We start from the raw sequence: 57,671 nt of genomic DNA, 5'->3' as shown, positions 1-57,671 counted from the left end.
CACACCGCCCGTGATTAATTCAGGCCGGCGATGTACAAAGTAAAGATGCTCCTGGTCTACCGGGCCACCTTCGTACAACGGGAAAGGGCGGCTGTTGCTGAATTCCTGCAGCTCATTAAATTTACGGGGAAACAACTTATTGGTAACAAAACCCATCGCTCCTTTCTCATTATATTCAGTAATAAATATTACCACCTTTTCGAAAACGGTGTCATCCAGCAATGGTGTGCTGCCAATATATATGCCTGCATTTATCATCTGAAATATCTGATACTTTTAAAGCCCTAATGTACGCATCAAAATCGGGATGCAAAAATACAAAAGGGCCACGAAACGGTTGTTCCGTGGCCCTTCGCTGATTACCTTTTAATTAGTGTTTCTTTTTCGGTTTGGGAATCAATTGAAAATTTCCTTTTTCATTCCATGCATCCGGCATATAAATACCATTCACTTTTTTGTCCGTGGTTTCTGTCAGCTCCGCATCAAAAGCAATCTTCCCTTTCCTGATCTCATAAAACCGGGAGGGGACATAATAAATGGTGTCTGCTGACGGATTTGGTGGTGCCTGTTCGCTACCTCCAAACTCCAGGTTGCCATCCCGGTCGTAGTCTTTCACATCAGAGCTGATAGCTGTCAACACAGAATCTGCCAGGGAGTGGTCGATCCGGAAAACATACAGCTTATTCTTTTTAGGGCTACCATTCACTTCCAGGAAAAGAAATACAGAGGAACCATCTTCTATCAGGCGGTTACGCTTGCTGGGATAATTGATAATGTCTTCATGGAATACAAAAGCTTTATTTCCGTTCACAAAAATATTGCCTTTGTATACCGTAATGAGTTGTCGCTGGCTGCTGGTAAAATGTAATTCATTGGCTTTCTTCTGCGCCATCACCGGCAGGCAAAAGCAACATAACAGGCATAGTTTGAATAGATGGTGTATCATAGTTTTTAAAATAAGGCCTTAATTTAGTTAATTCCTCCGGATATCGCGGTAAGAAACAAAAAGTAAATAACTTGTGATGGATTTATTTACAGCAGGATGATGGAATTCGTATACACATACATGGATACGCCGGTAGGCAAACTCACTTTGATTGGAAGCGACAAAGGGCTGGCCGCCATCCTTTGGGAAAATGACCGTCCCGGGCGGGTTCGTGCAACACCGGATATCAAAGTAACGGATCACCCGGTACTGGTAGAAACAACACAACAATTACACGAATATTTTGAGGGAAAACGCAGATCGTTTTCAATACCCCTCGACCTGCTGGGCACCTCCTTTCAAAAAGAAGTATGGGCGCTGCTGGCGACCATCCCCTATGGCGAAACCCGCAGTTATTTACAGATCGCGGAACAATTGAATAACCCAAAAGCCGTACGGGCAGTAGGCGCTGCCAACGGCAGAAACCCGGTGTCTATTATACTTCCCTGCCATCGGGTTATTGCTACGTCTGGTGCGCTCACCGGTTTTGCCGGCGGGTTACCGGCAAAGGCCACGCTGCTATCACTGGAAGGCGCTAAAGGGAATACTTCACAAATGGAAATCAGTTGGTAACACTAGTTTCCAAACTCAGCAACAACGGACGCTTTATATTGACCGGTACCTATGATTTCCCGGAGCAGGGCGCTGTCTTGCTGATAGGTTAACAATTTACCCTCACAGGTATACAGATGACAGGCAAAGCAGGACAGGAAATTAGCCTGTACATTCACATAGTCCTGACCGTTATGGGTAATTACCTTTACATCTCCCGCTTGTTTAATACGGAGAAAGCTATCCACGGTATGTCTCAACCAGGGAATATTGTTAACCGGATCCGTAATACCACAAACTTTTTCCGTATTCCCTTTGTGTTTATCTTTTTTACACGCCAATGCAGACAAGGCTATAGCAATGCAACAGTACAGCAACTTCATAGGTCGTATTTTTTTGTGGAACGCTCCGGGGAGAAAGAATGTTACATAGGTAGATAACAACTTCCGGGAAACCTTTCTTTACCGGAACTCAGCCCGTTTTCACCGACTTACCAGGTGGACTTACCTGTTTCAGATTGAAGTTCCTTCCATGCCGTACTAGCTTTGACGGTATGAAAACAAAACATATCCTCATATCCGGCGCCAGCATTGCCGGCCCCGCTTTAGCCTACTGGCTGCATCGTTATGGTTTCCAGGTAACCATTGTAGAACGCGCCCCCCATATCCGCCCCGGTGGCTATGCTATAGACTTTCGCGGTGCTGCTATGCAGGTATTAGACCAAATGAATTTACTGGATAACATACGCCAGTTCGAAACCCGCTCTGGCAGAATCACCATTGTCAATAAACAAAACAAGGAAGTAGCGCGTATGCCGGATGGCTTCACCAGCGGAGAGCTGGAAATCCTGCGGGGTGACCTCGCCAACGTTTTTTATGAAGCCACCCGGCACAACGTGGAATATATTTTTGATGATTCCATCACAGCCATAGCAGAAGATGCGGCCGGTACCACCGTTACCTTTCTCAGCGGCGCTACCCGCCGTTTTGATATGGTAGTAGGCGCCGACGGACTTCATTCAAAAGTCCGCTCCCTTACTTTCGGCGACGAATCCAGGTTTCTGCACCACCTGGGCATTTACCTGGCCGTATTTACCGTCCCTAACTTCCTGCAACTAAAAGATATGGCGGGCGTATTTTATAGCTCACTGGGCAAGCGCGTAGGCGTTTTCAGCGCCCGGGAAGACCGGGAAGCCAGGGCCAGTTTTTATTTTGCAGCACCCACCCTCCACTACGACTACCGCGATACCCAGGCCCAGCAACAGATGGTCCGCGACCGCTTTGCGAATGATGAATGGGTGGTGCCACAATTATTACAATACATGGACCAGGCCACCGACTTCTATTTCGATGCCGCCAGCCAGATTAAAATGGATTGCTGGTCTTCCGGACGTGTTACCTTACTCGGCGATGCTGCCGGCTGCGCCTCTCCTATGTCTGGCATGGGTACCAGCATGGCCGTTGTAGGCGCTTATATCTTAGCCGGAGAACTCAAAGCCGCCGATGGCGAACATACCATTGCCTTTGCCCGCTACGAAGCGCAAATGCGCGATTTTGTCGCTGCCTGTCAAAAGCTCGCCGATGGCGTAGAATGGTTTGTACCCACTACCCCCTTTAAACGCTGGATGAGCGAAAAAATATGGAAGATCCTGCCCTATACCCCCTGGAAAAATATGATGATAGAAATGCCGAAGAAAGTGGCGAATTCTATTGAGTTGAAAAAGTATTGAAGTAGCTGTTAGCTGTTAGCTTTTAGCTTTTAGCAAAATGCAGCGGAGACATAAGCGCAAGTGATTATTATACTTTGCTTATGTCTCCGCTGCATTTTGCTAACAGCTAATAGCTAATGGCTAACAACGGTATCCAACCAATCCTTCAGCTGCTGTTCTTCTTCCATTGTTAATTTTATCTCGCGGCCTTTGGGCATCCGTCTTTTTACAAACACCTGCTTATAAATTTTCGGGGCCAGGCTTTCCATATTATCGGCCGTAAATACTTTTCCCGGGTTATTGGTCCGGTGACACACATTACATTTTTGTGTCAGCACAGATAAAGCGGTTTGCTGCAGCCGGGTAATGTTACCCGGTACCAGGGGGCCGGTGGCGGCCCGGTTTGTTTGAAAAGGATAGCCGGCTAATACTACCAGCAGTAGCATGGTTACAATGGAGCAGGTTTTCATTTGGATTTGTTTGAAAGAATGCAGGCAATAATTACAAATACCAGGGAGATAGTACCGCAAATGGCTCTTACCAGGTTAAGGTTGTTCCAGGGGCCTTCAAAGCGGAGACGTTGTGCCGCCAGTTCAGCAGCGGAAGCACCCTGAATATTAAACACATCCAATGCGTCATTCATCGGTACATTACCTACCATGGTCACACCAAATACGCCGATGGCATAAAACAAGGTGGCAAACAACAGGCAAAGAAAAGTACCATTGAGCGGCTGCTGGTAATACAGGTAAGTACATACCGGTAATAATATCAGCGTACCCATAAAGAGGCTCAGGAAAAATCCGTTCAGGATAGCACGGTTCATCACCTGCATGGCAGACAGGTAAGCCGCATCCGGGAGACGGGCAATACCTATCGTTACAGAACAGGACCAGGCGTAGAAAAGACCCGCCATCAGGGCGGTAGAAGTAGCTGTGATGATCAGCATTAAAGTTGAAAACTTAAACATATCGGTGATGTATTTATTTCTTGGTGCAAATTACTAAGGGCACGCATCGCAAAATAGAACAAAACCGACAACGCAAAAATCACGTTTTAAGGGGTATTTTTTAATAACTGATCCAGCTCGGCCTCTGTTATCTTCACCACGGTACCATGGCGAAGGCCTGCCGGCATGGACAATTTATCAGACACATCTTCCCAGTGAACCAGGTCCGTAGAGGTTACAGCACCATAGCTGTGCTGCATATATTTATCGAAATACACGATCCAGCCATCGCCCACTTTCAACGTGGTAGGGCCCTCCGCCCAATAATTACCGGTAATCGGCGCAGATGGCTTCCCGTAACCGCCTGTTAATTTCTTACTCCCGGCTATACGAATATTCTTCTGCGGAGGGGTTCTCGTTTCATCTTTCAGGAACAGGAGATACCGCCCATGATCCCATACAATGGTGCCATCAATCACATTAAAGCCGGGATCATACAATAATTTAGCCGGGCTGAATTGCTTAAAATCTCTGGTGGTAACATAATACAAACGGTGATTATACTTATCATCCCCATTGTGTTCACCCGCCGTAAACCTGCCTGGTATCGTGGTGGCCCAGTAAATCATATAGGTTTTATGCCGCGCATCGTAGGTGATTTCCGGTGCCCAGCAATTTAAAGCACCTGGTTCCTGCTTCATCACAGGGATACCTTTTTGTTCGGACCAGTGCAGCAAGTCCGGGGACGATGCATAGCCGATCCCTTTCTCTTTCCAGCTAACCGTCCACACCATATGAAACAGGCTGTCGGCACCCCGGATAATACAGGGATCCCGCATCAGTTTATCATCACCCACGGTAGGCTGCAGCACTGAGCGGCCCTGGTTCAGTTCTTTCCAGGTATATCCATCACGGCTATACGCCAGGTGCAAACCATCCTGCCCATTGTCTTTAAAATAGGAAAATATATACGCCGGTTGTTGGGCGGCAGCAGTTTTCGCCAGTCCGCACCACAGCATAAAAAGAAGAATTTTTCTCATCACCGTATTTTAGAAGGGATAAAATACGGCGAATTATGCGGGAATAAAAGCATGTATTTTAAGAAACCATATCTACTAATCCATCTTCCTGTAATTTCTTAAACGCCATCAATACCCCTGCTACCTGGTGCGCTTCTTTTAAATATTCCGCCAGGTCGAAATAGCGGATAGCGCCTATTTCGGCAGAAGGTCGGGGCGTTTGTTGCAGCTCATGCAGGAAACAATCCTGTCGCATCTCCAGCTGATGTTCTCCAAAAGCAGGCGCCGTAATATGATAATACCAACGAAGGCTGTCCGCCGGTAAATCCAGGTTCAGCTCTTCCCGGATTTCCCGCTGTAAGCCTGCCAACGGGGTTTCGCCGGCATCGGTTTTTCCTCCCGGCAAATACCAGGCGCCTTTATTTTTACTAAATGCCAGTAATAATTTACGGTCTTTTACTACAATCAGGCCGGCACAATTGATATAGTTCATGCCACAAAAATAATAAAGCCAGCCCACTCCCAGGGGGCAAAAATTCATCCGATTATCCTATATTCACTGGTATATCTAACGATTATTATGAATAAAAGCCGCCTTGAAGCCTTTAGCGATGGGGTCATCGCCATTATCATCACCATCATGGTGCTGGAAATTAAAACCCCTCATGGCGCGGAGTGGAGCGACCTGCTGCCACTGTATCCCACCGTGCTCAGTTATATTATCAGCTTTATTTACGTAGGCATTTATTGGTGTAACCATCACCACCTGCTGCATACCGTGAAAAAAGTGGGACCTGGCATCATGTGGTCCAACATGCATTTATTGTTCTGGCTGTCTCTCATCCCCTTTGCTACCGCCTGGATGGGCGAAAACCACTTTGCCCCGCATACCCTCATCTTATATGCATTGCTATTGATGATGTGTGGCGTGGCATTTACCATATTGCAACAAGTCATTGTAAAGTGCCACCCATCGTATGAGCCGGCCATGGTAGAAGTTTTGCAGCGGCAACGCAAAAAAGCCCTCCTGTCTGTGGGGTTGTACATACTGGCTATCCCTATGGCTTTTTACAGCGCTGTCTTATCAGGCTCCCTGTTTATCATTGTGGCTATTATCTGGTTAATACCCGATCAGAATATTGCCCGGGCGCTGGAAGCAGAGGGCGATTAAACGGTTCCAGGCAAGATATTTCACATGAAAGTAACAACCGGTACTATTCCAAATAGCCAGGCCACAACAATTGTTGTGGCCTGGCTATTTTACTTATTTCTTCATCTGGAAAGCAAGTAGCCGAAGTCCGTTAAACACTACCAGCAAGGTAGATCCTTCGTGGGCAATAACGGCCACCCCAATAGTAGCAACGCCCAGGATAGTGAGTGGAATCAGTACTGCCACCATGCCTAAACTCATCCACAAATTCTGGCGGATAATCCCTTTCGACTTTCTACTCAACGCAATGGCGAAAGGCAGGTTATCCAGGTTATCAGCCATCAGCGCGATATCGGCAGTTTCCAGTGCCACTGCGGATCCGGCGGCGCCCATGGCAATACCCACGGTACTTTTTGCCATCGCCGGCGCATCGTTTACACCATCGCCAATCATGGCCACCTGGCCTTCTTCCTGGCTTAATTTTTCTATGGCAGCTACTTTTTGCGCTGGCAGCAAACTTCCCCAGGCATCGGTAATACCAATTTTTTTGGCTACGGCGGCGGCTACACGTTGATTGTCGCCAGTGAGCATCACCATCTTTTTAATCCCGATTTCTTTCAGTAATGCCAATGCAGACACGGCTTCTTTCCGGGGCACATCCATCAGGGCTATTAACCCGATGACAACACCATCCACCTGTACCACCATGGTAGTATTTCCTTCCTGTTCCAGCTGATCCACCTTGGAAGATACTTCCGCAGGTATTTGCTGGCCGAGATGTTCAAATAAACCGAGGTTGCCTATCACCACTTCTTTCCCCTGGTATCCTGCTTTGATACCCCGTCCGGAAACAGCGGTGAGTCCCTCTGCGGTGGCAACGTCTTTTTTCAGTCGTTCGAGGCCACCTTTTACAACGGCAGCTGCCAACGGGTGGTCACTTAACTTCTCTACCGCTACGGCGATTTCCAGCACCTGTTCCTCTGTTGTGTTGTTAAACGCTACCACATTAGTCAACTGTGGTTTGCCTTCGGTTAAGGTGCCCGTTTTATCGAATGCCAGGGCATTTAAACTACCCAACTGCTCTAATGGTCCGCCACCTTTAATCAATACCCCACTGCGGGCGGCGCGGGCGATACCACTTAGTACCGCGCTGGGCGTAGAAATAGCTAAAGCACAGGGGCTTGCCGCCACTAACACGGAAATAGCCCGGTAAAAGCTCTGGCTGAAGGTTTCATCAATTACCAGGAAGGCAAAAAGTAAGAGTACCACCAGTCCTAATACCAACGGCACAAAGTATTTTTCAAATTTGTCGGTAAACAGTTGTGTGGGCGATTTCTGTGCTTCGGTTTCGTTAACCAGCCTGATTAACCGCGCCAAAGTGGAATCTGCCGCTACGCTGGTGACTTTTACTTCCAGCACCTGGCTACCATTGATGGTGCCGGCATATACTTTATGTTCAGCGCTCACATTTTTATCTGCCTGTTGCGGGTCTGGTACCGGGGTTTTATCTACCGGGATACTTTCTCCTGTAATAGGCGCCTGATTTACGCTGCTGCTGCCTTTGATAACAATACCATCGGCAGATATTTTACTGTTGGGCTTTACAATGATAATATCATTGGCCAGTAGTTCTTCTATGACTACTTCCCGCTCCTCACCATTACGTCTTACGATGGCTGTTTTAGGTGCTAGTTCCGCCAGGGCGGCAATAGATTTCCGCGCCTTATTCATGGCGTAATGTTCCAGTGCATGGCCCAGGCTAAACAGGAACAATAACAATGCTCCCTCTGCCCAGTCGCCCAGGATAGCCGCCCCGATGGCCGCTACCAACATGAGAAAATCTATTTCAAATTTTCCTTTGGCAATAGATTCCACCGCTTCTTTGGTGGTATAAAATCCACCAAAAAAGTAGGCGCCGATATATAACGACAAACTCAGCCAGGCCGGTAAAGCAGGCATATAAGAGATGAGAAAGCCTATGCCCAGCAAGGCACCACAGATAAGGCTAAAAACCACTTCCGTATTTTTCCCGAAAATACCGCCATGTTCATGACTATGGTCATGTTCATTATTGTGGTCATGGTCTTTTTTACAAGCCGCCGCTGGTGTTGTTTCCGGTGGAGCTACCGTTTGCGTGCTATTGTTATCATCGGACTTCATCATGATATGCTTTTTAACTATAAAAATCATTTGCTCCGATGCCCTCCGGCATCAAAGCATTATAACAGTAACGACTACACTAAGTTAACAGAGGAATTGCCTCACAGCAAAGGGTAAACAAGCATTTACAGGTACGCTGTGGCGTGCTCATCTTGCAATATTATAAAGGTAAAACTTCATACAGATCTTTTCAGAAAAAAGATTGCAACTCCGTTGTATATCAAGAGCAGAAAGCAGAAAGCAAAAAGCTATTGAAGCGATTGATCATAGCGAATTTGTAATTTAATACTCGCCTTTATCATTCGCTTCAATAGCTTTTTGCTTTCTGCTTTTTGCTTTCTGCTTAAAATACAATCCCTGCTGAAATCGCGCTTACATTCACGGATTTATCGCCAAAATCCACCTGGTTGTTGGTGGTGATCTGCGTAGGATAACGATACTTATAACCGCGGAAAATATAGGAAGCAAACACCCCTATTTTGCTAAAATGCCAGGCAACACCGGCACCTACCCCATAAAAGTATTTCCCGGATTCATTAAACGTGATAGATTGTTGTCCACCGGCAGCCGCATGGATAGATTCAGTACGATTTACATCATATACGTTACGGCCAAACTGCCCGGTGATATAGGGTTCAATATGCAGGAACCGGTGCTTTACTTTAAGGTCGGCAAATACGGGAACCAGCAGATGGTCATTGTAAGCGGTCAGCTCCACTCCCGGCCCTACGGCCACGGCATTGTGCAACAAGGATACGTTACCAATAATACCACCGCCACCGGCGCCGTCATGTACCATACCATACACATATCCATTTAGTAGTTTGCTACTTTGGCCCGCACTAAAAAGTGGCAGCAATAACAATAAGAAGCCTATTTTCCGCATATTCGCAGTTTTCTGTTGATCTTAAACAGGGTTACTGTATGGTAACATCCGGCCGGCATATATTGTTGCGCCGTTTTCACGCCAATTGAAAAACAAAAAGGGGAGCACATCAATTGATGCGCTCCCCTTTTTCTAATATTACTAAATACTATTTAGACTTGTATTGCAGCACCAGGCGTGGGAACTTAGCAGCATCAGCCTGATCTGTAGAACAGAAAATCCGAATGTTGTAGTTGTTGGATTCATCTACCAGTTGCGCCATGAAACCAATCGCACCAGATTTATCACCATCTGCAATAACCTGTTTTACGATACTGGTTACATCCACTTCCACATCCTGGAAAGCCAGGTTAGTATGTGGCACTAATACCTGGTTGGCAGTAGTCGTACCTGGTTGATTCAGCCAGTTAATGGATTTGATAGTAGTGATGTCCTGGTAACCATTTACTCTCCTGATATAAAACGAATTGTTTGAACCGGAGTTAGCAACATTACCATTACCGTTGCCAGCAGGATTTGGATCAGAAAACAGCTTCAGCTTAGCAGATATCAGTACCGAAGAATCTTTTACAGGTAACGGAACAGTGGTATAAAACACACTCCTGTAGGTGTACCAGGTACCATCAACAGTCCATCTGCCGGCAATGAAAGCCCTGTACGGGTATATTGTTCCATCAAAGTCTGATTTACCAAATAACATCACTGTCTTTTCTACGTAAGGACCAGTCGGAATTACTGTACCCGGCTTAGTAGTATCGCAGCAGGCTTTGCAGGAATCATTGTAAACGTTGGTAATATAAACTTTTTTACAGCTGGTGGCCGCAAAATACAGTGGCAGCGCAAGGAGCGACAGTTTACAGAAGGTTGAAAATTTCATGGACCGGGATTTAAAATGACGGAAAATAAAATGTATAGGTGTATATTTTATACTGCGCAAATGTAGTGTAAATAATTCCTTTTGACAACTTTCCCCCTCACAAGAAAACTTCACGTGATCTGGTGTAAATAGCACCAAATATAGCAACAGATAACCGTACGCGTTAGATAGGCAGATAAAGTGAGCAGCTTGCCCGCTACTCGTTCCCTGTAACATCATTTACACTTTTTGGGTACTAAATTAAAATGCCGTTATTTCCCCGATGTTTGAATTATATTTAAGGAACTCATTCAAATCCTATGTGTAAACAGTTTTCCACGTTGCTGCTACTGGTAATCATTTCCCTGACCGCCCACAGCCAGCTTCGCCACACGATTTGGGATGTACCCCCTATTTATCAGACACCCACTTACAAAGTAGTCAGCAGCGATTCCGTAAAGGGCATCCTCTACCAGGGACTTCCTTATCATAATAGTCCTCAGCAGGTATTTGCCTACTATGCCACTCCCGGTACCCTTACCGGCAATAAAAGCCTGGATCATCACCTGCCAGCCGTAGTACTGGTACATGGCGGAGGTGGCGCCGCATTTAAAGAATGGGCTATCTTATGGGCAAAAAAAGGTTACGCTGCCATTGCCATGGACTTACGCGGCAACGGACCAGACCGAAATCACCTAGAATACGGCTTCGTAGAACCCGAAAATAAAACGCCCTATTTCACCATCACTCCCACCCTCTCCGATCAATGGATGTACCAGGCCGTAGCCAATGTAATACTGGCCAACAACCTGCTACGGAGCTTCCCCGAAGTAGACAGCAACCGCATCGCCCTCACCGGCATCAGCTGGGGTGGTATCATCTCCTGCCTGATAGCCGGTATAGACAACCGGTACAAAGCCGTAGTACCTGTATATGGTTGCGGCTACCTGTTCTACAACACTGCCATGCTCAAAGACCTGAACCAACTCTCTCCTGCCGACAAAAAAACCTGGATTGAACAATACGATCCGTCACAATACATCCACCAGGCTAAAATGCCGATGCTTTTTATCAACGGTACCAACGACAGCCATTTCTATCTCGACAGCTATCAAAAAACATACGAACAGGTAAAAAACCGGCAGCTTTGTATTAAACCAGGATTACATCACAGTCACCATGACGGCTGGAAGAGTGACGAAATTTTCGCTTTCATCAACAGTTACCTGAATCATACGCCAAAACTACCTGAATTTATAAAAACTACTACAACAAAAACAGGTATCACCGCAAAAGTGGCGTTCACAATACCACTCACCGATGCAGATCTTCATTATACTACGGATACCGCTACGGTTTTAAAAGATAAAGTATGGCAATCCATAAGTGCCAATATAAACGGAGCACGCGTAGAAGTGGGGCTACCTCCAGCGGAAACCTTGATTTGGTACCTATCTGTAAAGGATAAACGGGGAATGCAGGTTTCCGGGGATATTCATTTTGAAAAATAAAATAGTTCAAACACGTAAAAAAAGCGGGCAGCTAAGGATCATAAATTGTTGGACCCAATGACCTTTGTTAAACACAACAGGAACCCCATAAAAAATAAAGTATACTTGCGCTTCATCTTTTTCCAAAAAAATCTTAACAATAACCCGGATAATGCTATCGGGAATCCCAAAATGGAAGCATAAATCAAGATGAAACATACATAATAGACCAAGGGGAACCACCAGTTTTCAATTTTTCCTATATACAGGCATAGCCTGATAATACCACCCGATAACCCTAAGAGTGCGATGCAGGTCCCGGTTAATTTAAGTACATCAATGCCCAGCTTTTTCAATTTATTAGGTTCCATCTATTGTTGTTATTGCCAATGATATCTATACTTTAACCGTTTCAAAACGTTATCTCATATGCGTTGATACCCAATTTAGACTATCCGGGAAGTCTCTGCCGCAAAACTTAAAATCATATGGAGTCATCAACATCCTGTTCACTGCCGGGTCTTTAAAATAATAAACTACGGGAAAAGATTTATTAATAAAGTATCCTCCTGAAACACTATAGGAAGCATTTTCTGAAATATTTCCCGTACACTTTTTATTTCCGTCGTAAAACTCATACAAAAACCTCAGGTTACCCTTGTTCCCTCTTTCCACATTAATGATCACGCCTGTTGTCCAATACCCATGGTTACGTAACTTACTTCTCGTATTTAAATGTATAAGAACAAAATACCCGTACACTAACACCAGGGCCGAAATAAGCATCCATTTTGCATTCTTTTTCCATTTCATACAGTAATACTACCTGAATTTATTACATAAAAAAACACTGAGCAAAGTACAATTATACCTTCACTCAGTGATATTACTTTCCATTGCGTATAGGGATTCAAAATAATGCGATGCGTACAAAATATAAACTCATTTTTAGGGCGTTTTACCCCCAGAGTGCATAAATGTATACACGTTTTCCCACACAGAAAAATTTCTACCCTAAATAGTCCTTGGCAACGTCCCCCCTTGCCGTCATGAGAACCTACACCTTCGTCACCGCAATCAATCCTGCCAGCACTGTACATCCCAGCAATATGTAATACGCATTCCTGCTGAGCGGTTTCTTATCATACATCGCATTAATCACCGTTACCACCAGGAACAGTCCCAGCTTAGGCCCCACTTTATAATAGTTCACCACAGGATATTTCATCCATACCAGTGCCAGCCCGGTAAGCAGGATAGTAATCCCCAACGGCAGTCCCCATTTATCTTTCGGTGGGTTCTTTACCGGAAACAGCAACGCCAGGCGGCATAAATATGTCAGAAAAGCCGCGAAATGTGTGAGCAGTAATACGTTAAATAATAACATCGTTAAATCGGTTAAGTATACAGCAAAGCTACCGGGTGTTTCTCCTCTTTTCATGCACCTGGGTTAATAAATTACAGATCCTCCCGATGAACTTCGCGGCCTGTTTATTGTTAACTATTAGTCATTATGTGCGCAGCTACCCGACAGAAAAAACCTTTAGCTCCAACACCTTTCCTGCCGGAAGGTGAAAAACAGGCGTCTGTTAAAATGGATGGGCACCTGCTCAAACTGACGAACCTCGATAAGCTATACTGGCCCGACGAAGGCATTACCAAAGGAGATATGATCAACTATTACGCGGCCATCGCCGATACCATACTCCCCTACCTGAAAAACAGGCCACAGTCGCTCAACCGCTTCCCGGAAGGCATCAAAGGCTTTCACTTCTACCAGAAAAATGTAGAAGACAAAGTCGCCTCCTGGATAAAACGTTTCCCGTATACCAGTGATACAGATGGAGAGACGAAAGAATTCATGGTCTGTACCGATAAAGCCAGTCTCCTTTACATGGCCAACCTGGGCTGTATAGAACTAAATCCCTGGCACAGCCGGATCAACAACCCGGATTACCCCGACTACTGCCTCATTGACCTCGATCCTGATACTAACCCCTTTAACCAGGTGATAGAAACGGCGCTGGTTATCAAAGACATCCTCGATCAAATCGGCGCTACTGCTTTCGTAAAAACATCCGGCGCTACTGGCATGCATATACTGATTCCGTTAGGTGCCAAATATACCTTCGAACAATCCCGCATGCTGGCGGAATTAGTGGTGGGCATTGCCAACCGGCGCCTCCCTGCTATCACCAGCGTACTCAGAACGCCGGCTAAACGAAAAGGGAAGATATATCTCGACTTTCTCCAGAACAGGCAGATACAAACCGTAGCATCCGCTTACGCACTGCGTCCCCGGCCCGGCGCCACCGTTTCTGCACCATTGCATTGGGCAGAAGTGAAAAAAGGCCTGAAAGTAAGCGACTTCAACATCTATAATATGCCGCAACGGATTGCCCGCGAAGGAGACCTGTTACAGGGACTGCTCGGAAAAGGCGTCAATATGAACACCATACTCGACAAACTAAAACCCTTGCTGTCTTAACCCGCTTTCCTCATTTAATTTAGGTTCGGGTAAACACTTCCCATTGATTAATTGTAATAGGAAGATAAGAAAACCTGTATCCTTATGTCTGATTCTCAACACCCGGACAAATTTGTACCTCGTGGCGCCGTAGCATTCTTTGTGTTGCTGGTAGTCCTCGGATTAATCATTTGGTTTGGCATCTATTTTCTAATGCTTTCCAGGATCTAAATCGTTCACTATGATCGACCAATTTGAAAGGAACGTCATCATCACTGCACTCTGTGTATCCCTCCTGTTCATCTTTTCGCTGTTTTATGCGATGGGCGCTAAAAAGGCGGATGTTACCGAGTGTTTGCCCTATGACAAGGCCTACGAAACTGCCCGGGTAAACCAGGTAGATAAAAGTACCTACCAGATTTTCTATGTAGCCAGGATGTGGAACTTTGAGCCTGCTATCTCCTATATCCCGGTAGGCAGTGAGGTAGACCTGTTCGTGACCTCGCTGGATGTGGTACACGGCTTTAATATTTTTAATAAGAATGTAAACCTGATGGCCGTACCGGGAGGTGTATCCAAAACCACCATCCACTTTGATGAACCCGGGGTATACAAAGTAGTATGCCATGAATACTGTGGTACAGGGCATCAGAATATGGAAGCCGAAATTATCGTCAACTATCCTAATAAAAATAAGTAACCGATGAATGTAAGCAGGTTCCTGAAGAACATTATACTGATAGAGTTATTTGTACCGGTACTGTTACTCACGGTCGGCATCTATCATGGATTAATGCAGGTGATTTACCGGGCCGGGGTTATTCATCAGGCTTCCGTAGCCAAACTGGACTATTACCAGGGCCTCACCCTCCATGGTGTTATTAATGCCATAGTACTCACCACTTTTTTTGCGGTAGCTTTTGGACACGCTACCATCGCCTTTTACCTGAAGCAGGAACCCGGCAGGAAAGCCACCCTCCTGTCGATGGTACTGATGATAACGGGCACCCTGATGGCTGCTGCCGCCATGCTGGCGGGCAAAGCCTCTGTGCTGTATACCTTTTATCCGCCGCTGAAAGCGCATCCTGCATTTTACATTGGTACGGCCATGCTGATTGTTGGTTCCTGGGTAGCGTATTGGGACTGGTGCGTGGTATATGTTAGATGGAAGCGCACCCACCGGGATATCAACACGCCGCTGGCCGTGATTGGCACGCTGGTGAACTTTACCATCTGGTTTGTTTGCACACTGGCCGTGGCCTATGAAGTACTGATCCTGCTGGTGCCCTGGAGCATGGGATGGACTGCCGGTGTAAACGTAGTATTGGCGCGTACGTTATTTTGGTTCTTCGGTCATGCGCTGGTATACTTCTGGCTATTACCTTCCTATATCATGTTTTATACCATGCTGCCCAAACTGGCCGGTGGAAAGCTATACTCCGCCACCGCCGGACGTATCGCTTTCTTTCTTTTCCTGTTGTTATCGATTCCTATCGGGGTGCATCACCAGTTTGGCGATCCTTCCATTGGCAGAGGCATTAAGCTCACACAGTCTATACTCACCTTTGGTGTAGCCATTCCCAGCTTTATCACGGCGTTCACCATTGCCGCCTCGTTAGAGTATGCGTCGCGGTTACGGGGCGGAAAAGGCCTATATAGCTGGATCTGGAAGCTGCCCTTTTTCAGGAAAGATGTGTTCCTGTTCGGATACCTCATCAATGGATTAATCCTCTTTATTTTCGGCGGATTAACAGGGTTGGTGAACGCTTCTTATTCCTTGAACAACGTAGTACATAATACCGCTTTTATTCCCGGCCACTTTCACCTTACCGTAGCGGGGCCCGTGTTCCTCGCGATACTGGGCATGTCTATCTTCCTGGTGTCACAGCTAACGGGTAGAAAAATATTCCTGCCTACTATCAACACCATCATTCCTTATCTGTGGACAGTAGGCGTATTGATTTTTTCGGCCGGGCTGATGTGGGGCGGCTTAATGGGCGAGCCCCGCAGAACCAATATGGGGCTTACTTACCTGAATCCTGCCAGCGAGCAGTTTCATTCCTACTGGGTGATTTCCAGTATGCTGGGACTGGCAGGCGGAGGTATCATGTTTATTGCCGGGTTCCTTTATTTCATTGTATTTTTTGGTACTTTTTTCCGGAAGAAGACCATGGCCAGTGTCATCGATTTTCCGGTCAGCGAAAGTTATCACGAAGACAAGCACATTCCCTTATTTGATACTTTCCGTCCCTGGCTGGTACTGATGGGGCTTATTATCCTGTTGGCCTACATCCCGGCTATTTCCGATGCGCTGAATAATACTGGCAGGAAAGCACCGCCTTATCAGCCAGCAGATCCTACACCTGTTATCCTCAAAAAATGAAAGGCCCTTCATTCCATATACTCCATTCCTGGAAACCAGCGATGGCGGCGTTGATCACCCTGCCGCTGCTGGCTTACGGTATTGTACACTGGACGGAAAACAGATACGGCCAGTTGCCCCTGTATGGCCCCAACAATGTACCGGTGAATACCGTGAAAAAGGCGGCCCAATTACCTGCTTTCGCTTTTACAGACCAGGACAGTATAACGGTAACGAATACACTGTTGCAGGGTCATATCACCGTCGCCAATTTTTTCTTCACTTCCTGCCCGGTAATATGCCCGGCCATGATGCAGCAAATACGCCGCATACAGGCCGCCGACTCCTCCGTGATATTGCTTTCCCTCACGGTTGATCCGGTGCGGGATACACCGGATAAATTACGTAGCTATGCCGGCAAATTACCGGTGAACGGCCACCACTGGAAACTACTGACCGGCGATAAAAAAACGTTGTATTACTTCGCCAGGAAAGGACTCTACATCACTGCCACCGATGGGGATGGCGGCGAAGATGATTTCATACACAGCGATAACATCGTCTTACTGGATAAACAACAACATATCAGGGGCTACTATAAAGGCACTACTGCTACAGAAATAAACATACTCCTGGATGACATCAAAAAATTACAACATGAACAGTAAACACTTGCTCGTTATGATCCTGCTTTGCGCGCCGGTCATCATAAAAGCTGCGGATCCGGCAGCAGGTAAAACGCTATTCCAGGCAAGGTGTGCCTCCTGTCACAATGTAAATAAAAAGCTGACGGGTCCGGCACTGGCAGGTGTGGAAGAACGCCATCCGGAAGCCTGGATCATCAGCTTCGTTAAATCATCCCAAACCATGATCAAAGCAGGCGACAAAGCCGCCCTGACAGTATACAATCAAAACAACCAGGTAGCCATGCCCGATCACCCCGATCTGAGCGATGACCATATACGCGATATCCTCGCCTATATCAAAGAAGAAGCCGGCAAAGCCCCCAAAGATGATGCGCCCTTTCCCCGGCCCGGGCAAACACAACCGAACCTGATGCCACTCACCATTTACAACATGCCGTTTATGATTGCCTACATTATGCTGGTAATAGTGATGATCATTTTACTGGTATTCCTCGTGAACCTTAAAAGCTACGAACAACATATGGAGGAGAAAAAACAGGAATAACAACAATCTTAAAACCGATACCCCCCCGGCACCCCATTTTTGGAAAGTACAATTTGCCATAACTGGCTTTTCCTGGCCCGGAAAGAACCGGCGCAGGATAGAAGATAATACTTCCACATGCGGAAAAAAGTAGCGTCATACTTTGCTTTCAGCTGATCCCAGTTTTGCAGAATGTTCTGGTACCAGGCCATCAATGTGCGATCATAATTGACACTGAAATTCTGCCAGTGCTCCATCACAAACAGTCCTTCTATGTACTGCCCGATGAGCCGGATAGTAGGTATCATGGCATTGGGAAAAATGTATTTATTGAGCCACTGATCTGTAAATGCATTGGGCACATTGCCTCCGATGGTATGGAGTAAAAATAAACCATCGTCTTTCAGGCAGCGATGTGCCATTTTCATATAGGCGTCATAGTTTTTATATCCTACGTGTTCAAACATCCCCAGGGAAACAATGGCATCAAAAGGTTCGTTCAGGCTACGATAGTCTGCCAGCCGGATCTCCACCGGTAAGCCTTTACAGCGTTCCCGGCCCAGTTCCGCCTGTTCTTTGGAAATAGTAATACCGGTAACGCGTACCCCGTACTTTTCCGCAGCAAATTTGGCGAAGCTTCCCCAGCCACAACCGATGTCCAGCACATGCATACCCGGCTTCAGCAGTAACTTACGGCAGCTGAGATCTAGTTTTTGTTCCTGGGCTTCATCCAGGTTGGTAGCCTGATCCCAGAAAGCGCAGGTATACGTCATCCGTTTGTCCAGCATCACCTCGAAAAGGTCATTGCCGGTATCATAGTGTGCGCTGCCATTGCGGTAAGCTTTGGCTGGTGTTTGATGATTCAATAACCGGGCGAGTAAAATGTCTGCCTTAAACCGGAAACTCTTTTTAACACGGGTATCCAGGTTCGCCAGCAATATTTTTGTAAAAAACTGGTCCAGCTGCTGGCAATCCCAGTAGCTGTTCATGTAAGATTCTCCCAGTCCAAGCGAGCCACTGTTAAGTACTTCCTCGTAAAAAGCTGCTTCATGTACCTGTATATCCCATGGCTGCTGACCGTTTACAGTAACACCGGCGGCAGATAAAAGACTGGTAACGATATTTTGGGGATGTTGGAGCATAGCAAACGTTTTAACCGCCCTTCTCATGAATATCTGCTATAGGAACAATACAGCTCAATGCTTTGTTCAGGTTTTGGTGCAAAAGAAAAGCCGTTCTTATAGAACGGCTTTCTCCCCAACTTCCGTACGTCGGAAGGATAATTTATCTGATCATATACCCTTACCCGTTAGCCACTGCTATGGGCCGGCACTACCTGAGTTTATACAGTTTATATCCGAAGTAAAAAATAACCGCATAGCAAGCGATGGGCAGATAGTAAGCCGTGGCAATATTGGTATCTGCCAGGCGTCCCATGATGAAAGGAAAGATAGCGCCACCAAACATCCCCATCACAATAAACGACGATGCCTGCTGCGTTTGCGGTCCGAGGTCTTTCAAACCAAGACTGAAAATAGTAGGATACATGATACTGAAGAAGAAATTAATCATCAGCAATGCGATGTAGGAGGTCCAGCCCCAGCCCTGCGCCACCAGGATACACATCAGTATATTGCCCAACGCAAATGCTGCGAGTAGTTTATTCGGCGCGATATACCGCATTAAGGCAGTGCCTACAAACCTTCCTGCCAGCATCATCCCCATGAAAGGCAGCATGAAATAGCCGGCTTTTTCATCGGAAAAGCCCATGACTTCATGACCATAGTTGATAAAGAAAGCCCAGGTACCCGCCTGTGCAGCCACATTAAAGAACTGCGCCACTACTGCCCATACAAAATGTTTTTGCTGGTATAATTTCTTCCGGGGGCCAGTAGTAACCGCGGCGTCTGCAGCACCGTCATGCGGGTCTGTTACCGGCGGCACTTTCACCAATGCAAAAGCTACCGCAATAGCGGCAATCACCGCACCAATATAGATGTACAGCGTTTTTACGGATACCAGTTCGGCACCTGCTTCATGCCCGGCGCTGAGTAAAAAGTGCGTGCCCAGGGTAGGGCCTACCATAGCGCCTACCGCGTTGAAAGACTGCGCGAAATTAATCCGCTGGTCGCTCGTGCGCTGATCTCCCAATGCTGCCATAAACGGATGCGCCACCGTTTCCAGTGTAGCCATGCCGCAGGCCAACACAAATAATGCGATACGGAATACCGTGAAGGAAGCCGCGTTGGCCGCAGGCACAAACAAAAAGGCGCCCAGGGCGTATAACGTGAGGCCCAGTAACACACCGTTTTTGTATCCCATCTTTTTAATAAATAGCCCTGCCGGGATACCCATCAGCGCATAAGCACCAAAAATAGAAAACTGTACCAGGCCCGATTGTGATTTAGACAAGCCCAATACATTCTGGAAATGTTTGTTTAACACATCTCCCATGGTCAACGCTATCCCCCAGCACATAAACAGGGAGGTGACGAAAATCAGCGTAATGACGTATTTCTTTTCTGTAAATTTTGCCGGTAATAAAGTAGTGGAATTTTTAGCCGCCGGAATAGCTTCCTGCCCGGATGAAATCATAGTCCTGAGTTTTAATTATGTATAACGTGGTCTGACAGCCATACCGACTGTTTTCAGGTACCAATATACGGCACCGATTTAATAATCACTAGTCTTGGGGGAAACAAAATGGCCTCCCCGGGAGGAGGCCACCATCGCTATTTCAGCGGTAATTCCATTTGTATATTAGCGCGTTCATAAGGCGTAGGGCGACCAGCGACTTTTTTGAAGCCCAGCTTTTCGTACAGGCTGATAGCCGGCTTCAGGATGGTATTGCTTTCCAGGTAAATATTCCGGGCGCCTAACGCGGTAGCTTTCTGTACAATGGCTTGCCCCAGCAGCCATCCTATACTTTTCCCCTGGGCTTTGGGAGATACCGCCATTTTTGCCATCTCGTAATCGTAGTCCGGATCCTCCATTTTTATTAAGGCACAAACTCCTACTGGCTCGTCTTTGTAGAGGGCCACGAAAATATGTCCGCCTTTTTGCAGGATATAGCCTTCCGGGTTGTCCAGTGATTTATAATCCGCTTCCTCCATTTTAAAATAATTGGAAATCCACTCCACGTTCAATGCTTTGAAAGCAGCCTTATATTCCGGTTGGTAATCCACGATTCGCACGTTAGCCGCCTCGCGCTTCTTCTGCTGTTCTTTTACCCGGTCTAACAGTGACCGCTGTGCCAGCAGGTATTCCCATTCCGCGATGGCTTTCCACAGGTCGTGGGTAGTTTGGGAAGATATGTCTTCAATGGCATTTCCCACATCAATGAGCTGATCGGCGAGCTTTGCGTTAATATCGGTGCCTTTTTTGGTGAGACGCACCATGTTCCTTCTGCCGTCTGCTTTATCCTTTTTCTCCGCTACCAGTCCTTGCTTCTTCATTTCTGCAATGATCTTGCTGACGGAGGGATGGGAATGCCCAATTTCTTTGGCGATGGCGGTGATGGTTTTCTCTGCTCCTTCCGACAGCACATAAAATACCGGAAACCATTTGGGTTGCAAGGGCGTGTTATATAATTCGTAGATCTGGGCAGCGCCTTCGGTGATAGTTTCCGTTAACATACGCAGCCTGCTGCCAAGCGCTGCCTTACCGGTTTTATTAAAGAATTCCATATTACAATCAATTACGTAACTAGTTACGTAAATATAATAATAATTTTAAAACGGCCTTGTTTTTTATCGCTATTTTTCTGCTTTACGACGGAAGGATACCGGCGTCATCTTATGTCGGCTTCTGAAGAAATGAGAGAGATGGCTTTCATCAGCGAAGCCAAATTCAGCGGAAATTTGTTTCAGCGTTAACTGTCCGCAGGTAATTCTCTTTTCAATCAGTTTCGTGCGATAACAATTGACATACTCCCGGTAGCTGATGTTAAAGTTTCTTTTGAAATAAGCGCTGAAATAATTGACGGCAATGTTGAAGTGTGCAGCAATATTTTTTACCTGGATTTTTTCCGGCTCATAAATATGCTGATGGATATAAGAGATCAACGCTTCTTTATCGGGCGCACCATGATCAATACGGATATCCAGTTTGGCAATTGCTTCTTTCACCAAACCAAAAACTGACAGGATCTGGTAGTATACTAACGGTGACGTAGCTACGTCCTGGCGGCAATTATAGGCCACAATACTTTCCACGGTATTACGCAAAATAGTTTTGCAGGGCTCCTCCAGCGTGAGCTTCACTTCTTTCAGCAGCTTATGCCGCATCATCGTTTCCGGCTTGCCCATTAAAAAGACATCAGGTGCCAGGTGATTTTTGGTGCTGAAATAACTATCGGTGAATTTGATGAAGGCAAACCGGGTGGTTTTGCTGATGTGAAAGTAATGCTCATCTTCCGGGGAAATCAGGAACAGGTCGCCCGCTTTATAGGGAAGCTGGTTATTATTAAGATGGTGGATACCGCTGCCTTTAAAGATATACACGATTTCATAGTAGGTATGACTATGTACGGGCTGATGAAATACATCTTCTTCAAAGGCGTGAATCACCAGCGTGTCAAACTGCTTCAGCTTCTTCATCTCACAAAAATACAATTATATGCTATAAATTTACAACTGCTACGTCCCGTCTTTCCCAGACCTTTGTTCCTGCTTAACATATAAAATCATCTTTGATGGAATACAGACAATTAGGGGCATCCGGACTGCAAGTACCGGTGCTCAGCTTTGGTACCGCCACCTTTGGCGGAGGCAATGAGTTCTTTAAAGCCTGGGGCAGTACCCAGGTAGCAGAAGCCACCCGGCTGGTAAATGTATGCCTGGACGCCGGCGTGAACCTGTTCGACACTGCTGACGTTTATTCTGAAGGACTTTCCGAAGAAATTCTCGGCAAAGCCATTGCTGGTAAAAGAGATCAGCTGCTGCTTTCTACCAAATCCACCTTCACATTTGGCAAAGGGCCGAATAACCAGGGCTCTTCCCGCTTTCACATCCTGCGGCAAATTGAAGGTAGTTTGAAACGCCTCGGTACCGATTACATCGACATCTACCACATGCACGGCTTTGACGGCGTTACGCCCGTGGAAGAAACGATGCGGGTGCTGGATGATTTAATTCAAAGTGGCAAAGTACGTTATATTGCCGCCTCCAACTTCTCTGGCTGGCACCTGATGAAATCCCAGGCCATCGCCGACAAGTATGGGAGGAACCGGTATGTAGGACACCAGGTATATTATTCGCTCGCTAACCGTGAATATGAATGGGAACTGATGCCACTGGGTATAGACCAAAACATTGGCGCCATCGTGTGGTCGCCGTTGGCCGCAGGTAAATTGGGAGGAAAATATCGCCGCAACAGTCCTGTTCCTCCGCAGGGGCGGGTAGCACAGGGCGGAAGTCCGGTGCCGGAGGCCGCGATCCGGGATGACGTCTTCTATAATATTATTGATGCCCTGGATGCCATTGCTGCCGAAACCGGCAAAACGGTGGCCCAGATAGCCATTAACTGGCTGTTGCAACGCCCTACGGTTTCCAGCATCATTATTGGCGCGCGTAATGAAGAGCAGCTGATTCAAAACCTGGGCGCCACCGGCTGGAACCTGACCACTGACCAGGTGAAACAACTGGATGCTGCCAGTGAAGTGCCTACCATTTATCCTTACTGGCATCAGCGGCAAAATCTTACACTCAATCCGCCACCATCGTTTTATTGAGCATAAAGCGGAAAGCATAAAGCTATTGTAGCGAGTAAGGGATCAAAATATCCGTTTCAACCATTCGCCACAATAGCTTTTTGCTTTATGCATGGTATGTCTGAAGTAGGTGTAATCACTATATAGTTTCAGGTCAAATCCGTTACCGCCTGCATAAGTTTTATAACCATCGATGCCCCTTTCCGCCACTTTCCCCCAGGTACCCAATAGGGGTGTTAATGATAACTGCTGATCTTTTTTGCAGCTTGTTAAAGGAGTTGGGAAACGCGCTACCTCGGCACGCCCGCTTCAAACTTATCTTGTCAAATTATTTCCAGTGGCGGCCCGTTATGTTCCCGAACTACCTTAAATTAGTAGGTTAAAATCAAACCAGCATTATGAAAAAATTATTTCTCCTCTCCTTCCTGTTGCCGTTCATGGCAGTAGCACAGGAACAAGGCATCCACTTTGAACATGGCACGTCCTGGGCGGATGTACAAGCTAAAGCCAAAGCGGAAAACAAGTATATCTTCATGGACTGTTTCACTACCTGGTGCGGCCCCTGCAAGTATATGTCGGCTAATATTTTTCCGCAGGAAAAAGTAGGCAGCTTCATGAACGATAAATTCATCAGCGTAAAAGTGCAGATGGATAAAACTGAAAAAGATAACGACGACGTAAAAAACTGGTATACTTCTGCCAAAGAAATTGAGAAAGATTACAGCATCCGCGCTTATCCTACTTTCCTGGTATTTGCACCGGATGGCCATATCGTAGACCGCCAGGTGGGCGGTGCTGATGCAGATGGATTCATCAAAAGATGCGCTGCCTCTCTCGAACCAGCTACCCAATATTACACGCAGCTGGACAAATTCAAGAAAGGACAGAAAGATACTGCCTTCCTGCGTCAAATCGCGCTTTTGGCATTAGACAAATACGACCAGGCAAATGCCTCTGAGATCTCCAAAATGTACCTGGCCCAACAGAAAAATCTGTATACACCAGGTAACCTGGACTTCATCGAGAAATTCACCAACAGCAGCAAAGATGTGGGTTTCGACATGTTCCTCCACCATGCTGATAAAGTAAACAAAGTACTCGGTGCTGGTAAAGCAGAGGATAAAGTGATGGAAATTGTAGCGAAAGAAGAAGTATATCCACAGCTGATGAAAAAAGACAACAGCGCGCCAGACTTCGCCTCCGTTGAAAAAAATCTGAAAGCCAAATATCCGGCTATCGCGGAAGAACTGGTCCTGAAAACAAAAGTGCAATATTACAGCTATGTAAAAGATGCCAACAATGCCGTGACTAACATTGTAGCCTATATGAAAAAATACGGCCACAAAGCAGATCCACAGGCATTAAATGAATATGCATGGACCATCTTCGAAAAATGTAATGATATGCAATGCATAGAACAAGCCCTCGAATGGAGCAAACGTTCTTTCAAAGACCAGGAAATTCCTGCTTACATGGATACCTACGCTAACCTGCTGTATAAATCCGGTAAGAAAGAAGACGCCCTCGCCTGGGAAGAAAAAGCAATAAATAAGGCTGTAGGCGATGAAAAAAAGAATTACGAAACTACCCTGGAAAGAATGAAGAAAGGGGATAAATACTGGGAATAGTCTGATCAACCTCCAATAAAAAAAGACCGGTTCATGGAAAGCATTATGGCCACCCATGAACCGGTTTTTATTTTATCACCAGCTTGTGTACAAAAGCAATCAATGGCGTGTTCAGGTTCCAGCTTTTCATTTCCTGGTCTACCAGGTCTTTATGCTTTTTCCGGATATCCCGTAATGCATTCCCCACTGACTTCCGGAGATATTCACTCTCTTTTGACTTCAGCTGACTGATCAATGCAATAGCCGTTTCCGGATGCGTTTTAAAATAGGGCCGGCTGGTCCAGATACGTAACCCCTCTACCACGGCTCTGTTCAAGAAAGGATCTTTATGCGTTGCCCAGTAGGTTATTTCCGGCAACGCCGTTTCATACCCGATCACGCTGCAGTAATGATCGATGGCTTTGGCCAGCATTTCCTGCACCCGCCAGTTCTCGTCTGTTACCACCCTGGTTTTGAGTAGTTGCAATGCTTTTTTATTTTCAGGAGATAATAAGCCAAGCATATAAACGCCCAGCATCCGTTCCTGGTAGCTATCGCCGCTGATGAGTGCTGTAGCTGTTGCCAGGTGATCTCCTGCTGTCGCGATGATTTTATCGCCCGCTTCCATCACATGTTTGAAACCATGTTCCGTTTTTTTCAGGTCAGCAATTACTGATGATAACATGGAAATACTATTTGATGGCAATATAGCTATTCATTCATTTGTTTGATAAAAACAGTTTCATTTTCATCGAAGGGTGATCCATCCGGGCGGAAGATATCGTGATACCATATTGCAGGCTCCGGTTCTCCCCCTTTGTTTCCCTGCGGGTAATTGGTCTGCGTTTTACCGGCTACTAATCCCCAGTTGATAGCACCAATACCATTGGCTTTGAAAATCGGCAAATGCGTGGCAAAAGTGCTGTTATTAGGGCGCTTCATGTACTCTGTACAGATCACAGGCCGTTTGTAGGTTTTCAGCGTATCTATGGCCGTCATCAACGAAGTAGTATCCCGGTAATTGTGAAAGGTAATAATATCAGAATTTTCCAATTGGAATTGATTAAAAACCGTAAAGTCTTTATTCCATATCCCTATCGTAACAGGTTGCTCCGGCTGCACCGCTCTTGCCCAGGCTACCACATTCTTGAGGAGGGGCCAGCTTTTGTCGCCATGGCCAAAGTGTCCTGGTTCATTATACAGGTCCCACATGGCGATACGATCATCACTACGGAAGGTTGTCAGGATATCTTTTACATACCATTGCAGCGTATCCATTAATGCGGGGTTAGTATCAATATAACCACCGGGGTCTTTCAACCATCCGCTGTTGTGTACACCCGGAACCGGGGCCGGCTGTGTACCTGCCTGGTATTGATCCCGCCAGCAATCGTCGAAAAAAACGAAGATGGTTTTGATATGGTTATCGCCGGCGATCTCCAGGTATTGTTGTACCCTCGCTTTAAATCCCACGGCATCTTCCTGCCAGGCCACATGATGAAGATATACACGCATCGTATTAAAGCCAATCGCTTTTGCATAGCCCAGCTCCCGTTTAATAGTAGCCGGATCAAAGGTGGGGCTCTGCCACATTTCCAATTGATTCACGGCGGTAGAAGGAATGAAGTTGGCGCCGGTCATCCAGGGTTGTTGCTGATACCATTTGCTGGCTTTTTCTGCCGACCAGCGTGATTGTGCGAAAAGGGTACTGCTGCAGAGCAACAGTGCAATCATTGCTTTCATGTTAAGTTATTATTATCATTTGTTGTTTTACAAAAAAGGAAAAAATACTTCAGTAGTAGTACCGTAATTTATTATACAACCCTACGCATATGTCAACTACTTTTCCCTCGTTCGTGTTATCCAAGGATAATCGTATTTATTTGCTGGTAGCGGCTATTGGCGCTATTGTACAGCTGATCATTTTTAAACTCTGTTATCCTTTTGCGGATTTCTTTTCGGATTCGTATAGTTACATATTTGCGGCGGCGGCACGGCTAGATGTAAATATATGGCCGATCGGGTATTCGAAATTTCTGTGGTTATTCCACCAGGTCACCCATTCAGATACCGCGGTAGTAGCCTTTCAATATTTGTTTGGGCAATTGATGGCGTTGTATTTTTTCTTTACGCTCCGGTATTTCTATACACCGGGAAGATGGATTAGCATTATCATTTTCTCGTGCCTGTTTTTCAATCCATTACTTTTATATTTAAGCAATTACATTTCCAGTGATGCGTTGTTTCTGGCGTTGAGTTTATTATGGGTTACACAGTTGCTTTGGATTATACACCGGCCCCGTCCAGCGCAGATATTCATTCATGGGTTACTAATAGTGGTGCTATTTACCATTCGGTATAATGCCATGTTTTACCCACTAATCAGTGCCATCGCACTACTGATGTCCAAACGTACTTTGATCTGGAAACTGGCAGGCATTGCGTTACCATTGGTACTTATACTAGTGTTTATCAATCATACAAAGAACAGTGCTGAGCAGCTTACCGGCCATCGGCAGTTTTCTATTTTCGGCGGCTGGCAAATGGCGAACAATGCGCTGTATATGTATCCGTTTATTATCGAAGATGGAGCACCGCCGGCAGGGTGTCAGGACTTTGACAAGGAGGTGAAGCGATTCTTCGACAAATACCATGAAAATGCAAAAAGAATTTCCCCAAGAGATGGTGCATTTTATATTAAATTCCCTTATGCACCTCTAAAACAATATGTAGAAACTCATGTCAATACCGATAAAGATCCCACGCATGGTGTTATTTCCTGGGGAATGGTAGCTCCTATTTACGGAAGCTATGGAAAGTTCTTAATTATGCGCCATCCAGCAGCCTTTGCCAGGTATTTTCTCTTACCCAATGCCATCAACTATTGTTCTCCCTCATTAGAAAAACTGGAAGTATATAATCTTGGAGAAACAAAAGTATACCCAATTGCTGCTGGATGGTTTCATTATACTGATATAAATGTAAAAGCTATTTCCCTAACAGCGCAAGGGCATATTCTTCGACTTTTTCCCGGCATTTTCCTGATCGTTAATATATTCTTTCTGTGGACATTCATTTTATGGATCAAAAACCTGGCGCGCAACAGGGCGAAAGACCATACACTTCACAAGGCGTTAATCATAACTTTCATATTCTTACTGGCAAACTGTGGCTTCAGTATATTAGCCTCGCCAATTGTATTTCGGTACCAGGTGCTTCCTTTGATCCTTTGCATCTCATTTTCGTTATTAATTGCTGAAAAACTGGAAATGTTCACAACTAAATCCGCATAATCAATATGGGTCCAGCGAAATAGCAGGTCTAATACTAAACCTGTTTGAGACTGCTTCGAAGTTCTTTCAAGGCCGCCAACACCTGATTCTTCACCGTTTGCAGGCCAATACCCCTTTGAGCTGCTATTTCTCGCTGGCTGATTCCCTCCAGGTACTGCATCTGGAAAACAGCCCTACTGGCGGGTGCAATATTATCGATGGCTCGCTGCAGATGCATTCCCAACTCTTTAGTCTCGAGTTCGGAAGGAATAATACAAATATCTCTAATATAAGCGTACTGTTGCTGACGTTTCCGGATCATTTTCTGTGATCTGATTTTATTAAGACAATAATGCTTAATGGCTCCACAGAGGTAATTTTTTAAAGAGGACTGTAACTGGACACTCCCTTTCTTTTGCCAGATCCAGATGAACAGTTCCTGTACAGCATCCTCTGCCTCCTCAATTCCTAATCGCTGACAAGCAGATGCAAACAGCAATCGCCGATAACGTATTATAAGTATATCAAATGCGTCGCTACACCCAATCTTCACAAGATTAAACAGTGCCTCATCGCTTATTTCCTGCATAAGAATAATCATTAAATTCTGATGCAATCAAATAAATATCCCCCCAAAAACTGTAAATCGAAAGTTAATAAAAACCGGTTTCAATATTGTTCATATTATATTAACATGAAAACCGGAGTATCCAATAGTACTTACTACATGAAACCGTTCCTTCCTTAATAGTCGTGTGAAGATTTTTCCCTCAAAAAACCAATCTATAACCGTAAAAGTCAATATTAATCGAGCGGATTCGATTCCGGTCGTAAAGAACGATAGCTGCTATAACTATAAAAACCGAACTAATAATTATTACGATATGTCATGGAAAACCACCTGCTTACTACCTGTTATGTTATTAACGATATGTAATAATAACTATGCACAGGGACCAGCTACTCCCAGGTTACCAGGTATTCGCAGTACCCATCCAGATCCTCAAAAGGAAATTCAAATTGGGGATGCTATACCTGATATTAGAATTGGAAATGTACTAAACTATTCCACGAACGAGCTTCGAATGTCAGACCTAAAAGGTAAGGTAGTCATCTTTGATTTCTGGGCGACCTGGTGCACAAGTTGTGTCGAGGCATTTTCACATATAGACAGCCTGCAAAAAGAATTTGGCGCCGACCTGCAAATCTTTCTGGTTAACTACAAAAAAAACACCAGAGATGACATGGCAAAAATTGAAAACCTCGTCCAAAAATGGGAATCCACCCATGCCGTCAAACTAGGCGTGCCAATTATTCCATTAGATTCTTCACTCGGTTACATGTTCAAACACATAGCAGTTCCTCATTATGTATGGATTGATAAAGAAGGAAAGCTATTGGCTACTACTGCCTCTTCATATGTAACAGCAGCCAATATCCGGCGCGCATTAAATGGAGATTCATTAGATGCAAAAATTAAAACTGATAATACCCAATTTGATGTATCAACTCCACTTCTAATTAAGAACAATGGTGGCAATGAAGACCATTTCCTTTACAGATCACTTATCACAGGATATCTCGATGGCGTGAATGCATGGTCAGGTCGTACAAATGTGGGTAACTCAAAAAAAACAAATCATATATACTCTGTAAACAAAAGTATTGTTGCACTATACCAGATGACAGAAGATCCAGTAAAAGAAGATTACAGTTACAATAACAGACTAATACTGGAAGTAGGTGATAAAACAAAATATGAAAGCCCCAAACGTGATATAGATATTTCTGCATGGGCTTATGAGCATTCTTACTCTGTTGATCTGATAGTACCCGAAATGCAGGCTGACCACATCCGTGAAATATTGAGAAAGGAATTAAATACATTCTTCAACTGTTCTTATACTGTTGAGAAACGGGAGGTTGATTGCTTACTTCTTGTTACGCTAAAAGACAAAAAAAAATACCTTCCCTTAAGAACAAAAGGCGGCGAACCAAAAGAAGAAATACTGGAATCCATCAAACTCCAGAATCAGTCTATGAAACAATTCGCATATCTGCTATCGTATATCCCCAACCTACCTCCGCTAGTTAATGAAACCGGCATAGATTATAATATAGATATTGATATTAAGGATCCGGAATGGGACCTGAAAAAGCTGATGCTTGAGTTAAACAAGTATGGCCTGGGGTTGGTAAAATCCAAAAGATTACTAACTATGAGAATCCTAAAGGAAAATAAATAAACCATCTATTTCATACGCAAAGAACAGGCAATATTCTCATCACTCAATCTATGAAAATGAAACCAATTATACGCCTATCATATTATGTACATTTCTTGATGCAGTTGTCATTATGCGTAATCGCATGCATATTTTCAACTTCAATAAACTCCATGGCCCAATCTGCAGATCAATATCTTATTACAGGGACCATTATGTCAGCGGACAACACTCCCTTATCTGGCGCGACAATAAAAATATTAAATAGCAACAGAAGCATTCTCAGCGACGCCAGTGGCCATTTTAGCATAATGCTAAAAGGGCTCAGGAACCAAATGAGTATAAGCTACATAGGCTACGAAAACAAAGTAGTATATGTTAACTCTCTAAGAGAAAACAAGTACAACATTATCCTTTCTCCTGTAAAAACCCAATTGAAAGAAGTAGAAGTTTCTACAGGTTATCAAACTTTAAGCGTTAATCATTCTACCGGATCTATAAGTACAGTAGAAAATAAATTATTTAACAGAAAGCCCTCCTCTGACGTAATAAGCAGATTAGAAAACCTAACTCCCAGTATCCAGTTTGACCGGAGAGCCGGAGATGACAATCCCAGTTTTTCTATTCGGGGGGTAAGTACGATCTACGCCAATACACAACCATTAATAGTACTGGACAACTTTCCCTTTGATGGAGACATTAATAGTATCAACCCCAATGATGTGGAAAGTATCAACATACTGAAAGATGCAGCAGCAGCAGCAATATGGGGCGTAAGGGCCGGAAACGGAGTTATCGTAATCAATACCAAAAAGGGATACAAAGGTCAGGCATTAAAAATGGATTTTGCGAGTAACCTAACACTAGGCGAAAAACCTAACCTTTTCTATACTCCTGGCATGTCTACGTCAGACTTTATCGACGTAGAGAAAAAACTATTTGAAAGTGGCTATTATAATTACGATGAAAACTCACTCACCAAAAACGCCTTAACTCCGGTGGTAGAACTACTGATAAAAGGCCGTGACGGTATTCTAACTCCACAGCAGGTCAACAGCAGTATTGATTCCTTGAGAACAAAAGACGTCAGAAACGACTACGAAAAATATTACTATAGAAAAAGTATTTACCAGCAATATCATCTCAATCTGTCCGGCGGCACTCAAAATCTTACCTATTATGTGTCCGGTGGGTATGACAGAAACGCATACAATATCAAAAACAATGATTATACCCGCTATACGTTGAAGTCGGCAATCACACTGAATCCTATCAGGAACCTGACTTTATCTGCCGGTATTCAGATCCTAAGCACTGACGCCAATAATACCACTAACGGCTCCTACAGTGCCACCTCAGGCTTTCAAAAACTTATCTATCCCTACGCACAATTAAAAAACGATAATGGAAGCTGGAATAACATCAACTGGGATTATAATACCACTTTTATCAATGCAGCCATATCCAATGGCTACCTGGATTGGACCTACAATCCCATTCAAAACATGCTTGCTAATTCTATATCAAACAAAAATATTGACAATCTTATCAAATTCGGTATCAAGTATAATATCTTGAAAGGGCTTAGTGTTGATATAAAATATCAAAATCAAAAAATTTCGATGAGGCAAAAAGCCGTTCAGGATGAAAGTTCATATTCTGCCAGGAACCTGGTTAACCAATATGCTCAGGTTGACGCTTCGGGGAAAGTGATTAGTACACCTATCCCTCCCGGGGGTATCATCGACCATAGCAACAATGATTTAACATCAAAAACAGTCCGGGCCCAGCTAAACTTCGATAAATCTTTTGGTATACATTATCTTAATATAATTGGAGGATTTGAAGTTAAGGAGGAAAAAACAGAGATGACCAAAAACAAACTATACGGATATGCCGATAAAGACGGGTCATCATATGGCGTTGACTATATTACCCAGTTCCTCACAACGCCAATGAATATATACCTGAAGATTCCATTTATGGATCAAAGTAACTATCTGCTGGACAGATATAAATCTTTCTATGCAAACGGCGCATATACACTACAGGAAAAATACACCTTCTCTGTAAGTGGAAGAATTGATGAAAGTAACCTATTTGGTGTTAAAACAAACCAAAAAAGCGTTCCACTCTGGCATATTGCCGGCAGCTGGCTTTTATCAAAAGAGGATTTTATTCCCCATGGACTATTCCAGATGCTAAAACTCCGGGCCAGCTTTGGATATAATGGTAATGTCGACAAAAGGACTTCAGCATTTACCATTGTATCATCTGGCGTTTCAGATATTACCAACTTGAAATATCTCAAAATTGAAAGTCCCGCCAACCCACAACTGCGGTGGGAAAAAATAGGTATTCTTGACTTTGGTGTCGACTTCTCCTTGTCAAAATCAAGGTTATTTGGCAGTATTGACTACTATATAAAGAATGCAAAAGATTTAATGGGCTATGCTATCATTGATCCTACTACCGGCATCATTAATGGAGGTGGAACGGGTACCTTTTATAGGAACCTTGCCTCTATGAAAGGCAAGGGAATTGATTTAGATCTCGGGTCGAATGTGCTGGATAAAAAGTTTAAGTGGATTATCAACGGTCTTTTCAGCTACAATTCTACAGAAGTTACCAAATATGAAAACCCAACCGCCAACATTTCCAATCGGTTAAATGACGGAAGATCCATTTCGCCCATAGTAGGGAAACCATTAAATGCTATTTTCAGCTATAAATGGGCAGGACTGGATCCTCAAAATGGAAATCCACAAGTATATTTAGATGGAAAAATATCTTCTGATTATGTACTAATCAGCAAATCAACCAATACTGATAATCTCGTTTATTCAGGACCAGCGTTACCAACCATATTCGGTTCCGTGAGAAACACCTTTTTATACAAAGAATTTAGCCTGAGCACCACTATTAGCTACAAATTTGGTTATTATTTTAGAACTCCCTCTATTAGCTATAACGACTTGATAACACAGCGGATCGGTGTGGCGGACTATAGTAAGAGGTGGCAAAAACCAGGCGACGAGAAAATCACCAATGTACCTTCTTTCCCCGCCAATAACGATCCTTTACGTGATTTCACTTATCAGCTGTCAGATGTACTGGTTAGAAAAGGCGATCATATCCGGCTATCGGATATCGTGCTATCTTATGATATCCCGCCTACCGTCATTAAAACCGTTAAAATTCAGGTGGGACTGTTCGCCAATAATCTTGGCTTAATATGGTGCGCCAATAAAGAGAAAAGAGACCCCGACTATATTGGCTACTTTACTTTACCTCAGCCCAAATCCTTTGGCCTTAATTTAAAAATTAGTTATTAAAAATATCTTATGAAGAAAATATATCTCATTGGTTTTCTTTTAATAGTTATATCCTGCAAAAAAGATTGGATTAACGTAAAATCACAACAATCTCTTTTTATTGCACAAAACCTGGACGACTATCAAGCCCTACTGGACAATACCGATATTTTAAATGGCAGTAATAGTGCAGGGGGGATAGTGCCCGCATTAGGACAGCTATCCTGCGACGATTATTTTGAAAATGAACCCTACTGGCAATACGTACAAATCCAGGAAAGAAATATATATCTATGGAATAAAGATTTTTATACCAACCCAACTGTTCCCGATTGGAGTTATCCATACAGGGCAATATACTATGCCAACCAGGCATTGGAAGGAGTATCGGATATCACACCCGATACTAAAACAAAAAATCAATGGAATCAGGTGAAAGGAAGCGCCTTGTTCTTCAGGGCATTCTGTCATTTTCAACTGGCACAGATATTTGCGCCAGCTTTTGAGTCTTCCGCTTCCAATACACAATTAAGTATTCCATTAAAACTGTCATCCGATCCAAATATTGTCTCCGTCCGGAGCTCAAACAGTGAAGTATATGCGCAAATCATAAAAGATCTGAATGAATCCGTTCCGTTACTCCCCGATCTCCCAACGGTTAAAACAAGGCCTTCTAAAGCTTCAGCGTTGGCCCTTCTATCTAAGGTATATCTCACAACCAATGATTTCAGTAATGCCAAAACATCAGCAGAGGCAAGCCTAAAAATTTATTCAAAACTTATTGATTATAATGCTGTAGATGGTACCGCAGCTTACCCCTTCCCTCCACTAAATGATGAGATTATACTTGAAGCATTGATGATAAACAGGTACACACTCCTTATTTATCCTGTCATCTCTGTTGACACAACCCTGTATAATATGTATGAAGAAACTGATTTACGAAAAACTCTTTTTTTTAACAATATCAATGGAACAATTCAGTTTCGCGGAAGTTATGAAAGTACCTATAACTGCTTTGCTGGCATAGCAACAGACGAGTTGTACCTTACTTTGGCAGAATGTGATGCCAGACTGGGAGATATTAGTTCCGCCAAAAGAAACCTGGATGTATTACTCTCCAAAAGATACGTTACGGGTACATACAAAGATAATATTACCGATAAAGATACCTTATTGAGAAAGATAATTGACGAACGAAGAAAAGAACTTGTTTTCAGAGGAACAAGATGGCATGATCTTAAACGCTTAAACTTAGATCCCAAATTTGCAAAGTCCATTTTCAGGCAACAAGCAGGCACTACCTATGAACTAAAACCAGGTAGTATACGATATACTTTACCTATACCTCAGTCAGTTATTGATGCCTCAGGGATACCCCAAAACGATAGGTAACATTAACGGAAATACGTACAAAAAATAACAGGTATCTGCAATTGCTGCAGATACCTGTTATCCGGAGCCACCTTAAAGCGCCTTAAGGCCGTAATCCCGGAAAGTAAAATTTGATCAACTTTAATGACATAAATGCTAGTTTTCAAAGTGTCCTGCGCTGTCCTATATGTTCCTCACAGGTAACTGAACCATCGATGTCACATAGATACGGAAAAGGAGAACCCAGATATAAAAGGCATACCTCCTCCGGATTTCAAGATCCCAAATTACTGGATTCCAATCAGGATACTGACTTTTACAGCCGTATACCAGCAACTGCATGTAAGGTGACAATAACACCAATACGTACTTTCTGCATCTTCTAAAAGATTACATCACCTTAGAAAGGTTTAAATGCAGTCAGTTTAGAAAGCAAAGTTTGGCCAGCTTTAATAGTATAAACACCAGCTTTTAAAGTAACCTGTGCAGCAGTATATGCTCTTGCACAAGTAACAGCACCAGCAGAACAAGAAGATGGTGCATTTGCACTCTGTTGGGCATAGCTATAGTGTCCAGCTGATTTCAGGAACCAGAAATAATTAATTCTTGCTAAGTTACTAGCTTTTACGGCAGTTACACCTGCAATTGCAACCAGGGCGGCAATAGCGCCAATACGTACTTTTTTCATTTTTTTGAGTTTAAAATGGTTAAATAATAGTTGATATTCCGGAATTCTTTAATTGCTATAGTAATACAGCATCTCATATACTCTTATGGGAATGGTTTGAACACCTGTATCTTTGGATGGCTCATTTCTGCCGGTCTTATTTGAATAGTTGGGAAGGTGCTACTAAGTTGATCAGCACTGTACCCTAATGCACAATAATATCCCCCTGACGAGCATCCAGTAGGCGGGTATGAAGCAAACTGCAGATAAAGTGTTGGATATCCGCTAACACTTGCGTCAAACCAATAGTAATTATCAAGCGAACTTTTTGCCGCATGATTAACAGAAAGTAGCAACCCAACTAAAAATAAGCTGACTACCTGAAGGTGTATCCTTTTCATCTATTCGCTTTTAGTTTCGTTTAATAAAAATTTTATTGTGTCTATAACCTATACGCTCGTTTCTACTCCTTATAAATTCTGTTGAAAAACCTTCCGCCTGCTAATAACATCTACATAAAATGTCCAGATTGTCATACTTAGAAAAACAATATTCATAATTAAATGCTGTGGCCAGCTCAGACTTGTTATTACACCTCCACACGTACAAGGCAAATGGGGATAATTGCTGATCATGTAAGAAAGGTATACGGTAAAAACGAACAACATTACACCCGCACTATAGATACCATAAAATCTTGTTCGTTCGAAAAGCAACAGCACTGAAATCGCAATTTCCAATAAAGGCAATCCAATTGAAATCACCCCCGAGTATGACTTCAGTAGAGGAGATTCTTCTAATTGAATCCTGAATATCTGATAATCCAATATCTTACTGAGTCCTGTATAAAGGAATAACAACAGCAATAAGGCGGAAATGATATTAATAGCTTTCTTATAATTCATTTTCAATATTTTACTTCATTATCTGTTTCTCCTTAACATTAACCTTTACATCCAAATAGGTGGCTGACTCAAAGAACCTGGTATCCAATAATGGATAACAATAACTATCCGGGTCCGAGTATCGCAATAAAAAATGTAACACCCCTCCAGCACCCAAAAACAAATTGGCTGATGGATATTCTTTCGTGTGTGCCAACCAAAAGACCTCCGAGTTTTCATTTTCCATTCTTCTGTTTACTATCAACGTTGCAATCCAGGTTGCTCTATCATACCATGACTTGTCGCCAAATACACGGTAAGCTTCCAGATATACCTCTCCAAGTCCGCTCAGCCCATAACATTGACTTAAATTTGAACTAATGATTGCTGCCGGACGCACTCGCAATGCGCCTTCTGCCACCTCTCTATAACTTGCATCCCCTAATACTTCAAAAGCTTTAATGAATACTAATGCAATACCAGTACTTCCTTCTCCCCACCCTTTCACCTCTTCCTTTCTTAGATTACTGATCGGCCAATACAGCGCTCCATTTCTTAAGCGTCTCACTTTCATGAGCCAGGCCAATCCTTTTATAGCTGCAGATTTAACCGATGAATCCTGATAGATCCTCCAATACTCCAGTAGAAAGAAAATGATTCCAGCTGCTCCATATGCGAACCCGGTTTGCATTTCCGGCCATACTTTTCCACCCAATAAAACGGCCGAATCCCATGAGCCTTCCTTATTCTGCGCGGCAAGCAATTCCCTTACTTTATCCCGCAGTAGTTCATCCATTTTCTGCTGATTAAGTGTATCTCTACATTGCAGAATGGCTACGCCCTCACCCGCTACGCCATTAATCATATTTAATACTGCCGGCTTTCCTGAAAAACAAACTTCCATAATCGCTAACATGTCAGTTGTCGGCTCAACAAAACCAGCTCTCACAGCATAACAAAGGGCTACGCTTATTCCTGTTTTGCCGAAATGATAACCTGTTGTCTTGACTTCGGGATCCGATCCCACTGTCTGGATATATTCAATCGAATTTGCAATAGCAGGTAGCGCTCTTGAAATATCGTACCCGGCATGTTTTGCCTTAGCGAGAAAATACAATACACCAGATACACCAACATTAAGGTTGTAATAAATGCCCCGGTCAAGTTCCCCACTCTCCTTAGTTCTATCATCCGGAAGAAGATCAGACGTCCAGAGAAACTCCTCCATTAGCATAGGATTAGATATACCATCTATGCCATGTTGTATCACTTCGGATAATCCTGCAACAATATAATTTGGTGGATAACCGGAAAATAGTGCCGGTGTTGATGATCCAATAGTTCGCTCAAAATCCGTCAACACCTGTTCAATATGCGTTATAGAAGGACGACCTTCTGGTATTAGATCTATCCCGGAAATAATCAGCTCAGACAATTCCCTGCTATTAGACAGGTAGAATAACTTATTAAAAAGATTAGTTCTATTCCGCTCAATTATAAAAGAAGGCTCTGTACCCGTAATCGCAAAAATAATTAACCCCGACAATGCGTAAATATCATCCGGATAATCCGGCAACACCACTCCCCCTTCCTGTTGCGGCGAAATATAGCCCGGTGTTCCAAATGTAAAGGGAGGTGTAGGATAGGCATCCCGTTTTGAATAGGAAAGCTCCAGATCAATCGGAATTACCTGATTATGCTTATCCATTAAAAAATTGGTAGCCGATAAATCCCGATGCACATACCCTTCACTATGAATCGTTTTTACGATGGATATAATTGTATGAAGCGCCTGCAATATCTCCTTCTTATTACTGGTTGAAACATATGCCCAGTGTACAGATTCATGCTTTGTATTGATCCATTCAAAAAAGTCAACGCCCTTCTTATATTCGATGACCAGGTAGTGCCGGTCGTTTTCTTCAAATGAATCTATATAGGATGGAATGGGAATCAATCCGGTAAATCTCTTGTGCAAATGGGATTGCCATTCAATTCTGTCCTTCATGCCTCTTCCATAGATATCAACATTCGTGGAGGCTTCGCCCTCTTTGATAACACACTTTTCCAATCTCCAGAAATTCCGGAAATACAATGCCAAATAAACGGATCCTCTTTCGTCATATTTAAGTCTCTTCAATATTAAATAGGTACCTTTTAAAATCCGTTTCGGAAAATCTGTAGCTGTGTGGCCGGGACTAGACATAGTATCTCCTTTTGGGTATTATTATATCACCAAACAATTATTAAACTAAATCTGTAAAAAAGACAAAGGGGAGTCAAAATCGTTGACATTCCTGGGTAATACACATACTCTCCCCTTGCCCCATGATCATTATGAAGCATTATACTGGTACCATAGCATTAACCCTGGATGCTTAATGTTATAATATTGGTATTAAAGGAGGACAAACACATTGTTATCAGGTATCTGATAAAAATGTCCTGAAGTTTTTCATTGGCATAAACACGTCATTTTGAGGGTGCTGTTACTTGCTTAAGATACCAGCAAATTGAATACGCTATCGTTGGTTTCTATGGGATTAAACTCCGTGCTTTCGTTCCTTCTTATGTAAATATCAAAAATTAATTTTAAAATAATGTTCAAAAACGCGAATATAAAAACCTACAATATTTCGCCTTTATCTGTTTTCTTGCTTTCATTCCTTTGTCTATACTCTCTCGGCGAACAATGCTGAATTTTCCGGAACACAAAGGAGAAATAATTAGTCCCTGCAAATCCAACGTGGTAGGCAATCGCCGTAATGGGCATGTCGCTATTTTTCAGTAATTCGGCGGCGAGTTTTACCCGTAGCTGTTCAATATATTCTTTGGCTTTAACACCAAAATTGGCTTTAAATCCTTTCTCAAAACTACGCAGGTTCATACCCGCTTTACGGCTTAAAAACTGCATTTTAAGCGGCAGATGATAGTTCTCCTGTATAAATTTTTCGATCTCTTTAAATCGCTCCTGCTGGTCTTCTATCCGCAAACGCCCTTTATCACTGGCTTCCAGCGAAGAAAAATAACTCAGCAGCAAATCATTGATCCTCGCCTGCATAAATATTTGTTTAGCCGGACCTGTCAGGTTACTGTTCCCGATAGCATCCAGGATCTTACGTTCTTCTATACCGATTTTAAAAACCGGTAGCACATTGGCGGCTGTTACCAACTGCTGCTGTGCGGCATACAATTCCTGGAAGTTAATATGTTGCCCTGCAAACGATTCCAGAAAGGCCGCCGAAAATGAAAAGTAAACGGTATGATGCTCTTCTTCTGTGAGGAATATGTTACCGGAGATATGCGCCGGGATATAATAAAACCCATACTTCCCCTTAGGCAATGTAAAATTGCCATAGCCAGGCAGCTCGTAAGTGGCTTTCCCTTTCAACGTACATACCAATGCCACCATCGGTTTGCTGGCGGAAAATTTCAGCGTTGCCGCCTGCCGGATAGAGAAATTCAACCATCCCATTACCCACTGGGCACTACGTATTTCCTGGGTAGCAAAGCAACCAAATCCTCCTTCTGTATACGTTACAAATGCACCTCTTAAAGCGTTATGCTGGTAATGCACAGGTAACAATGGAGAGGATTCGGTTGCTGCTTCAGATTTGGTTGATAATAAAAATCTTATTGTTGCAGGATAGTCATCAATAAACATTTTCATAGTAAATTTAGTGGGTGAGACAAACAGCACGCGGTTGGCGCAGGTGCGTTTCCCTGGTCAAATGCACTGCTATAAGGCAACGCATTCTTGTAAATTAATTTCCTTTACTGCGGCAATATGGCGATAATAAAAACTTAACATTGACGACTCCCAATAAAAAATGCCGGCCCTAAGGCCAGCATGTCCATAAAACACTTTATTTGCAAATACGCTATACCGCTGTTATCCACCAGGTATTACCAAACGGATCTTTCACGCCACCGGAACGACCATAAGATTGATCTGCTACTGGCATTACTACGGTGGCACCTGCATCCAATGCTTTTTTAAAAGTAGCATCTGCATCCTCCACATAAATATACAATCCTGCGTTTTCTGTTCCCCAGGTATCACTGCTTTGCCCAAACATAATAGTGGCATCGCCGATCCTGATCTCTCCATGTCTTAGTGTACGCTGATCATCCTGGTAGCCGCGGTAGCGCTCTTCCGCATCAAATACTTTTTTGGTGAAATCGAAAAAATTCACTGCATTTTGCAGAATCAGGTAAGGTATCACGCGCTGATGTCCTTCGGGTAGTTTCATAATAACATAATTTTAAGGTGATATTGCAACACAAAGATGAGGAACACGACTATCTTAAAATTGGAAAAAACCGACATTATTCCCGCCACGCAGTCGCCTCAGAACGACCGGAGAAAAACTGTTTGGGATGCAAACCAGAAAATGCTTTAAAGTCGCTGATAAAATGCGACTGATCATAATATCCGCATTCCAGTGCAATGCTGCCCAGGCTCAGGTCAGCACGTTTGTAAAAAGAAGCAGCCGACTGAAAACGAATGATACGTGAAAACAGCCGGGGCGTTAAACCCGCATATTGCTTAAACTGCCGCTCAAATTGCCGCTCAGAGAGATAGTATTGCTTCGATAACGCCGTAATAGAGATGGCTGGTTGATGATGAATGATATGCCGGATGGCAGCAAATACCGGCGGCTCCGCATCATAGCGCCGGGCCATCCGCTGTTCGGTAAAGCGACAAATAATCCGGCAACGCTCCGCATGACTTTTCGCTTCCGCCATCTCCGTTTCCAGCTGTACACCGGCACTTTTCAATAGGTAACTCAACTCCGCAGTCGTATTCGTGAGCGCAGAGGCAGGTATCGAAAAAAGTAATGGTATGGCCTGAGGATAGAAGTATACGCCGAAAATGCCAAAGCCGGCATCAATGGTATACCGGCGCAAGACATGTGTGGCGCCATGCAGGCCTGCCGTGAAAGAAGCACTCCGGCTACCATTGTTTTCTATTTCATCAAAACGTCCCCGGTAATGAAACAACATCTCCACACAGGCATCCGCCATGTTATGATGGGTATATCCCTCCTCTCCTTCCATGACCCAGAAAAACCGGATCACATGTGCCAGGTGAGGTGGTGGTGGAAACGTTGCGTAATACATACCTAAATTTACAACCTTTTAGTCAATATAATCCGTACGCCCCTGCCCGGATTCAGTATGTTTACCGGGTTCAAAAAAATCAAAATAATACAGCCCATCCTTTGCATATAATGCCTGTTGCACTTTCAGCCGGTCTTTAAACCTATTGAAGTCCCGCAGCTCCGGCCTTGTCCATGCGGTTTCTGCTACTGCCGCAATACGGGGAAATAAGAGGAAATCCAACCGCTGATTACTATGCACCGTTTCTGTCCATACACAAGCCTGCACCCCCAGTATCAACGATTCATGCACTGCGATAGCGGGGAGACCAGCCGCCGTAAAATGATAAACAGCCGACAGGTTATTCAGCTCCCCATCTTTCCAGCGACGCCCTATTTTATGGGAGCTGTCCTGCACAAAATCCAGGTAGAAAGGCAAACGCGGACATAATACCACGGAATATCCTTTCTGCAGAGCCATCGCCAGGCTCTCTGGTTTATCCTGCCGCCACCAACATACAATAGTACGGTCAGCGGGCAAATTACTGGTAGCTATTTCATCCCAGGCCAATACACGGTTATGCAGTGCCAATACGGTGTCGGCCATACGTTGAATAAAATAGTCCTCTACCTGCTTACGTGTTTGCAGGCCATGAGCGGCTTTCAGACGCGTTACACCGCTATCAGTATCCCAGCCGGCATTGCCGAAGGTCACTTCATCTCCACCAATATGTATCATCTGCGCTGGAAAAAGTTGAGCCGTTTCCGTTAGGATATCCGCCAGGTATTGGTAGGTGCCTTCTTTACCAGGGTTAAAGGTAAACTGCGGATAATGCGACGTACCTCCCCCATCAAAGGCCGGATAGGCGCGATTGGCCGCTGCCGCATGTCCCGGCATATCTATTTCCGGGATGATCACAATATTGCGTGCCTGCGCATAGGCCACTATTTCCCGGATATCGTCCTGGGTATAGTAAGCTGCCGGTGCCCGGGGATCTTTGATATTACCAATGCCACCCACCGTTGTCAATAATGGATATTTCTTTATTTCCAGCCTCCAGCCCGGCACATCTGTGAGGTGCCAGTGAAAACGGTTCAACTTATAAAAGGCCATCCAGTTGAGCAGGGACTTCACTTTCTCTTTGCCGAAGAAAAACCTAGACTCATCCAGCATTACACCACGCCAGCCATATTGAGGTGCATCACTGATGTTCCAGCAGGGAACTGCCAGTGCTTTACCTGCCGGCGCTGTGGTGGTTAGTTGCAATAAGGAGATGATACCATTGAATACCCCTTCCCGTTGTGCCGCGGTGATCACCGCTGTTGCCGGCGTCATCGTAAGCGTATAGGCCTCCGCGTTATCATCCTTTTCCCCTTTTTTTAGTAAGATGGCAGCCGCCTTGTTACTACCTCCGATGGATACACGCAGTTGATACCGGCGCCATAGCTCCTCTTGCAGGTACATGGCCACCGGACGCAGGGAGGTATCTTCCACCCGGATGATAGTCTGCCCGGTGATCTTAAACGTGCCGGTTCCCGGCGCGGCTTTCACCGGCAATGGTATCACGGGGCAGCGCTGCTGCGCCGCCAGCGAAGACACGATAAAAAAGAGAATAATCAATAACTGATAACGTTTCATATGTTGCACTGTTTTAACCCCCAACCTGCTATAAACAGCAGAAAGCTGAAGGCGTAAAGCAAAAAGCTATTGTCCCGGAGATATTCGCGAAAATAGCTTTTTGCTTTACGCCTTCAGCTTTCTGCTCCTTTAAGCGGCCGGCGAACAAAATAGTAAATTATCCTCAGTACTTTGCCATATTAAATTTGTTCTCTGCCGTAATAGTGAGGCGGTGCTCAGCAAACCAATCTACAAAATGTTCCCATTTATCATTATGCTCCAACTTCCAGTGATTAAAACTCACCTTGTCCCCTTCACTCAATATCCAGTAGTTATAGGCCTCCAGGTGTCCCGCAGCTTTCAATTCGTTTTGATAATCAAATAAAACAACCGGCCTTTTCTCCTGGTGTCCCAACTGATCATATGCCTGTAAGAAACGGTCACGCACCCGGCTCAGGGAAGCCAGGTCAATGCTATGTTCTCCTGCTAAGGCAACGCCCAGCGTTGGCTCATAAACACCGGTACCAAAGGGCGCTTTCACCTGCTTTAACGCCGCTAACAAGGCTTCGGGGCCCGAATCCGGGTTATAGGTGATATTGATGGTCTTATTCTTCGAGAAGCTAACAGCAATACCCGTATCTCCGGAAAATGTAATCTGCGATTTATAAGTATCAAATAAGAGCTTACTTATTTCAGCCGTACGAGCCGTATTGGGCTCCAGGTTTATAAATATCTCCCCATACATCATTCCCCATACTTTCTCATCTGTTGCCAGGCAAAGTAACTTCGTTGCACGGTAATAATTGGAAGGAAAACGCGGCGCCTTTTCTATCCCCGCCTCAAAAAAATTCAATGCTTTGCTATAGTCTTTGGCCTTCATTTCCATGATACCCCGCTCCAGGTAAAGATTACCGGCATCGGGATATTCTCTTAATCCTTCTTCATAGATTTTAATCGCCTGCTTAGGATCTCCATCATCATCATAGGAATTACCTAACAGCTGATAAACATTAGCCCCCAAACTTTTATCTTCCGTTAATTTCTTCAGTATTTTACGGGCAGCTTTATAATCCTTCATCATATAAAGCGCATAAGATTTTTCATAACGGATACTATTATTGTCCGGATCCAGCTTCATGGCTTCTTCCAACAAAGGAAGGGATTCCGCTAATTTGCCATTGTCCATCAGCAGTACCGCTTCATTTACTTTTTCATGGGCTTTTTCTGCATTGGTTTGCCCATTGGCAGACATGATACTGACAAGGCTACAGAACAGTAGGGAAAGGTATCGTTTCATATATAGGTATTTAGCTTCATGATTCACCTCATGACAATATTCCATAATAATATGGAAAAAAGGTGATCACCCAAAAAGCCCCATTATCATAAAACCGGATTTTCTACAGTTCACCGGGCTTATCCCACAACTCAGCGGAAAATCGTTTGTGATCAACGTATCCAGTGGCACTTTTGCCATAAATCATTTCGTATGCAAAGCTTACCTGTTTTATTGATCAGCAGCGCCTTCTTTATCCGCTCCTTATTCGGCGATACCAGCGAGTTTAAGCTGGTAAAGCAGGATAAAGCGATTACGCTGTATGAACGGTGGATTCCGGGAACTGGTGGTGAAAAGGTAAGGGAAATAAAAGCCGTATTTCTCGTTAAAGCTGCGGTACCAACGGTCATTGGTCTTTTTAAGGACCAGTCCCGCGGTATGCAATGGAACACCAATGCCAGCGATTATAAAATAATCCCCCAATCAGACGAACAACATTGGATCACCTATATACGGTACAATATCCCCTGGCCCATGGACGACCAGGACTGCTGCCTGCTTTACCAGTACCGCAACCTGTCCGGCGCCGGTAACACCGCTGAAGTCATCTTCGAAAGTACTGCCGACAGCCGCTTCCCTTTGCCGGATAAAACCACCCGCATTACGGGCACCAAAGGCAAATGGATCATGGAACCGGCCACAGGCGGACAAATGAAAATCACCTATATGGTGACCACTGACCGGAGCAAAAAGGTACCCCGCTGGGTATCCGACCCAATTATTCACGATAACCTGTTCAAAACAATGACCCGGTTCAAAGACCTGTTGGAAAAATAATGGTTATGTCTGCAACTACTTACACACTGATTACCGGCGCCAGCTCCGGACTTGGCAAAGAATTCGCCATCCATTGCGCCAGGAAGGGCATGAATATCATTCTCCTTGCCCTGCCCGGAGGCAACCTGTCTTCCATCGCCCACAACCTGGAACTGGAATACCAGGTGAGCGTAAAAGTTTTTGAATTTGACCTGTCTGACAGCGAAATACTAAAACAACAGCTACACATCATCACGGAACAATATGCCATTAACTTTCTCATTAATAACGCCGGCGTAGGTGGCACTTCTGCCATTACCCATACCTCACTCAAACGGATAGACGATATTATTATGCTCAATGTAAGAGGCACCGTATTGCTCACACATCTGCTGATCCCTCACCTGCTGAAGCATCCACAGAGTTATATCATGAACATTGCCAGCATGGCCGCTTTTACACCCATTGCATATAAAACGGTGTACCCGGCTTCCAAAGCATTTATCTCTTCTTTCTTCCTCGGCCTGAAAGAAGAACTCACCGGCACCGGGTTATCTGTCAGCGTGGTATATCCAGGCCCTATTATGACCAACTCCCATACCTCCCGCCGCATTATCAGCCAGGGACGTAAAGGAAAAATGGGGCTGCTGCCTACACCGGAAATTGCCCGGATAGCCCTCAAAGGCACGCTGGCAAAACATCCGGTTATCATCCCCGGCCTGATGAATAAAGTCAATCACCTGCTCATGCAGTTGTTACCGCTATCACTGAAAATGAGAATCGTGTCGCGGGAAGTAAAGAAAGAAATACCATTTGCATTATCTGTATAAGACATATGAAAAAAATACTGATTACCGGCGCCAACGGCTTCCTTGGCTCCAACCTCACCCGGGAACTGTATAGACTGGGGTATGATATCCGGATCATTGTGCGGCCTGCCGCCGATTTGAAAGGCATTGCCGACATCCCCTGCGAAGTATTCTTTGGTCATATCGATAATATCGAACATGTACTCAATGCCGTCAAAGGCTGTGACATTGTGATCCATGCGGCTTGTATCACCGAACAGTGGGGCATTTCCTTCGGAGAATATGAAAAGGTGAACTTCATTGCCACCCGCCACATTACCGCGGCCTGCCTCGCCCACCAGGTAAAACAGTTTATTTATGTGAGTACCGCCAATACGATTGGTCCGGGTAACAAATCAAACCCCGGTAATGAACTCAACGGATTTACCCTGTTCAATGCCAACTCCGGCTATATCAACAGTAAATACCTCGCCCAGCAATATGTACTGGAGCAGGTGGCCGCCAAACAATTGCCTGCCGTAGTGGTAAACCCCACCTTTATGATAGGCCCAAACGATGTAAAGCCCAGCTCTGGTAAACTCATCCTCTATGGCCTGAAACACCGGCTGCTGTTCTATCCTCCCGGAGGAAAAAACTTCGTACATATCAAAGATGTATGCCGGGGTATTATCAATGCCATCGAAAAAGGCAAAACAGGTGATTGCTACCTGCTGGCAGGTCAAAACCTCTCCTATGGCGAATTTTTCAGGCTGTTGAGAAAGATATCCGGCAAGCGGCAACTGCTGATCCCCATCCCCGGGTTCGTGCTGAAGTTTGCGGGTATGATCGGGTCACTGCCGGGTATCTCCGGAAAATTAAATTACAGCACAGCCTATATGCTATGCCTGGATAATTATTATTCCGGCAAAAAGTCAGAGCGCGAACTACAGTTGCAATATACCCCGGTAGAAAGCGCCGTTTCCGGCGCATTCGCGTGGTTTAAGGAAAATAACTACATTTAGTATCATACAAACGCGGAATGAATTTTCAGGGAAACGAAAAATTATTTTCAAGCAAAGTATTTCTGTATCTGTCCAGGATACTGATTCTGTACACCTTCAGTACCATCTTCAAATCCTTCGATCACACCTTCACCACCGGGTTGCAGATGATGGATTTAAGGGGACAGGTGTTCAGTATTTTTTATGTCCTGTTCGGACTAATCGCCTGGGAGGGCGCCACCTGGCTGGCCCGGACGGTAGAGAAAAAAACACAGCAGCAGAAACCGGCCAGCCGCCTGGTATTCCTCTGTAGCAGCCAGATCATATATGGTATGCTGGTAGCCTTTGTATTTGGCTTATGCTACGGCATAGCAGACATTGTACTGTTTCACCGCTATGAAGCCTGGGAAAGCTTCCGCCGCTTTAGCTACGACCTGAACTTCGGTATCTTCATGTTTTACCTGCTGATATTAACGTTCAATGGTATCATCTTTTATTATTCCGAATGGAAAGAATACCAACTGCAAACAGAACGGCTCATGCGCGAAAATATCCAGGCCCGTTACGATGCACTGCGTAACCAGATAGATCCGCACTTCTTTTTCAACTCCCTCAGCGTACTCACCAACCTGGTATATAAAAGCCCGGATCTTTCGGCCGACTATATCACACAGCTGGCCAAAACCTATCGCTATATACTGGACAAAAAATTCGAAAACCTGGTTCCGGTACAAACGGAACTGGACTTCCTGGATGCTTATCTTTTCCTGATCCGCATCCGCCACCAGCAAAGCATTCAGTTCATAACCGATATTTCTGAAAAAGTAAAAACAAAAGGGATGATACCACCGGTCACCCTGCAAATGCTGATAGAAAACGCAATTAAACATAACCGGTTTTCTGCGCAGGATCCATTGTTGATCACCATCAAAAGCGAAGGAAATTTCCTGGTCATATCCAATCATATCCGTTTAAAAGCCAGCCCGGAAATATCTTCCGGCATAGGACTGGAAAATATCCAGAAACGATACGCGCTGATCAGCAACAACAACATAGAAATTTGCCAGGAAAACGACCAGTTTATTGTAAAACTACCCATTATTACAACGTCATGAAAATAGTAATTTTTGAAGATGAGATGCACAATGCCGAGCGGCTTACGCAATTATTGCGCAAATGTAATCCGGATATAGAAGTAGTAGCAGTGATTGAATCGGTAGAAGAAGGACTAAAATGGCTGGAACAAAAACAGCCGGTAGACCTGATGCTGATGGATATACAATTGTCAGATGGCAACTGCTTTGAGCTGTTCAATAAAACGAAAGTCCGCACACCCATTATATTCACCACAGCCTATGATGGCTTTTCCCTGCAGGCTTTCAAAGTAAATAGCATCGACTATTTAATGAAGCCTATTGACCTGGAAGAACTGCGCAATGCCCTGAAAAAATACGAACAATTCAGACCCGCCAACAACTATACAGTAGATATCAGTAAACTGGCAGAAGAGTTCCTGCGCCGCGACAGCACCCGTTTTATTGGCCGTATCAATAACCAGCTCATTTATGTGAAAGCAAAAGATATTGCCTGGCTGCAATTCGCCAAAGGTACTACCTGGGCTACCACGGCTACTAATCAGCGGGTACCGCTGGACTATTCGCTGGACCAGATAGAAAAACTACTGGATAAGAATCAGTTCTTTCGTATTAACCGGCAATTCATTATTCATATAGATGCCATTAAAAAAATAACCACTTACTACAATAGTAGATTAATTCTTCAATTAGCACCCGATGTTGATACTGATGTTATTATTAGCCGTGAAAGGGTTACGGAATTCAAAAGCTGGCTCGAAGGGCAGGAAGTATAAGGAACAAAGCGAATTTTGTCTTGACCAGGATTAGACTGATTAAACTGATTTTGATGTTTTTTTATGATTTTATAAGATGAAAAAATATTCCCGTAATCAGTTTAATCAGTCTAATCCTGGTCAAGACAAAATTCGCTTTTCCAGCTTTTTCAATATTTTTATATAATTAAGGGATGACAACGGATGCATTCCCATATACCGGTGCAGAAATAACCGGGGTGCTGCATCACCAGGATGTACCCATTTTCCGGCAATTATATAGTGACCCTTTGCGGTTCCCTTCTCATGGTATCTATTACTTCAGGTACTTATCAATAAAAGCGCCCAGTTTTTCATATCCCTGTTCATTAGGATGTAATCCGTCGGAAAACAGGTTTTCCTGTAGTTTTCCATCTGCCTGTAAAAACAATGATCCCGCATTGGCAAATTGAATTTTACCATTTGCAGGAATACGGGCAATTAACTTATTAATACCCTCCACCCTCGCTTCCATATTCCGGCGCGGCAAAATGCCCATTAATATAATTTTGGCAGCAGGCTGCTTCTCTTGCATTACCAGCAACAGGTTTTTCAATCCGTCTACAATTTCGGTATCGGTATTGAGCTGAAGATTATTAGTGCCAATCATCAACACAATGTAGGCAGGCCGGATACCATCCAGTTCACCATGCTGCATGCGCCACAGCACATTCTCTACCCGATCCCAGCCAAAGCCCATATTAACGGCCTGTTTGGGCGCAAAATACTTATTCCAGGAACTACTGCCCCTGACCACCGAAGATACCGGGTTGCCACCCCAGAAGTGGGTAATGGAATTGCCAATAAAGAGTACTTTAGGTGAATTTGCTTTGTTATATGCCAACACTTCATAGTGACGGGTTTCCCAGTCGTAGTTACTGGCATCGCGACGTTGTGTAACGGGTGTAGTGGTAACCGTGTTGCCGTCTTTTTCTTTAAATATACCGCGGATCTTTTTAGTATAGGCGTTGGCGTAAGCCATCATGCCCAGGTCACTGGGGTGAGTGCCATCTACCATGGCATCGGGGTCCTGGCCAATCTCATCTTTGGTGAGCAGGGTAATATTTTTAACCCCGGCTTTTAACATAGAATCAACTACCTCCCGCAACGCTTTATTGGCACGCACGTAGGAGTCTGTACGTTCTACATTCGTTTCATTGGTATATCCATCATGCTCTGTCAGTAATATGGGTATGCCCGGGCGCTGCTCCTGCAACAGTTGAACGCACTCGGCGGTACGTCTTCTTATGTCAGCTTCCGTATATTCTGCCGGTGTCAAATTAGGCATGCAGTCCAGCACATACAGGCTGGCCGGTATTTGCGCCAGGAAGGCTGCCACTTCTTTTTCCATGCGTCCATTGCCGGAAAAACCCAGGTTAATCACCGGCCGGTCTAACTTGCGTTCCAGGATGTTGGTCCAGGCCATACCAGGCCGGGAAGCACAACCGCCTTGCGCAATAGAAGTCCCGTATACTACTACAGGCGCTTCTGTACGAACCGGCATGGGTTTAAAATCACTCTCCTCCGGCACCGATATACTCAACGATTTCACGGAGTTATATAAAGGCAGAAACAACGTATATTCAACATTCTTTACATGCTGATCTGTTTTTTTCAGGTGCTTAAACCGATAAACAACGGTACTGTCAAAGTCGTATTGGCCAGAGCAAAACACCCATCTGCCATCAATAGTTTTAACATACAAATCAACGCCACTCACAGCGGTTGCAGACATATGAGGCATACTAACGTCTCCCCGGATACCGTATTTCACTACAATTTCATCCGCGTCTGTTTTGAAACGTATACTCAGCCCTGCGCTATTGCGCGATAAATTCCATACATGATCGCGTACTTTGTTTTTTGCTGCCGGCGGGAGCCGGGTATAATAATCATCTGAGCTGCCGCGCCATCCCTGCCCTTCCAGCGCGTATACGCTGTTATCTGTAGCGGGCTCCCAGCTCTTAAATTTACGGCCTGTTTGTGCAGTACATATATTCACCAGCATAAAAAGCAGTGCTGTACCCACCAGTATTGTTGTTTTCATACGTGCATTTTTTCGTGGCTGCCATCATTCTGAGAACGAGCGCCCATAGTTATAATATCATTGATCTACCACACAGCGGAATCCAAGTGTGCCGGCACGGTCCATGCCAGGCGACAGCAACAGGTATTTGCCATGTTGTGTCAATTGCTGCGCTTGTGGAAAGTACCAGTAAGATGTTTGAGGGTGGTAATAACTGCCGCCCTTCAATACCGCTGAGCGGGTATGTTCATCTGCATATTCATCGGTCCATTGCCATACATTACCGGTAAGATCCATCACGCCAAAAGGACTGGCGCCGGTGGTACAGGCATTTACGTTAGCCGGCCCTGTCAACACACGACCTGTATCTGCGGGAGGAATCCGGCTGCTGTCGGCTGTCATACCCCAGGGATAGAGGCGTCCGTCGGTACCTTGTGCGGCATATTGCCATTCCCATTCATGCGGCAGCCGCTTGCCTGCCCAGGCAGCATAAGCCCTGGCATCCTCTATGCTCACCCAGGTAACCGGCTGCTGTTCCCAGCCGGCAGGATAGGTACCATTTTTCCAATCCTTCAGGAAGTTATGATTATCTGCCGGGCGATAATGAGTGGCATCCATAAATTGCTTAAACTGACGGTTGGTGACGGGGTAACGGTCTATATAAAACGCGTCCATCGTCATCTCTTTTGTATGCGTACGTTGCGGATGCTCCTCCCAGGGATATTGTACTCCTATTGCGTCCGGCAACTCATTCCCTTCAATCATCACCCCCGTAGATACAAATTGGTAGACCGGGGCCGCGGGGATATATACCATACCTTCCGGCGTCGTTTTCGCCTTTTTGGTGGCAGGTATAGGTGTTATTTGCTGCGTCAGTGGTGCACGGGTAGCAGGCAACTGCTCCAATGGGGTAGACAACAACTGTTGCCGGCCAGCCAGGAAGCCCGCCAGTGTTTTGTGCTGAGCCGTTGCCGGAATGACGGCAACAGCGCCAAAACCACGGCCCGGTATGCGAAAGCTGAGTGTTACTTTATCGCCCGCTTTTACGGCGTTCAGCTCTTGTCCATTCCACACATCATAGTAGCGGTCGCCAGGCTTGCCTTCGAGCGTAAGTTGCGGACCTGTTTTATCAGTACTATCACGGTTCACCAGCGTGTATACGGTAGCGTTAGTTCCTGGAAATTTAGAGGCAAAAACGCCCGGTTGCAACGTAGCAATATGCGGCTCCCAACCGGAACTGTTCCACACTTCCGGAAACTGCCGGTATATCTCCCGTATACTGCGGATCATCGCTGCGTACCGCGGTGGTACCTGGTTCCAGATACCCCATATATTTTCCCAGGCGTTATAACCTACGCCATTGAAGAAAGCATATTGCAGGTCGTCTGTTTTATCGATGGCCCAGCGATTGGTAACATGTACCTGGTGGCGCGGTTCCAGCCATTTGTATATACTAACACCGGGTACATACCGGAAGTCCGGGCTGCCCCACTTTTCCCAATAATAGCCCCAACTCATGGTATTCCACTCCACCATCTTTAAATCGCCGATATGAATTTCCGGCTGCAATGCCAAGGGATAACCCATACGGGTATACGCATCTTTGAAGTCTTCTGTTACACCATGCATCGTGTCGCCATTCAGGCCGTCGGCCCCCAGTTCTTTCATTTCCGCTGTCAGCTCATCCGCCATGGGAATGCTGATGCGACGGGTGCCATGGTCCCAGATCATAATAGGGAAAAATACCCGCACGCCTCTTTTGTGGAAGTCGCGGATCATTTGTTGCAGAGCTGCCTTGCCGCCGGGCATATCTGCTACCAGGTCAAACTGGTTGCGGTTATCAATCCCGATGTTAGGATACGTAGGCCAAACCAACACCGCATCCAGGCCACCGTAGCGTTGTTCCAGGTCATGCAGGAAGCGGTTCACCGTATACTTCCGCGTTGCAGGATCATAGAGGTAACGGTCATGCGCCATAATCTGGGCATACATGAAAGTACCCGGTATCCAGTTCAGTGCTTTATGCGCATAGGCTTGCCCGTTATATTGCAACTTGTCTTTTTCGTGTGTTCGCCACCGTTGCAGTGAGTCCAGCCACTGCGCCCGTTGCGACGGCTGTTCCGGCCCGGCTATCAGCTCCCCTTCTGCGCCCTGTAAGCGAATTTGCGCACAGAGGGTCACCGGCAGGCATAGCGTTGCCATAGCCACCAGCCTTGCAATTACATTCATACAATTATTTAATTTTCTGATAGATGAAATGATTAATATCCCCACTTCCGCATCACTTGCAGGTCATCGCGTACGGCATCCAGTGGCGCCTGTCCCTGGTAGGATTCCTGCTCAATAATAAAGTAACGCGTGCCGCCTGATTTTTCGCCGAGGTCAATCACTTCTTTCACCGGGATAATACCTTTTCCCAGTATGGTACTTTCGTACTTGCTCCCCATCTCCCCTTTCTCCGTTTTAATTTCATCTTTTACGTGCATCAGTTCAAAACGGCCAGGGTATTGCTTAATAATATCCAGTGCCACACCGCCGGCATGGTACATGTTGCCGATATCTAACTGCTGTGCTACCAGCGAAGGATCTGTACTTTGCAGGATGAGATCAAATATTTTGTGTCCATTCAGCTGTTGGCTGAATTCAAAATCATGATTATGGTAGCCAAACTTCATCCCTGACTTTTGGCAAAGGGCGCCACTTTTGTTGAATACGTCCATGTAGGCTTTGAAGTCGTCGTAATTCTTACGTAAACTCTCATCCAGCCATGGACTGATGACATAATGCTGTCCTACAACAGCCGCATCTTCTACCGTGTATTTCCATTCGTCGGTAAAATCTTTTTTTGCAGCATCCCAGTGTTGTTTGCCCATAACGGTATGACCGCTTGGCATTACCAGGCCCAGGTCGTCCAATAATTTTTTAAAGTCTTTGGCTACATAGCCGTAAAATTTACGGGACGCATAACCCGCATGCTCTACGTTTTTATACCCCATCGCGGCCAATTGTTTCAGCGTGCCGGCCGGGTCTTTTTTCATATCCTCGCGGATAGAGTATAACTGGATGCCCAGTACTTGTTGGGGTGCACCCGCAGCCAGCAAACCTTTTGGCAGCAGTGCGGTACCGGCCAGTGCCAGGGTACCTTTCATCAGGAAACTTCTTCTTGAAATACTCATAAGAAAAGATAATTTATATGTTGACAGATACGTTTTTACAGTGAAAAAGCGAGATAAGTATCGCCTGATTTCTTACCCAGCTTACCGCCGCCGCAGGCAATCACTACATATTGTTTTCCATTTACTTCGTACACAGCTGGCGTGGCAAAACCACAGGCAGGTAAAGTCGTTTCCCACAACAGCTCACCGGTTCTTTTGTTAAATGCCCTGAACTTACTGTCGGCCGTAGCGGCAATGAATAACAAACCGCCGGCAGTTACTACCGGGCCTCCATAATTTTCCGTACCACTGTGAATCCCTTTGGCCTTCAGTTCCGGGTAATCGCCCAGTGTGTCTTTCCATAACAACTGCCCGGTGTTGAGGTCAATGGCACTCAGGGTGCCCCATGGTGGCGACACCGCCGGGTATCCTTCTTTCGTTAAAAATTTATTATACCCGGTTGCCCGGTAAGGTAAATCTGTATAGGGGTCTGCGTTTTTCTTGCTGGCTACAAATACCAGCGACTGTTGTGCTTTGATGTCCAGTATAAAAGCCGCCAATGCCTTTTTCTCGCTGCTGTCGAGCTGTTTAAACGCCGGCATCATTCTTCTGCCACCATCTATCAGCTGGGTAAACGCTGCCTCATTATATTTATCACGGGTATGCACCAACGAAGGGAAGTTACTGCTGCCCTTGCGTTCCGGACCATGGCAAGCCATGCAATGGGTGGTGTATAAACGTTGCCCGGCCTGCAACTGTGTTTCTTTTACGGTGGCCGTCTTTTCTTTTGCGTCTACCATAGTGAGCACCCATGGCATTTCGCTGGCGTTGACATACAACACGCCGGTGGTGGGATCTACCGCCGGACCACCCCATTCCGCGCCGCCGTCGAAGCCCGGGAAAATCACGGTGCCTTGCCGGGAAGGCGGGTTAAAGAGATGCCCGGTTTTATATGTACCAAGTCTGTGCAGGATATCCTGGTAAGAACTGTCCGGTACCAATCGGTTCAGGTCTGCTACCTGTAAGGATTGTCTGACAAAAGGGGAGAAAAAAGTGGGAACAGGTTGTGTGGGAGACAGGTACTCTCCGGGCAGGGCGGTATCTGCCGGCACCGGGGTTTCTGTTACAGGGTACAGTGGTTGCCCGGTTTGCTGATCCAGCAAAAAGATGAATCCTGATTTGGTCACCTGTACTACCGCCGCAACAGCTTTGCCGTCTTTTTTTATAGTAACCAGCATGGGCGCCGTGGGCAGATCCCGGTCCCATATATCATGATGTACTGTTTGATAATGCCAGATCCGCTTGCCGGTGGCCGCATCCAGGGCCAGTACACAATTGGCAAAAAGGTTGTTACCTCTCCGACGACCACCGTAGAAGTCGTACGTAGCAGAACCTATGGGCGCAAACACCACCCCGTTTTTTTCATCCAGGCTAAATCCCGCCCAGGCGTTCACGCCGCCGGTATGTTGCCAGGCTTCTTTGTCTTCCCAGGAGTCGTAGCCCTCTTCCCCTGGTTGGGGAATGGTATGAAAAATCCATCTCAGCTTGCCGGTATGCACGTCGTAGGCGCGTATATAGCCGGGGGCGCCGCCGGCTTCTTCATCTACCCGCGTGCCTATGATGATAAGGTCTTTATAAATAACGCCGGGGGTAGTGGAGGTAATGTACAGCGGGTCCATATTACGCCCCATATCATGATGCAGGTCTACACGGCCACTGTCGCCGAAAGAAGTAATGAGCTGACCTTTATCGGCGTCAACGCAATGCAGCTTTGCGCCTGCGGTATAAAATATCCGCCGGTCGGTAGTCCCGTTTTCATAGTAGGCCACGCCCCGGCAGGCGTTGTACTGGAAATACCCCTTGCCTTTCACTTCTCCCGATATATTCACCGGGTCAAATACCCACAGTTGCTTACCGGAAGCAGCGTGGATGGCAAACAATTTCAATTTGGGAGATACACCATACAGCCGGTCGCCTATGACCACCGGGTTCACCTGTATCTGTGTCATTTCTTCCGCGTCACCAGTATGATAAGCCCAGGCTACCTGCAGCTTAGCCACATTGCTGGTATCCAGCGCTGTTAAGGCACTATAATGAATATTTTCCCTGCTCCCTCCATATACCTGCCAGGTACGATGCGTATTGCTACGCGAAGTACAGGATAATAATAAGATAGCTATCGGCAAGCTAAGGATCGTGGAACGCATGGGAAATAGTATTGATGCTGGTTCCTCTAAAAATATACTTTTTAAAATAATTTTTTAAGAAAACTACATCATTTTTTGAGCAGAAGGCATAAAGCAGAAAGCAAAAAGCTATTAAAGCGAATGACCGGCGTGGATGAGTAATTTAAATACTCGCGCTGGTCATTCGCTTTAATAGCTTTTTGCTTTCTGCTTTATGCCTTCTGCTCAAAAAAATATCAGCCCTTCATTTTCACCACAAACAGTCCATTAGCGATATCGCCCGGACGCAGCGCTGATAAATCTATTACACAATCTTTGCCTTTCTGTGACCAGGAAATCTTTTTACTGGTACCCAGGATACTTGCCACCGCACCTTTGGCTGGTGTATAGTTCCGGATAGTTACCTGCGACTGATACGCCGGCAAGAAGCAATATAGCGCACCAGGCTTGCTGGTAAAGAACATTTCTACACTGGCATGCTCTTTTGAAGGCTTCACCAGGTTGCTGATGTTATAACCAGACATGAAAGCTTCGTCCTTCACTTCCGGACGTTTGCCCATACTCCACTGCCTGGTTTCTTTCCATGGTTTGGAATCATAGATACCTTCTCCGTTTGTTTCCAGCCATTGACCAATGTCCAGCAGTTTCTGCTGCATGATCACCGGGATACGGCCATCTGCGGTGGGTCCAATATCCAGCAGCAGGTTGCCACCTCTGGATACGATATCTACCAGCATTAAAATCAGGTCGCTGCTTTTCTTGTAGTCATCGGCGGTTTCCATGCGGTTATAACCGTATGACTGCCCGATACCCTGGCTTTCTTCCCATACAACGCCGGGCTGCATGCCACTGCCATATTCTGAAGTCAGGTAAGTAGCACCATTGTTTTTACCCCGGGTACCACTGCCCCAGCGGTCATCTACAGCTACTTCGTCTTTTACAGGAGATTCGTTATACAACCAGGCCAGCAGCGAGGTGCTGTTCCAGGCAGTATCAGACAAATCCCAT

52 protein-coding genes (2 of these 52 cut by a window edge) are annotated in these 57,671 nt (G+C 45.0%); 21 read left to right on the top strand and 31 right to left on the bottom strand.

Annotation, left to right across the window (positions count from 1 at the left end):
* A protein-coding gene (locus tag AC5ZC7_RS08615) for a YqgE/AlgH family protein (protein WP_496162748.1) crosses the window boundary here: on the bottom strand, window positions 1-258 show its 5' portion. Its footprint begins 186 nt before the window's first position; only the first 258 of its 444 coding nucleotides appear in the window; it begins with the start codon at window positions 256-258; the stop codon falls past the left edge of the window.
* Window positions 259-370: 112 nt separating this feature from the next.
* Window positions 371-946: a hypothetical protein gene (locus tag AC5ZC7_RS08610; protein ID WP_496162747.1), complete on the bottom strand. Its 576-nt coding sequence runs from the start codon at window positions 944-946 to the stop codon at window positions 371-373.
* 96 nt (window positions 947-1,042) lie between these two features.
* Here AC5ZC7_RS08610 and AC5ZC7_RS08605 point away from each other — a divergent pair, with 96 nt between their 5' ends.
* Window positions 1,043-1,558 carry a methylated-DNA--[protein]-cysteine S-methyltransferase gene (locus tag AC5ZC7_RS08605; protein ID WP_496162746.1) on the top strand — a complete coding sequence of 172 codons (516 nt, stop codon included), beginning with the start codon at window positions 1,043-1,045 and terminating at the stop codon, window positions 1,556-1,558.
* A 2-nt stretch (window positions 1,559-1,560) separates the two neighbouring features.
* Here the strand turns inward: AC5ZC7_RS08605 and AC5ZC7_RS08600 are convergent, their stop codons facing one another.
* Complete coding sequence (locus AC5ZC7_RS08600) at window positions 1,561-1,920, bottom strand: hypothetical protein (RefSeq protein ID WP_496162745.1); 360 nt, start codon at window positions 1,918-1,920, stop codon at window positions 1,561-1,563.
* Between the two features lie 170 nt (window positions 1,921-2,090).
* On the opposite strand from AC5ZC7_RS08600, the gene AC5ZC7_RS08595 reads away from it, so the two are divergent.
* Window positions 2,091-3,266 (top strand): FAD-dependent monooxygenase, encoded by a 1,176-nt coding sequence (locus AC5ZC7_RS08595; RefSeq protein ID WP_496162744.1) that lies wholly within the window; start codon window positions 2,091-2,093, stop codon window positions 3,264-3,266.
* Between the two features lie 113 nt (window positions 3,267-3,379).
* On the opposite strand, the gene AC5ZC7_RS08590 is transcribed toward AC5ZC7_RS08595, so the two are convergent.
* The 4 genes from AC5ZC7_RS08590 to AC5ZC7_RS08575 form a co-directional block, all read right to left on the bottom strand.
* Window positions 3,380-3,715 (bottom strand): hypothetical protein, encoded by a 336-nt coding sequence (locus tag AC5ZC7_RS08590; protein WP_496162743.1) that lies wholly within the window; start codon window positions 3,713-3,715, stop codon window positions 3,380-3,382.
* Entirely contained in the window at window positions 3,712-4,215 is a 504-nt protein-coding gene (locus AC5ZC7_RS08585; RefSeq protein WP_496162742.1) for an anthrone oxygenase family protein, read from the bottom strand. Before AC5ZC7_RS08585 ends, AC5ZC7_RS08590 begins: the two co-directional genes overlap by 4 nt.
* Window positions 4,216-4,301: 86 nt before the next feature.
* Window positions 4,302-5,234, bottom strand: a complete 933-nt coding sequence (locus tag AC5ZC7_RS08580; RefSeq protein WP_496162741.1) for a family 43 glycosylhydrolase — start codon at window positions 5,232-5,234, stop codon at window positions 4,302-4,304.
* A 58-nt stretch (window positions 5,235-5,292) separates the two neighbouring features.
* Complete coding sequence (locus AC5ZC7_RS08575) at window positions 5,293-5,706, bottom strand: NUDIX domain-containing protein (RefSeq protein WP_496162740.1); 414 nt, start codon at window positions 5,704-5,706, stop codon at window positions 5,293-5,295.
* An 87-nt stretch (window positions 5,707-5,793) separates the two neighbouring features.
* On the opposite strand from AC5ZC7_RS08575, the gene AC5ZC7_RS08570 reads away from it, so the two are divergent.
* Window positions 5,794-6,384, top strand: coding sequence for a TMEM175 family protein (locus AC5ZC7_RS08570; protein WP_496162739.1), 591 nt, complete (start codon window positions 5,794-5,796; stop codon window positions 6,382-6,384).
* A gap of 93 nt (window positions 6,385-6,477) precedes the next feature.
* Here AC5ZC7_RS08570 and AC5ZC7_RS08565 read toward each other — a convergent pair whose 3' ends face one another.
* From AC5ZC7_RS08565 to AC5ZC7_RS08555, 3 genes are all read right to left on the bottom strand, one after another.
* Entirely contained in the window at window positions 6,478-8,526 is a 2,049-nt protein-coding gene (locus tag AC5ZC7_RS08565; RefSeq protein WP_496162738.1) for a heavy metal translocating P-type ATPase, read from the bottom strand.
* 340 nt (window positions 8,527-8,866) lie between these two features.
* Window positions 8,867-9,409: a hypothetical protein gene (locus AC5ZC7_RS08560; protein WP_496162737.1), complete on the bottom strand. Its 543-nt coding sequence runs from the start codon at window positions 9,407-9,409 to the stop codon at window positions 8,867-8,869.
* 148 nt (window positions 9,410-9,557) lie between these two features.
* Window positions 9,558-10,286 carry a hypothetical protein gene (locus tag AC5ZC7_RS08555; protein WP_496162736.1) on the bottom strand — a complete coding sequence of 243 codons (729 nt, stop codon included), beginning with the start codon at window positions 10,284-10,286 and terminating at the stop codon, window positions 9,558-9,560.
* A 299-nt stretch (window positions 10,287-10,585) separates the two neighbouring features.
* Here AC5ZC7_RS08555 and AC5ZC7_RS08550 point away from each other — a divergent pair, with 299 nt between their 5' ends.
* Window positions 10,586-11,776 carry an alpha/beta fold hydrolase gene (locus AC5ZC7_RS08550; RefSeq protein WP_496162735.1) on the top strand — a complete coding sequence of 397 codons (1,191 nt, stop codon included), beginning with the start codon at window positions 10,586-10,588 and terminating at the stop codon, window positions 11,774-11,776.
* 1,036 nt (window positions 11,777-12,812) lie between these two features.
* Here the strand turns inward: AC5ZC7_RS08550 and AC5ZC7_RS08545 are convergent.
* Window positions 12,813-13,196 (bottom strand): hypothetical protein, encoded by a 384-nt coding sequence (locus tag AC5ZC7_RS08545; protein WP_496162734.1) that lies wholly within the window; start codon window positions 13,194-13,196, stop codon window positions 12,813-12,815.
* 72 nt (window positions 13,197-13,268) lie between these two features.
* Between AC5ZC7_RS08545 and ligD the strand changes: the two genes are divergently transcribed.
* The 6 genes from ligD (at window position 13,269) to AC5ZC7_RS08515 (ending at window position 17,775) form a co-directional block, all read left to right on the top strand.
* On the top strand, window positions 13,269-14,243 hold the full coding sequence (gene ligD, locus AC5ZC7_RS08540) for a non-homologous end-joining DNA ligase (RefSeq protein WP_496162733.1): 975 nt from the start codon (window positions 13,269-13,271) through the stop codon (window positions 14,241-14,243).
* 84 nt (window positions 14,244-14,327) lie between these two features.
* On the top strand, window positions 14,328-14,453 hold the full coding sequence (locus AC5ZC7_RS08535; RefSeq protein WP_496162732.1) for a hypothetical protein: 126 nt from the start codon (window positions 14,328-14,330) through the stop codon (window positions 14,451-14,453).
* Between the two features lie 10 nt (window positions 14,454-14,463).
* Window positions 14,464-14,922 (top strand): cupredoxin domain-containing protein, encoded by a 459-nt coding sequence (locus AC5ZC7_RS08530; RefSeq protein WP_496162731.1) that lies wholly within the window; start codon window positions 14,464-14,466, stop codon window positions 14,920-14,922.
* 3 nt (window positions 14,923-14,925) lie between these two features.
* Window positions 14,926-16,605, top strand: a complete 1,680-nt coding sequence (locus tag AC5ZC7_RS08525; RefSeq protein ID WP_496162730.1) for a cbb3-type cytochrome c oxidase subunit I — start codon at window positions 14,926-14,928, stop codon at window positions 16,603-16,605.
* Window positions 16,602-17,252, top strand: coding sequence for an SCO family protein (locus AC5ZC7_RS08520; protein WP_496162729.1), 651 nt, complete (start codon window positions 16,602-16,604; stop codon window positions 17,250-17,252). The genes AC5ZC7_RS08525 and AC5ZC7_RS08520 overlap by 4 nt, the downstream gene beginning before the upstream one ends.
* A complete protein-coding gene (locus AC5ZC7_RS08515) occupies window positions 17,242-17,775 on the top strand; it encodes a c-type cytochrome (RefSeq protein WP_496162728.1) in 534 nt (177 codons plus the stop codon). The genes AC5ZC7_RS08520 and AC5ZC7_RS08515 overlap by 11 nt, the downstream gene beginning before the upstream one ends.
* 8 nt (window positions 17,776-17,783) lie before the next feature.
* On the opposite strand, the gene cfa is transcribed toward AC5ZC7_RS08515, so the two are convergent.
* The 4 genes from cfa to AC5ZC7_RS08495 all read right to left on the bottom strand — a co-directional run bounded on the left by cfa (window position 17,784) and on the right by AC5ZC7_RS08495 (window position 22,352).
* The gene (gene cfa / locus AC5ZC7_RS08510) at window positions 17,784-18,896 is read right to left on the bottom strand and encodes a cyclopropane fatty acyl phospholipid synthase (protein WP_496162727.1); all 1,113 of its coding nucleotides are present in this window, start codon (window positions 18,894-18,896) and stop codon (window positions 17,784-17,786) included.
* A 190-nt stretch (window positions 18,897-19,086) separates the two neighbouring features.
* Window positions 19,087-20,349: an L-fucose:H+ symporter permease gene (gene fucP / locus AC5ZC7_RS08505; protein WP_496162726.1), complete on the bottom strand. Its 1,263-nt coding sequence runs from the start codon at window positions 20,347-20,349 to the stop codon at window positions 19,087-19,089.
* Between the two features lie 137 nt (window positions 20,350-20,486).
* Entirely contained in the window at window positions 20,487-21,440 is a 954-nt protein-coding gene (locus AC5ZC7_RS08500; protein ID WP_496162725.1) for a GNAT family N-acetyltransferase, read from the bottom strand.
* Between the two features lie 69 nt (window positions 21,441-21,509).
* Window positions 21,510-22,352 carry a helix-turn-helix domain-containing protein gene (locus tag AC5ZC7_RS08495; protein ID WP_496162724.1) on the bottom strand — a complete coding sequence of 281 codons (843 nt, stop codon included), beginning with the start codon at window positions 22,350-22,352 and terminating at the stop codon, window positions 21,510-21,512.
* A 95-nt stretch (window positions 22,353-22,447) separates the two neighbouring features.
* On the opposite strand from AC5ZC7_RS08495, the gene AC5ZC7_RS08490 reads away from it, so the two are divergent.
* Window positions 22,448-23,485, top strand: a complete 1,038-nt coding sequence (locus AC5ZC7_RS08490) for an aldo/keto reductase (protein ID WP_496162723.1) — start codon at window positions 22,448-22,450, stop codon at window positions 23,483-23,485.
* Window positions 23,486-23,862: 377 nt separating this feature from the next.
* On the top strand, window positions 23,863-25,092 hold the full coding sequence (locus AC5ZC7_RS08485; protein WP_496162722.1) for a thioredoxin fold domain-containing protein: 1,230 nt from the start codon (window positions 23,863-23,865) through the stop codon (window positions 25,090-25,092).
* 67 nt (window positions 25,093-25,159) lie between these two features.
* Here the strand turns inward: AC5ZC7_RS08485 and AC5ZC7_RS08480 are convergent, their stop codons facing one another.
* Both AC5ZC7_RS08480 and AC5ZC7_RS08475 read right to left on the bottom strand, forming a co-directional pair.
* Window positions 25,160-25,756, bottom strand: a complete 597-nt coding sequence (locus AC5ZC7_RS08480; RefSeq protein ID WP_496162721.1) for a DNA alkylation repair protein — start codon at window positions 25,754-25,756, stop codon at window positions 25,160-25,162.
* Window positions 25,757-25,782: 26 nt separating this feature from the next.
* Window positions 25,783-26,814 carry a glycoside hydrolase 5 family protein gene (locus AC5ZC7_RS08475; protein WP_496162720.1) on the bottom strand — a complete coding sequence of 344 codons (1,032 nt, stop codon included), beginning with the start codon at window positions 26,812-26,814 and terminating at the stop codon, window positions 25,783-25,785.
* Between the two features lie 89 nt (window positions 26,815-26,903).
* On the opposite strand from AC5ZC7_RS08475, the gene AC5ZC7_RS08470 reads away from it, so the two are divergent.
* Window positions 26,904-28,364, top strand: a complete 1,461-nt coding sequence (locus AC5ZC7_RS08470) for a hypothetical protein (RefSeq protein ID WP_496162719.1) — start codon at window positions 26,904-26,906, stop codon at window positions 28,362-28,364.
* Between the two features lie 34 nt (window positions 28,365-28,398).
* Here the strand turns inward: AC5ZC7_RS08470 and AC5ZC7_RS08465 are convergent, their stop codons facing one another.
* Complete coding sequence (locus tag AC5ZC7_RS08465) at window positions 28,399-28,932, bottom strand: sigma-70 family RNA polymerase sigma factor (RefSeq protein WP_496162718.1); 534 nt, start codon at window positions 28,930-28,932, stop codon at window positions 28,399-28,401.
* Between the two features lie 295 nt (window positions 28,933-29,227).
* On the opposite strand from AC5ZC7_RS08465, the gene AC5ZC7_RS08460 reads away from it, so the two are divergent.
* From AC5ZC7_RS08460 to AC5ZC7_RS08450, 3 genes are read left to right on the top strand one after another with little or no spacing between them, the layout of a single operon-like run.
* The gene (locus AC5ZC7_RS08460; RefSeq protein ID WP_496162717.1) at window positions 29,228-30,589 is read left to right on the top strand and encodes a redoxin domain-containing protein; all 1,362 of its coding nucleotides are present in this window, start codon (window positions 29,228-29,230) and stop codon (window positions 30,587-30,589) included.
* A gap of 56 nt (window positions 30,590-30,645) precedes the next feature.
* Window positions 30,646-33,903, top strand: coding sequence for a SusC/RagA family TonB-linked outer membrane protein (locus AC5ZC7_RS08455; protein ID WP_496162716.1), 3,258 nt, complete (start codon window positions 30,646-30,648; stop codon window positions 33,901-33,903).
* Between the two features lie 9 nt (window positions 33,904-33,912).
* A complete protein-coding gene (locus AC5ZC7_RS08450; protein ID WP_496162715.1) occupies window positions 33,913-35,277 on the top strand; it encodes a RagB/SusD family nutrient uptake outer membrane protein in 1,365 nt (454 codons plus the stop codon).
* A 379-nt stretch (window positions 35,278-35,656) separates the two neighbouring features.
* Here the strand turns inward: AC5ZC7_RS08450 and AC5ZC7_RS08445 are convergent, their stop codons facing one another.
* The 8 genes from AC5ZC7_RS08445 to AC5ZC7_RS08410 all read right to left on the bottom strand — a co-directional run bounded on the left by AC5ZC7_RS08445 (window position 35,657) and on the right by AC5ZC7_RS08410 (window position 44,824).
* Window positions 35,657-35,944, bottom strand: coding sequence for a hypothetical protein (locus AC5ZC7_RS08445; protein WP_496162714.1), 288 nt, complete (start codon window positions 35,942-35,944; stop codon window positions 35,657-35,659).
* A 449-nt stretch (window positions 35,945-36,393) separates the two neighbouring features.
* Entirely contained in the window at window positions 36,394-36,828 is a 435-nt protein-coding gene (locus AC5ZC7_RS08440) for a MauE/DoxX family redox-associated membrane protein (protein WP_496162713.1), read from the bottom strand.
* Between the two features lie 10 nt (window positions 36,829-36,838).
* On the bottom strand, window positions 36,839-39,013 hold the full coding sequence (locus AC5ZC7_RS08435; RefSeq protein WP_496162712.1) for a lanthionine synthetase LanC family protein: 2,175 nt from the start codon (window positions 39,011-39,013) through the stop codon (window positions 36,839-36,841).
* 420 nt (window positions 39,014-39,433) lie between these two features.
* The gene (locus tag AC5ZC7_RS08430; RefSeq protein WP_496162711.1) at window positions 39,434-40,477 is read right to left on the bottom strand and encodes a helix-turn-helix domain-containing protein; all 1,044 of its coding nucleotides are present in this window, start codon (window positions 40,475-40,477) and stop codon (window positions 39,434-39,436) included.
* Window positions 40,478-40,688: 211 nt separating this feature from the next.
* Window positions 40,689-41,060 carry a VOC family protein gene (locus tag AC5ZC7_RS08425; RefSeq protein WP_496162710.1) on the bottom strand — a complete coding sequence of 124 codons (372 nt, stop codon included), beginning with the start codon at window positions 41,058-41,060 and terminating at the stop codon, window positions 40,689-40,691.
* A 76-nt stretch (window positions 41,061-41,136) separates the two neighbouring features.
* A complete protein-coding gene (locus AC5ZC7_RS08420) occupies window positions 41,137-41,931 on the bottom strand; it encodes a DUF6597 domain-containing transcriptional factor (protein WP_496162709.1) in 795 nt (264 codons plus the stop codon).
* A gap of 18 nt (window positions 41,932-41,949) precedes the next feature.
* Window positions 41,950-43,548 carry a family 20 glycosylhydrolase gene (locus tag AC5ZC7_RS08415; RefSeq protein ID WP_496162708.1) on the bottom strand — a complete coding sequence of 533 codons (1,599 nt, stop codon included), beginning with the start codon at window positions 43,546-43,548 and terminating at the stop codon, window positions 41,950-41,952.
* Window positions 43,549-43,711: 163 nt separating this feature from the next.
* A complete protein-coding gene (locus AC5ZC7_RS08410) occupies window positions 43,712-44,824 on the bottom strand; it encodes a tetratricopeptide repeat protein (RefSeq protein ID WP_496162707.1) in 1,113 nt (370 codons plus the stop codon).
* 192 nt (window positions 44,825-45,016) lie between these two features.
* Here AC5ZC7_RS08410 and AC5ZC7_RS08405 point away from each other — a divergent pair, with 192 nt between their 5' ends.
* From AC5ZC7_RS08405 to AC5ZC7_RS08385, 5 genes are read left to right on the top strand one after another with little or no spacing between them, the layout of a single operon-like run.
* Entirely contained in the window at window positions 45,017-45,640 is a 624-nt protein-coding gene (locus AC5ZC7_RS08405) for an START domain-containing protein (RefSeq protein ID WP_496162706.1), read from the top strand.
* A 5-nt stretch (window positions 45,641-45,645) separates the two neighbouring features.
* The gene (locus AC5ZC7_RS08400; protein ID WP_496162705.1) at window positions 45,646-46,449 is read left to right on the top strand and encodes an SDR family NAD(P)-dependent oxidoreductase; all 804 of its coding nucleotides are present in this window, start codon (window positions 45,646-45,648) and stop codon (window positions 46,447-46,449) included.
* Window positions 46,450-46,454: 5 nt separating this feature from the next.
* Entirely contained in the window at window positions 46,455-47,429 is a 975-nt protein-coding gene (locus tag AC5ZC7_RS08395; RefSeq protein ID WP_496162704.1) for an NAD-dependent epimerase/dehydratase family protein, read from the top strand.
* A 17-nt stretch (window positions 47,430-47,446) separates the two neighbouring features.
* Complete coding sequence (locus AC5ZC7_RS08390; RefSeq protein ID WP_496162703.1) at window positions 47,447-48,523, top strand: histidine kinase; 1,077 nt, start codon at window positions 47,447-47,449, stop codon at window positions 48,521-48,523.
* On the top strand, window positions 48,520-49,278 hold the full coding sequence (locus AC5ZC7_RS08385; protein WP_496162702.1) for a LytTR family transcriptional regulator DNA-binding domain-containing protein: 759 nt from the start codon (window positions 48,520-48,522) through the stop codon (window positions 49,276-49,278). The genes AC5ZC7_RS08390 and AC5ZC7_RS08385 overlap by 4 nt, the downstream gene beginning before the upstream one ends.
* Window positions 49,279-49,573: 295 nt before the next feature.
* On the opposite strand, the gene AC5ZC7_RS08380 is transcribed toward AC5ZC7_RS08385, so the two are convergent.
* From AC5ZC7_RS08380 to AC5ZC7_RS08360, 5 genes are all read right to left on the bottom strand, one after another.
* Entirely contained in the window at window positions 49,574-51,343 is a 1,770-nt protein-coding gene (locus tag AC5ZC7_RS08380) for an SGNH/GDSL hydrolase family protein (protein ID WP_496162701.1), read from the bottom strand.
* A gap of 57 nt (window positions 51,344-51,400) precedes the next feature.
* On the bottom strand, window positions 51,401-53,551 hold the full coding sequence (locus AC5ZC7_RS08375; RefSeq protein ID WP_496162700.1) for an SUMF1/EgtB/PvdO family nonheme iron enzyme: 2,151 nt from the start codon (window positions 53,549-53,551) through the stop codon (window positions 51,401-51,403).
* Between the two features lie 32 nt (window positions 53,552-53,583).
* The gene (locus AC5ZC7_RS08370; protein ID WP_496162699.1) at window positions 53,584-54,498 is read right to left on the bottom strand and encodes a TIM barrel protein; all 915 of its coding nucleotides are present in this window, start codon (window positions 54,496-54,498) and stop codon (window positions 53,584-53,586) included.
* Between the two features lie 35 nt (window positions 54,499-54,533).
* Window positions 54,534-56,684 carry an outer membrane protein assembly factor BamB family protein gene (locus tag AC5ZC7_RS08365; RefSeq protein WP_496162698.1) on the bottom strand — a complete coding sequence of 717 codons (2,151 nt, stop codon included), beginning with the start codon at window positions 56,682-56,684 and terminating at the stop codon, window positions 54,534-54,536.
* Window positions 56,685-56,899: 215 nt separating this feature from the next.
* A protein-coding gene (locus tag AC5ZC7_RS08360; RefSeq protein ID WP_496162697.1) for an alpha-L-fucosidase crosses the window boundary here: on the bottom strand, window positions 56,900-57,671 show its 3' portion. It continues 680 nt past the right edge of the window; the window shows 772 of its 1,452 coding nt (coding positions 681-1,452); the start codon falls outside the window, past its right edge — the gene reads right to left on this strand; it ends in the stop codon at window positions 56,900-56,902.

Source organism: Chitinophaga sp. 9-1-y (assembly GCF_059511905.2).
The sequence above is the reverse complement of the archived record's forward strand: the minus strand, read 5'-3'. Positions and strand labels throughout refer to the sequence as shown.

Excerpts from the sequence above, each read along its gene's own strand:
- AC5ZC7_RS08600 (WP_496162745.1), bottom strand. The coding sequence starts at position 1,920 with ATGAAGTTGCTGTACTGTTGCATTGCTATAGCCTTGTCTGCATTGGCG.
- AC5ZC7_RS08375 (WP_496162700.1), bottom strand. The coding sequence starts at position 53,551 with ATGAATGTAATTGCAAGGCTGGTGGCTATGGCAACGCTATGCCTGCCG.
- AC5ZC7_RS08410 (WP_496162707.1), bottom strand. The coding sequence starts at position 44,824 with ATGAAACGATACCTTTCCCTACTGTTCTGTAGCCTTGTCAGTATCATG.
- AC5ZC7_RS08565 (WP_496162738.1), bottom strand. The coding sequence starts at position 8,526 with ATGATGAAGTCCGATGATAACAATAGCACGCAAACGGTAGCTCCACCG.
- AC5ZC7_RS08395 (WP_496162704.1), top strand. The coding sequence starts at position 46,455 with ATGAAAAAAATACTGATTACCGGCGCCAACGGCTTCCTTGGCTCCAAC.
- AC5ZC7_RS08440 (WP_496162713.1), bottom strand. The coding sequence starts at position 36,828 with ATGAATTATAAGAAAGCTATTAATATCATTTCCGCCTTATTGCTGTTG.
- AC5ZC7_RS08535 (WP_496162732.1), top strand. The coding sequence starts at position 14,328 with ATGTCTGATTCTCAACACCCGGACAAATTTGTACCTCGTGGCGCCGTA.
- AC5ZC7_RS08475 (WP_496162720.1), bottom strand. The coding sequence starts at position 26,814 with ATGAAAGCAATGATTGCACTGTTGCTCTGCAGCAGTACCCTTTTCGCA.
- AC5ZC7_RS08605 (WP_496162746.1), top strand. The coding sequence starts at position 1,043 with ATGATGGAATTCGTATACACATACATGGATACGCCGGTAGGCAAACTC.
- AC5ZC7_RS08415 (WP_496162708.1), bottom strand. The coding sequence starts at position 43,548 with ATGAAACGTTATCAGTTATTGATTATTCTCTTTTTTATCGTGTCTTCG.
- AC5ZC7_RS08550 (WP_496162735.1), top strand. The coding sequence starts at position 10,586 with ATGTGTAAACAGTTTTCCACGTTGCTGCTACTGGTAATCATTTCCCTG.
- AC5ZC7_RS08400 (WP_496162705.1), top strand. The coding sequence starts at position 45,646 with ATGTCTGCAACTACTTACACACTGATTACCGGCGCCAGCTCCGGACTT.
- AC5ZC7_RS08385 (WP_496162702.1), top strand. The coding sequence starts at position 48,520 with ATGAAAATAGTAATTTTTGAAGATGAGATGCACAATGCCGAGCGGCTT.
- fucP (WP_496162726.1), bottom strand. The coding sequence starts at position 20,349 with ATGATTTCATCCGGGCAGGAAGCTATTCCGGCGGCTAAAAATTCCACT.
- AC5ZC7_RS08555 (WP_496162736.1), bottom strand. The coding sequence starts at position 10,286 with ATGAAATTTTCAACCTTCTGTAAACTGTCGCTCCTTGCGCTGCCACTG.
- AC5ZC7_RS08580 (WP_496162741.1), bottom strand. The coding sequence starts at position 5,234 with ATGAGAAAAATTCTTCTTTTTATGCTGTGGTGCGGACTGGCGAAAACT.
- AC5ZC7_RS08455 (WP_496162716.1), top strand. The coding sequence starts at position 30,646 with ATGAAACCAATTATACGCCTATCATATTATGTACATTTCTTGATGCAG.
- AC5ZC7_RS08610 (WP_496162747.1), bottom strand. The coding sequence starts at position 946 with ATGATACACCATCTATTCAAACTATGCCTGTTATGTTGCTTTTGCCTG.
- AC5ZC7_RS08435 (WP_496162712.1), bottom strand. The coding sequence starts at position 39,013 with ATGTCTAGTCCCGGCCACACAGCTACAGATTTTCCGAAACGGATTTTA.
- AC5ZC7_RS08560 (WP_496162737.1), bottom strand. The coding sequence starts at position 9,409 with ATGCGGAAAATAGGCTTCTTATTGTTATTGCTGCCACTTTTTAGTGCG.
- AC5ZC7_RS08585 (WP_496162742.1), bottom strand. The coding sequence starts at position 4,215 with ATGTTTAAGTTTTCAACTTTAATGCTGATCATCACAGCTACTTCTACC.
- AC5ZC7_RS08520 (WP_496162729.1), top strand. The coding sequence starts at position 16,602 with ATGAAAGGCCCTTCATTCCATATACTCCATTCCTGGAAACCAGCGATG.
- AC5ZC7_RS08465 (WP_496162718.1), bottom strand. The coding sequence starts at position 28,932 with ATGCAGGAAATAAGCGATGAGGCACTGTTTAATCTTGTGAAGATTGGG.
- AC5ZC7_RS08370 (WP_496162699.1), bottom strand. The coding sequence starts at position 54,498 with ATGAGTATTTCAAGAAGAAGTTTCCTGATGAAAGGTACCCTGGCACTG.
- AC5ZC7_RS08365 (WP_496162698.1), bottom strand. The coding sequence starts at position 56,684 with ATGCGTTCCACGATCCTTAGCTTGCCGATAGCTATCTTATTATTATCC.
- AC5ZC7_RS08545 (WP_496162734.1), bottom strand. The coding sequence starts at position 13,196 with ATGAAAAGAGGAGAAACACCCGGTAGCTTTGCTGTATACTTAACCGAT.
- AC5ZC7_RS08420 (WP_496162709.1), bottom strand. The coding sequence starts at position 41,931 with ATGTATTACGCAACGTTTCCACCACCACCTCACCTGGCACATGTGATC.
- AC5ZC7_RS08590 (WP_496162743.1), bottom strand. The coding sequence starts at position 3,715 with ATGAAAACCTGCTCCATTGTAACCATGCTACTGCTGGTAGTATTAGCC.
- AC5ZC7_RS08595 (WP_496162744.1), top strand. The coding sequence starts at position 2,091 with ATGAAAACAAAACATATCCTCATATCCGGCGCCAGCATTGCCGGCCCC.
- AC5ZC7_RS08575 (WP_496162740.1), bottom strand. The coding sequence starts at position 5,706 with ATGAACTATATCAATTGTGCCGGCCTGATTGTAGTAAAAGACCGTAAA.
- AC5ZC7_RS08570 (WP_496162739.1), top strand. The coding sequence starts at position 5,794 with ATGAATAAAAGCCGCCTTGAAGCCTTTAGCGATGGGGTCATCGCCATT.
- AC5ZC7_RS08430 (WP_496162711.1), bottom strand. The coding sequence starts at position 40,477 with ATGAAAATGTTTATTGATGACTATCCTGCAACAATAAGATTTTTATTA.
- cfa (WP_496162727.1), bottom strand. The coding sequence starts at position 18,896 with ATGCTCCAACATCCCCAAAATATCGTTACCAGTCTTTTATCTGCCGCC.
- AC5ZC7_RS08480 (WP_496162721.1), bottom strand. The coding sequence starts at position 25,756 with ATGTTATCATCAGTAATTGCTGACCTGAAAAAAACGGAACATGGTTTC.
- AC5ZC7_RS08460 (WP_496162717.1), top strand. The coding sequence starts at position 29,228 with ATGTCATGGAAAACCACCTGCTTACTACCTGTTATGTTATTAACGATA.
- AC5ZC7_RS08470 (WP_496162719.1), top strand. The coding sequence starts at position 26,904 with ATGTCAACTACTTTTCCCTCGTTCGTGTTATCCAAGGATAATCGTATT.
- AC5ZC7_RS08380 (WP_496162701.1), bottom strand. The coding sequence starts at position 51,343 with ATGAAAACAACAATACTGGTGGGTACAGCACTGCTTTTTATGCTGGTG.
- AC5ZC7_RS08500 (WP_496162725.1), bottom strand. The coding sequence starts at position 21,440 with ATGGAATTCTTTAATAAAACCGGTAAGGCAGCGCTTGGCAGCAGGCTG.
- ligD (WP_496162733.1), top strand. The coding sequence starts at position 13,269 with ATGTGCGCAGCTACCCGACAGAAAAAACCTTTAGCTCCAACACCTTTC.
- AC5ZC7_RS08450 (WP_496162715.1), top strand. The coding sequence starts at position 33,913 with ATGAAGAAAATATATCTCATTGGTTTTCTTTTAATAGTTATATCCTGC.
- AC5ZC7_RS08525 (WP_496162730.1), top strand. The coding sequence starts at position 14,926 with ATGAATGTAAGCAGGTTCCTGAAGAACATTATACTGATAGAGTTATTT.
- AC5ZC7_RS08445 (WP_496162714.1), bottom strand. The coding sequence starts at position 35,944 with ATGAAAAAAGTACGTATTGGCGCTATTGCCGCCCTGGTTGCAATTGCA.
- AC5ZC7_RS08490 (WP_496162723.1), top strand. The coding sequence starts at position 22,448 with ATGGAATACAGACAATTAGGGGCATCCGGACTGCAAGTACCGGTGCTC.
- AC5ZC7_RS08425 (WP_496162710.1), bottom strand. The coding sequence starts at position 41,060 with ATGAAACTACCCGAAGGACATCAGCGCGTGATACCTTACCTGATTCTG.
- AC5ZC7_RS08495 (WP_496162724.1), bottom strand. The coding sequence starts at position 22,352 with ATGAAGAAGCTGAAGCAGTTTGACACGCTGGTGATTCACGCCTTTGAA.
- AC5ZC7_RS08405 (WP_496162706.1), top strand. The coding sequence starts at position 45,017 with ATGCAAAGCTTACCTGTTTTATTGATCAGCAGCGCCTTCTTTATCCGC.
- AC5ZC7_RS08530 (WP_496162731.1), top strand. The coding sequence starts at position 14,464 with ATGATCGACCAATTTGAAAGGAACGTCATCATCACTGCACTCTGTGTA.
- AC5ZC7_RS08390 (WP_496162703.1), top strand. The coding sequence starts at position 47,447 with ATGAATTTTCAGGGAAACGAAAAATTATTTTCAAGCAAAGTATTTCTG.
- AC5ZC7_RS08515 (WP_496162728.1), top strand. The coding sequence starts at position 17,242 with ATGAACAGTAAACACTTGCTCGTTATGATCCTGCTTTGCGCGCCGGTC.
- AC5ZC7_RS08485 (WP_496162722.1), top strand. The coding sequence starts at position 23,863 with ATGAAAAAATTATTTCTCCTCTCCTTCCTGTTGCCGTTCATGGCAGTA.